This window comes from Variovorax sp. GW822-FHT04A09, assembly GCF_058801005.1.
Genome location: NZ_JBXAMV010000005.1, coordinates 57,672 through 113,296, shown reverse-complemented (window position 1 = coordinate 113,296; position 55,625 = coordinate 57,672). Strand labels below are relative to the sequence as shown.

Annotated in this window: 49 protein-coding genes (2 of these 49 cut by a window edge); 23 read left to right on the top strand and 26 right to left on the bottom strand. The window is 70.8% G+C overall.

Annotated features, from left to right (window positions below):
* Both rpoN and AC1RLW_RS23925 read left to right on the top strand, forming a co-directional pair.
* Positions 1–721 carry the end of an RNA polymerase factor sigma-54 gene (rpoN, locus tag AC1RLW_RS23930; RefSeq protein ID WP_493195408.1) on the top strand. It extends 869 nt beyond the left edge of the window, so only the last 721 of its 1,590 coding nucleotides appear in the window; its start codon lies off the left edge, out of view; the stop codon is at positions 719–721.
* A gap of 10 nt (positions 722–731) precedes the next feature.
* On the top strand, positions 732–2,348 hold the full coding sequence (locus AC1RLW_RS23925; protein WP_493195407.1) for a phospholipase D family protein: 1,617 nt from the start codon (positions 732–734) through the stop codon (positions 2,346–2,348).
* A gap of 67 nt (positions 2,349–2,415) precedes the next feature.
* On the opposite strand, the gene AC1RLW_RS23920 is transcribed toward AC1RLW_RS23925, so the two are convergent.
* The 6 genes from AC1RLW_RS23920 to AC1RLW_RS23895 form a co-directional block, all read right to left on the bottom strand.
* Complete coding sequence (locus tag AC1RLW_RS23920; protein WP_493195406.1) at positions 2,416–2,862, bottom strand: hypothetical protein; 447 nt, start codon at positions 2,860–2,862, stop codon at positions 2,416–2,418.
* A 173-nt stretch (positions 2,863–3,035) separates the two neighbouring features.
* Positions 3,036–3,683 carry a LysE family translocator gene (locus AC1RLW_RS23915; protein WP_493195405.1) on the bottom strand — a complete coding sequence of 216 codons (648 nt, stop codon included), beginning with the start codon at positions 3,681–3,683 and terminating at the stop codon, positions 3,036–3,038.
* Between the two features lie 25 nt (positions 3,684–3,708).
* A complete protein-coding gene (locus AC1RLW_RS23910) occupies positions 3,709–4,341 on the bottom strand; it encodes a YceI family protein (protein WP_493195588.1) in 633 nt (210 codons plus the stop codon).
* Positions 4,342–4,379: 38 nt separating this feature from the next.
* Positions 4,380–4,964, bottom strand: coding sequence for a YceI family protein (locus AC1RLW_RS23905; protein WP_159273635.1), 585 nt, complete (start codon positions 4,962–4,964; stop codon positions 4,380–4,382).
* Positions 4,961–5,572 carry a cytochrome b gene (locus AC1RLW_RS23900; protein WP_062480330.1) on the bottom strand — a complete coding sequence of 204 codons (612 nt, stop codon included), beginning with the start codon at positions 5,570–5,572 and terminating at the stop codon, positions 4,961–4,963. The genes AC1RLW_RS23905 and AC1RLW_RS23900 overlap by 4 nt, the downstream gene beginning before the upstream one ends.
* A 92-nt stretch (positions 5,573–5,664) precedes the next feature.
* Complete coding sequence (locus tag AC1RLW_RS23895) at positions 5,665–7,488, bottom strand: sensor histidine kinase (RefSeq protein WP_493195404.1); 1,824 nt, start codon at positions 7,486–7,488, stop codon at positions 5,665–5,667.
* Positions 7,489–7,569: 81 nt separating this feature from the next.
* On the opposite strand from AC1RLW_RS23895, the gene AC1RLW_RS23890 reads away from it, so the two are divergent.
* Positions 7,570–8,817: a THUMP domain-containing class I SAM-dependent RNA methyltransferase gene (locus AC1RLW_RS23890; RefSeq protein WP_095743360.1), complete on the top strand. Its 1,248-nt coding sequence runs from the start codon at positions 7,570–7,572 to the stop codon at positions 8,815–8,817.
* Here AC1RLW_RS23890 and AC1RLW_RS23885 read toward each other — a convergent pair.
* Together AC1RLW_RS23885 and AC1RLW_RS23880 are read right to left on the bottom strand one after the other, a co-directional pair.
* A complete protein-coding gene (locus AC1RLW_RS23885; protein ID WP_062480310.1) occupies positions 8,814–9,128 on the bottom strand; it encodes a DMT family transporter in 315 nt (104 codons plus the stop codon). The genes AC1RLW_RS23890 and AC1RLW_RS23885 overlap by 4 nt on opposite strands.
* Before the next feature lie 14 nt (positions 9,129–9,142).
* Entirely contained in the window at positions 9,143–10,081 is a 939-nt protein-coding gene (locus tag AC1RLW_RS23880; RefSeq protein WP_492699036.1) for a DMT family transporter, read from the bottom strand.
* A gap of 121 nt (positions 10,082–10,202) precedes the next feature.
* On the opposite strand from AC1RLW_RS23880, the gene AC1RLW_RS23875 reads away from it, so the two are divergent.
* A complete protein-coding gene (locus tag AC1RLW_RS23875; protein ID WP_493195403.1) occupies positions 10,203–11,114 on the top strand; it encodes a LysR family transcriptional regulator in 912 nt (303 codons plus the stop codon).
* A gap of 59 nt (positions 11,115–11,173) precedes the next feature.
* Positions 11,174–11,599, top strand: coding sequence for a PIN domain-containing protein (locus AC1RLW_RS23870; RefSeq protein ID WP_139702167.1), 426 nt, complete (start codon positions 11,174–11,176; stop codon positions 11,597–11,599).
* 16 nt (positions 11,600–11,615) lie between these two features.
* Here the strand turns inward: AC1RLW_RS23870 and AC1RLW_RS23865 are convergent, their stop codons facing one another.
* Entirely contained in the window at positions 11,616–12,521 is a 906-nt protein-coding gene (locus AC1RLW_RS23865; protein ID WP_070063745.1) for a BUD32 family EKC/KEOPS complex subunit, read from the bottom strand.
* Positions 12,518–14,218 carry an FMN-binding glutamate synthase family protein gene (locus AC1RLW_RS23860; RefSeq protein WP_493195587.1) on the bottom strand — a complete coding sequence of 567 codons (1,701 nt, stop codon included), beginning with the start codon at positions 14,216–14,218 and terminating at the stop codon, positions 12,518–12,520. Before AC1RLW_RS23860 ends, AC1RLW_RS23865 begins: the two co-directional genes overlap by 4 nt.
* A 69-nt stretch (positions 14,219–14,287) precedes the next feature.
* Between AC1RLW_RS23860 and AC1RLW_RS23855 the strand changes: the two genes are divergently transcribed.
* Positions 14,288–15,082: a YecA/YgfB family protein gene (locus AC1RLW_RS23855; protein ID WP_139702165.1), complete on the top strand. Its 795-nt coding sequence runs from the start codon at positions 14,288–14,290 to the stop codon at positions 15,080–15,082.
* Between the two features lie 124 nt (positions 15,083–15,206).
* Positions 15,207–16,394 (top strand): MFS transporter, encoded by a 1,188-nt coding sequence (locus tag AC1RLW_RS23850; RefSeq protein WP_493195586.1) that lies wholly within the window; start codon positions 15,207–15,209, stop codon positions 16,392–16,394.
* Here AC1RLW_RS23850 and AC1RLW_RS23845 read toward each other — a convergent pair.
* Complete coding sequence (locus AC1RLW_RS23845) at positions 16,384–16,707, bottom strand: GNAT family N-acetyltransferase (RefSeq protein WP_095949686.1); 324 nt, start codon at positions 16,705–16,707, stop codon at positions 16,384–16,386. The genes AC1RLW_RS23850 and AC1RLW_RS23845 overlap by 11 nt on opposite strands.
* Positions 16,704–17,201: a nuclear transport factor 2 family protein gene (locus AC1RLW_RS23840; protein ID WP_070063749.1), complete on the bottom strand. Its 498-nt coding sequence runs from the start codon at positions 17,199–17,201 to the stop codon at positions 16,704–16,706. Before AC1RLW_RS23840 ends, AC1RLW_RS23845 begins: the two co-directional genes overlap by 4 nt.
* 193 nt (positions 17,202–17,394) lie before the next feature.
* On the opposite strand from AC1RLW_RS23840, the gene AC1RLW_RS23835 reads away from it, so the two are divergent.
* On the top strand, positions 17,395–18,159 hold the full coding sequence (locus AC1RLW_RS23835; RefSeq protein WP_493195402.1) for a helix-turn-helix transcriptional regulator: 765 nt from the start codon (positions 17,395–17,397) through the stop codon (positions 18,157–18,159).
* A gap of 121 nt (positions 18,160–18,280) precedes the next feature.
* On the top strand, positions 18,281–19,474 hold the full coding sequence (locus AC1RLW_RS23830) for an Acg family FMN-binding oxidoreductase (RefSeq protein WP_235944209.1): 1,194 nt from the start codon (positions 18,281–18,283) through the stop codon (positions 19,472–19,474).
* A 15-nt stretch (positions 19,475–19,489) separates the two neighbouring features.
* Here AC1RLW_RS23830 and AC1RLW_RS23825 read toward each other — a convergent pair whose 3' ends face one another.
* Positions 19,490–20,017: a CinA family protein gene (locus AC1RLW_RS23825; RefSeq protein WP_487848723.1), complete on the bottom strand. Its 528-nt coding sequence runs from the start codon at positions 20,015–20,017 to the stop codon at positions 19,490–19,492.
* Positions 20,011–20,568, bottom strand: coding sequence for a phosphatidylglycerophosphatase A family protein (locus tag AC1RLW_RS23820; protein ID WP_235926901.1), 558 nt, complete (start codon positions 20,566–20,568; stop codon positions 20,011–20,013). The genes AC1RLW_RS23825 and AC1RLW_RS23820 overlap by 7 nt, the downstream gene beginning before the upstream one ends.
* Positions 20,569–20,730: 162 nt before the next feature.
* Between AC1RLW_RS23820 and AC1RLW_RS23815 the strand changes: the two genes are divergently transcribed.
* On the top strand, positions 20,731–22,191 hold the full coding sequence (locus AC1RLW_RS23815; protein WP_493195401.1) for an MFS transporter: 1,461 nt from the start codon (positions 20,731–20,733) through the stop codon (positions 22,189–22,191).
* Here the strand turns inward: AC1RLW_RS23815 and AC1RLW_RS23810 are convergent.
* The gene (locus AC1RLW_RS23810; RefSeq protein ID WP_493195400.1) at positions 22,188–23,900 is read right to left on the bottom strand and encodes an FAD-dependent oxidoreductase; all 1,713 of its coding nucleotides are present in this window, start codon (positions 23,898–23,900) and stop codon (positions 22,188–22,190) included. The two genes, AC1RLW_RS23815 and AC1RLW_RS23810, sit on opposite strands and share 4 nt — an antisense overlap.
* Before the next feature lie 19 nt (positions 23,901–23,919).
* Positions 23,920–24,936, bottom strand: a complete 1,017-nt coding sequence (locus tag AC1RLW_RS23805) for a Bug family tripartite tricarboxylate transporter substrate binding protein (protein WP_083259391.1) — start codon at positions 24,934–24,936, stop codon at positions 23,920–23,922.
* A gap of 99 nt (positions 24,937–25,035) precedes the next feature.
* Here AC1RLW_RS23805 and AC1RLW_RS23800 point away from each other — a divergent pair, with 99 nt between their 5' ends.
* On the top strand, positions 25,036–25,935 hold the full coding sequence (locus tag AC1RLW_RS23800; protein WP_095743373.1) for a LysR family transcriptional regulator: 900 nt from the start codon (positions 25,036–25,038) through the stop codon (positions 25,933–25,935).
* Between the two features lie 64 nt (positions 25,936–25,999).
* The gene (locus tag AC1RLW_RS23795; RefSeq protein WP_095743374.1) at positions 26,000–26,725 is read left to right on the top strand and encodes a DUF3053 domain-containing protein; all 726 of its coding nucleotides are present in this window, start codon (positions 26,000–26,002) and stop codon (positions 26,723–26,725) included.
* A gap of 7 nt (positions 26,726–26,732) precedes the next feature.
* Here AC1RLW_RS23795 and thiL read toward each other — a convergent pair whose 3' ends face one another.
* Positions 26,733–27,689 (bottom strand): thiamine-phosphate kinase, encoded by a 957-nt coding sequence (gene thiL / locus AC1RLW_RS23790; protein WP_493195399.1) that lies wholly within the window; start codon positions 27,687–27,689, stop codon positions 26,733–26,735.
* Positions 27,690–27,825: 136 nt separating this feature from the next.
* On the opposite strand from thiL, the gene AC1RLW_RS23785 reads away from it, so the two are divergent.
* The gene (locus AC1RLW_RS23785) at positions 27,826–28,965 is read left to right on the top strand and encodes a helix-turn-helix transcriptional regulator (RefSeq protein ID WP_493195398.1); all 1,140 of its coding nucleotides are present in this window, start codon (positions 27,826–27,828) and stop codon (positions 28,963–28,965) included.
* 82 nt (positions 28,966–29,047) lie between these two features.
* Positions 29,048–29,833 carry an SGNH/GDSL hydrolase family protein gene (locus AC1RLW_RS23780; protein ID WP_307587666.1) on the top strand — a complete coding sequence of 262 codons (786 nt, stop codon included), beginning with the start codon at positions 29,048–29,050 and terminating at the stop codon, positions 29,831–29,833.
* 9 nt (positions 29,834–29,842) lie between these two features.
* Here AC1RLW_RS23780 and AC1RLW_RS23775 read toward each other — a convergent pair whose 3' ends face one another.
* Positions 29,843–30,472 (bottom strand): isochorismatase family protein, encoded by a 630-nt coding sequence (locus AC1RLW_RS23775; protein WP_493195397.1) that lies wholly within the window; start codon positions 30,470–30,472, stop codon positions 29,843–29,845.
* Between the two features lie 103 nt (positions 30,473–30,575).
* Between AC1RLW_RS23775 and AC1RLW_RS23770 the strand changes: the two genes are divergently transcribed.
* Positions 30,576–31,565 carry a GlxA family transcriptional regulator gene (locus tag AC1RLW_RS23770; RefSeq protein WP_493195396.1) on the top strand — a complete coding sequence of 330 codons (990 nt, stop codon included), beginning with the start codon at positions 30,576–30,578 and terminating at the stop codon, positions 31,563–31,565.
* A 6-nt stretch (positions 31,566–31,571) separates the two neighbouring features.
* Here the strand turns inward: AC1RLW_RS23770 and AC1RLW_RS23765 are convergent, their stop codons facing one another.
* Genes AC1RLW_RS23765 through apaG form a run of 4 tightly spaced genes read right to left on the bottom strand, consistent with a single transcriptional unit; the run spans position 31,572 to position 36,470 of the window.
* The gene (locus tag AC1RLW_RS23765) at positions 31,572–32,792 is read right to left on the bottom strand and encodes a YbdK family carboxylate-amine ligase (RefSeq protein WP_062480995.1); all 1,221 of its coding nucleotides are present in this window, start codon (positions 32,790–32,792) and stop codon (positions 31,572–31,574) included.
* Positions 32,789–34,060, bottom strand: a complete 1,272-nt coding sequence (locus tag AC1RLW_RS23760; protein WP_062480997.1) for a cation:proton antiporter — start codon at positions 34,058–34,060, stop codon at positions 32,789–32,791. Before AC1RLW_RS23760 ends, AC1RLW_RS23765 begins: the two co-directional genes overlap by 4 nt.
* Positions 34,057–36,030, bottom strand: a complete 1,974-nt coding sequence (locus tag AC1RLW_RS23755) for a site-specific recombinase (RefSeq protein ID WP_493195395.1) — start codon at positions 36,028–36,030, stop codon at positions 34,057–34,059. The genes AC1RLW_RS23760 and AC1RLW_RS23755 overlap by 4 nt, the downstream gene beginning before the upstream one ends.
* Before the next feature lie 44 nt (positions 36,031–36,074).
* Positions 36,075–36,470 carry a Co2+/Mg2+ efflux protein ApaG gene (gene apaG / locus AC1RLW_RS23750; RefSeq protein WP_062481013.1) on the bottom strand — a complete coding sequence of 132 codons (396 nt, stop codon included), beginning with the start codon at positions 36,468–36,470 and terminating at the stop codon, positions 36,075–36,077.
* 60 nt (positions 36,471–36,530) lie between these two features.
* Between apaG and rpe the strand changes: the two genes are divergently transcribed.
* Positions 36,531–37,226, top strand: a complete 696-nt coding sequence (rpe, locus tag AC1RLW_RS23745) for a ribulose-phosphate 3-epimerase (protein WP_062480999.1) — start codon at positions 36,531–36,533, stop codon at positions 37,224–37,226.
* Here rpe and AC1RLW_RS23740 read toward each other — a convergent pair.
* On the bottom strand, positions 37,216–37,449 hold the full coding sequence (locus AC1RLW_RS23740) for a hypothetical protein (RefSeq protein ID WP_095743382.1): 234 nt from the start codon (positions 37,447–37,449) through the stop codon (positions 37,216–37,218). The genes rpe and AC1RLW_RS23740 overlap by 11 nt on opposite strands.
* A gap of 163 nt (positions 37,450–37,612) precedes the next feature.
* Here AC1RLW_RS23740 and AC1RLW_RS23735 point away from each other — a divergent pair, with 163 nt between their 5' ends.
* The 6 genes from AC1RLW_RS23735 (at position 37,613) to AC1RLW_RS23710 (ending at position 50,718) form a co-directional block, all read left to right on the top strand.
* Positions 37,613–38,605 carry a succinylglutamate desuccinylase/aspartoacylase family protein gene (locus AC1RLW_RS23735; RefSeq protein WP_493195394.1) on the top strand — a complete coding sequence of 331 codons (993 nt, stop codon included), beginning with the start codon at positions 37,613–37,615 and terminating at the stop codon, positions 38,603–38,605.
* A gap of 157 nt (positions 38,606–38,762) precedes the next feature.
* Positions 38,763–38,921 carry a hypothetical protein gene (locus tag AC1RLW_RS23730; RefSeq protein ID WP_167394958.1) on the top strand — a complete coding sequence of 53 codons (159 nt, stop codon included), beginning with the start codon at positions 38,763–38,765 and terminating at the stop codon, positions 38,919–38,921.
* Between the two features lie 29 nt (positions 38,922–38,950).
* Entirely contained in the window at positions 38,951–41,140 is a 2,190-nt protein-coding gene (locus AC1RLW_RS23725; RefSeq protein WP_159278722.1) for a catalase, read from the top strand.
* 226 nt (positions 41,141–41,366) lie between these two features.
* Positions 41,367–43,478, top strand: coding sequence for a CHAT domain-containing protein (locus AC1RLW_RS23720; protein WP_493195393.1), 2,112 nt, complete (start codon positions 41,367–41,369; stop codon positions 43,476–43,478).
* Positions 43,479–43,519: 41 nt separating this feature from the next.
* The gene (locus tag AC1RLW_RS23715; protein ID WP_493195392.1) at positions 43,520–45,238 is read left to right on the top strand and encodes a ShlB/FhaC/HecB family hemolysin secretion/activation protein; all 1,719 of its coding nucleotides are present in this window, start codon (positions 43,520–43,522) and stop codon (positions 45,236–45,238) included.
* 2 nt (positions 45,239–45,240) lie between these two features.
* Positions 45,241–50,718, top strand: coding sequence for a two-partner secretion domain-containing protein (locus tag AC1RLW_RS23710; RefSeq protein ID WP_493195391.1), 5,478 nt, complete (start codon positions 45,241–45,243; stop codon positions 50,716–50,718).
* 7 nt (positions 50,719–50,725) lie between these two features.
* Here the strand turns inward: AC1RLW_RS23710 and AC1RLW_RS23705 are convergent, their stop codons facing one another.
* The gene (locus AC1RLW_RS23705) at positions 50,726–51,592 is read right to left on the bottom strand and encodes a glycosyltransferase family 25 protein (protein ID WP_493195390.1); all 867 of its coding nucleotides are present in this window, start codon (positions 51,590–51,592) and stop codon (positions 50,726–50,728) included.
* A 47-nt stretch (positions 51,593–51,639) separates the two neighbouring features.
* Between AC1RLW_RS23705 and AC1RLW_RS23700 the strand changes: the two genes are divergently transcribed.
* Positions 51,640–53,382 carry a galactosyltransferase-related protein gene (locus AC1RLW_RS23700; RefSeq protein WP_493195585.1) on the top strand — a complete coding sequence of 581 codons (1,743 nt, stop codon included), beginning with the start codon at positions 51,640–51,642 and terminating at the stop codon, positions 53,380–53,382.
* Here the strand turns inward: AC1RLW_RS23700 and AC1RLW_RS23695 are convergent.
* On the bottom strand, positions 53,340–54,119 hold the full coding sequence (locus tag AC1RLW_RS23695) for a hypothetical protein (RefSeq protein WP_493195389.1): 780 nt from the start codon (positions 54,117–54,119) through the stop codon (positions 53,340–53,342). The two genes, AC1RLW_RS23700 and AC1RLW_RS23695, sit on opposite strands and share 43 nt — an antisense overlap.
* Before the next feature lie 6 nt (positions 54,120–54,125).
* Positions 54,126–55,625: the 3' portion of a hybrid sensor histidine kinase/response regulator gene (locus AC1RLW_RS23690; RefSeq protein WP_493195388.1), read on the bottom strand. The gene runs 489 nt beyond the window's last position; 1,500 of the gene's 1,989 nt are visible here — the last part of the coding sequence; the start codon falls outside the window, past its right edge — the gene reads right to left on this strand; the stop codon is at positions 54,126–54,128.

Genomic DNA, 55,625 nt, shown 5'->3' with positions numbered 1-55,625 from the left:
CACCAACGAAGAGTTGGTGCGCTCGGCGCTGCAGATCATTGCGCGCCTGGAGCCCAAGCCGGGCCGCCGCTTTGTCGACGTCGAACGCAACATCGTCATTCCCGATGTGATCGTCACCAAGACCGGGCGCGGCACCAACGTGAAGTTCCGCGTCATGCTCAACCCCGAAGTCATGCCGCGCCTGCGCGTGCACGACATCTACGCCGGCGCGCTCAAGTCGCACAAGGGCGAGGGCAGCCAGGCGCTGTCGCAGCGGCTGCAGGAGGCGCGCTGGTTCATCAAGAACATCCAGCAGCGCTTCGACACCATCCTGCGCGTGAGCAACGCCATCGTCGAGCGCCAGAAGAGCTACTTCGTGCACGGCGAGCTGGCCATGCGCCCGCTGGTGCTGCGCGAGATCGCCGACGAGCTCGGCCTGCACGAGTCGACCATCTCGCGCGTGACCACCGCCAAGTACATGGCCACGCCCTTCGGCACGGTCGAGCTGAAGTACTTCTTCGGCTCGGCGCTGGGCACCGAGACCGGTGGCAATGCGTCGAGCACCGCGGTGCGCGCGCTGATCAAGCAGTTCGTGAGTTCCGAGAGCATCAAGAAGCCGCTGTCCGACAGCCAGATCTCCGAGATGCTGAAGGAGCAGGGCATCGAGTGCGCGCGCCGCACCGTCGCCAAGTACCGCGAAGCCTTGCGCATCGCACCGGCCAACCTGCGCAAAGCCCTGTAGAAAGCCCACGATGACCCGTCGCCTGCTGTCGCGCTGGGGGCATTGGGTCTTCGCCCTCGTGGCTGCATCGCTGTTCGCCGGCTGTGCCACCTTGCCCGACGACGCACCGCGCCCGCCCACCAAGGCCATCGCCGTCTCGGCCGACACCGCGCTCGGCAAGATCGCGTTGGCCTCGCAGCCCGACCCCGACCTCAGCGGCTTTCGCCTGATGCCCGGCGGCGACTTCGCCTTCGACACGCGGCTGCAGCTGGCGCGCCGCGCGCAGCGCACGCTCGACGTGCAGTACTACCAGATCGAGAACGACGAGACCGGCCGCTACCTGCTGCGCACCCTGCGCGATGCGGCCCAGCGCGGCGTGCGCGTGCGCCTGTTGATGGACGACCTGTACACGTCCGGCGAAGACGAGCTGTTGCTCGGGCTGGCCGCCACGCCGAACGTGGAGCTGCGCCTGTTCAACCCGTTCCCGGCCGGGCGCGGCAGCCTGCTCAAGCGCTTCACCGCGTCGCTGTTCGACTTCAGCCGCGTCAACCGCCGCATGCACAACAAGCTCTTCATCGCCGACGGCGCGATGGCGGTGGCGGGCGGGCGCAACATCGGCAACCAGTACTTCCGCCGCACCACCGGCCCGAACTTCATCGACCTCGACACCTTCGTCACGGGCGCGTTGATTCCGCGCCTGGGCGTGCTGTTCGACCAGTACTGGAACAGCCCGCACGTGCGCCCGATCGGCGCGGTCGTGCACACCGACCTGCCGCGCGAAGAGCTGCAGCGCCGCTTCGACGCCGCCACCGGCCCCGACACCACGCCGCCGCCGCCCAGGCCTGCGCCCAACGACCTGCTCGGCTACAGCCCCGTGGCCGACGACCTCGACGCCGGCAAGCTCGGCCTGATCTGGACCACCGCCGAGGCTTATGCCGATTCACCCGACCGCGTGATCGGCAAGACCGCGTCGTATGGCGGCGTGCCGCTGCTCGACGTGGACAGCGTGCGCTACAACGTGGTCGAGCAGATGCGCCGCGCGCGCAGCGAGGTGACGCTGGTCTCGCCCTACCTGATCCCGGGCGCGTCGGGGCTGGAGGTGATGCGTGAGATCCGCGGACGCAACGTGAAGATCAGCGTGGTCACCAACTCGCTCGCCGCCACCGACGAACCGCTCGTGCACACCGCCTACCGCCGCTACCGCGCCGACATGCTGGCGCTGGGCGCCGAGCTGCACGAGCTGAGTTCCGCGCGCACGCGGCGCAGCGTGCGCCTCGGCCTGTTCGGCACGTCGGTGGGCCGGCTGCACGCCAAGTCGGCGGTGATCGACCAGCGCATCCTCTTCGTCGGCTCGATGAATTTCGATCCGCGCTCCGAGATTCACAACACCGAGATCGGCCTGTTCATCCGCAGCCCCGAGATGGCGCAGCAGACCCTGAAGCTGCTCGATGTGCTCAAGCAGCAGGGCGCCTACCGGCTGCGCTTTGCCGAAGGCGCCGATGCGGGCGCCACCGGCTCGCGGCGCATCGAATGGGTCAGCGAGGAAGGCGGCAAGACCACTGTGCTGCACGAAGAACCCGACTCGGGCTTCTGGGACCGCACCATGCTCGAGCTGCTGGCGCCGCTCACGCCCGAGAGCTTGCTGTAGCGCAGCGGTGCTTCGCGAAAGGCTTTGCAAGCATGGCGCTGCCGCAGATGGTCGCTGGCGGCGAGCCTCAACGCGGGAGCGGTGGCTTTTCGGGAGTCGCGCAGGTCATTTGAGACTTCGGGACACGAAATCTCGTCTCGACCGTATCGAACCAGGCCATGTAAGAGCGCACGGAGTGTTCGTCGATCTCAAGAATCTCATCGCAGAATGAAAAGCCGGGCCCAATGATCGGGTTGCTGCTCGCAGTGATCACGGCGCAGATGCGATTGCCCTGAATCTTGTAGCGCATTGCCGCGGTGTAGGGCTCCTTGCTTTCAGGAAAAGCCCCACAAAAGGAGCTTGTGCCGTCGACGTATTCGTCATACCCATGGCACGTTTTTCCACCGTCATCGGAGTTGCACCACACGCCCTGCAGGGCCCGGTTCAGATCTTCGTCCCGTAGCGTCGCGGAAGAGGACTGTGTTGCAACAACCGTGAGAGCGGCGGCGATCAGGAGTTGGTGGACGAATGGCATGCGATGGGCTTGATGACGAAGCTGGACCTGGAAGCGGGACCATAGCCGTTGCCGATTGAAAACAACCCGGCTGCCGCGCACATCCCCTCAAGAAATCCAGACCGCGTGAAGAAAGACGCGGCTTCCCCCGGGCGCATTGCCCGGAGCCGGCATCGCCGGTCGAACCTGATCGATCAGGTGCCGCGCACCGCCGACCACACCAGCCGCAGGCCCAGCAGGCCCATCACGCCGCCGGCCGCACGGTCGATCCAGGTCTTGTAGCGCAGGTAGGCCGCGCGCGGCGCGGCCGAGGACAGCGCCAGCGCGACGATCGCGTACCAGCCCGTCTCGATGCAGAAGATCACGGCCGGCACCGCGAGCGCCAGCACCAGCGGCACCTCGCGCGGCAGGAAGGCCGCGAAGATGCTCGCGTACACCACCGCCGTCTTCGGGTTGCTGACCTGCGTGGCCAGGCCGAGCAGGAAGGTGCGTCCGCTGCGGCCCTGGCTGCGGGGCGAGGCGTCCGTGTCGGGCGTGATCGCGAGCGGCTGGCGCGCGCCGCGCCAGATGCGAAAGCCCAGGTAGATCAGGTACGCGCCGCCGAAGGCCTTGATCGCGAGGTACAGCCCCGGCACCGCGAGGAACGCCGCCTGCAGCCCGGCCAGCGCCGCGATGGAGAACGCCAGCCCGCCGGCGCCCATGCCCAGCGCCGCCGCGAGCCCGTCGCTGCGCGAGGCCACGGCCGTGCGCGCCACCATCACGAAGCTCGGGCCGGGGCTCATCGCGCCCACGGCCATGGCGCCGGCAATGCCGAGCAGGGACATGAGATGGGCGTCGGTCATGGGGTGGCTCCGGTGGGGAATGGGTTCATTGCACGTTCACGGCTTCGACCTGCACCAGCAGCTTCACCTTGTTCTCGAAGCCGAAGTTCAGGCCCCAGGTGATGCCCCAGTCGCTGCGCTGCACGGTGGCCTCGAAGTCGCCGCCACAGACCTGGCGGTTGATCAGCGGGTTCAGGTAGCAGTTGAAGCGCACGGCCTTCAGCGTCACCGGCTTGGTCTGGCCCATGAGCGTGAGCGTGCCGGGCACGTCGGTCACCTTGTCGCCGCTGAAGTCGATGCGCTCGGCCACGAAGCGGCCGGTGGGGAATTCGGCGACGTTGAAGAAGTCCTTGCTCTGCACGTGGCGGTTGAGCAGGTCGACGCCGGTGTTGATGGAGCTGATGTCCATCGTGATGTCGACCTTGCCGCTGGCACCGGTGCCGTCGATCTTCACCGAGCCGTCCTTGGTGCTGAAGCGGCCGCGGTTGGTGGTGGTGCCGTAGTGGCCCATCTCGTACATCACGAAGGTATGGGTCGGGTCGATCACGTAGCTGGCGTTCTTGACCGGCCCGCCCGCGGGCTTGGCGGCCAGCGGCGGCGCCGTGTATTCCTGGGCCGTGGCGGCCAGGGGCAGGGTCGCGCCCGCGCACAGGGCCGCGGCGAAGAAGAGCTTGTTCATGGCAAAGGAAGAAGGATGCATGGGAAATGAAATCGTCGTCACAGCGGCCCGAGGCCCGCGAGCGTCAGCTTGAAGCGCACCTGCACCTCGTTGCCGACCACCGAGGTGTCGGTCCATTCGCCGTCGCCCACCTTGTAGTCGAGCCGCTGGATCGTGAGGGTGCCCGTGGCGACCGAATACGCGCCGCCCGACGACACGATGCTCACGGGCACCGTCACGTACTTGCTGACGCCCTTGATGGTGAGCTTGCCGGCCATCTCGAAGCGGCCCTCGCCCAGCGCCTTGATGGCGCTCGAGCGGAAGCTGGCCTGCGGGAAGTGCGCGGTGTCGAACCAGGTCGGCTTGGGCAGCTCGGCATCGCTCATGGGCACGCCGAAGCCGGCGCTGGCGGTGTCGATCTGCAGCACGACCGAGCCGCCCTCGGGCTTCTTGGGGTCGAAGGCGACCTGCGCGTCGAAGCGCTTGAAGCTGCCTTCCACCGGCACGCCCATCTGCTTGCTGACGAAGGCGATCTGGCTCTTCTCGGGCACCAGCTTGGCGGTGGTGGCCGGCATGGGCTCGGCCGCGGCGTGCAGCGCGAGGCCGAAGAGGGCGGCGGCGCCCCACAAAAGACGGGTCGTCATCCGGCGGATTCCTTGCGTGGCGCGGGCCACATGCGTTGCAACAGACCGTCGTGGTCGATCCAGTGGTGCTTGAGCGCCGCCGCCACGTGCAGCAGCGTGACGCCGGCCAGCAGGAAGGCGCTGCGCTGGTGCAGCGGCTTGAGCACGGCCTCGGCGAAGTCCTTGTCGACCGCGACCAGGTCGGGCAGCGGCAGCAGGCCGAACCACACGACCGGCACGCCCATGCCCGAGCTGTAGGCCCAGCCGAACAGCGGGACCGCGAAGAACAGCAGGTACATCAGCGCATGGCTGATGCGGTGGGCGGCCCGCTGCCAGGTCGGCATGGCCGCCAGCACCCGTGCCGACAGCGGCGGCGGGCGGTGCGTGAGACGCCACAGCAGCCGCAGCGCCGACAGCAGGAGGATGGTGATGCCGGCCCACTTGTGCCAGCTGTAGAGCTTCAGGCGCTGCGGCGAGAAGGGCAGGCCCGTCATGTAGAGCCCGACGCCGAGCGAGCCGACGATCATCGCCGCGAGCAGCCAGTGCAGGGCCATCGCGACCCGCCCGTAGCGGGGCTCGCGCAGGGCGGCGGCGCCAACGGCAGGGGCGGAAAGTGGTTCGACGGGCATCGGGGCAGGGGCGGCGGCGGCCTGTGCGCGGAGCATAGCTCGGAAGCGATGACACCGCAGCGGGGCCGGCCCCCGCCGGGAAGCACCGCGCGCTACGTCGACGACGGCGGTTGTTGCTGCTGCTGAGCCCGCAGCAGCACGCGCCGCAGCGCATCCGGCTGCACCGGCTTGCGCAGCGCATGCCAGCCGCGCGCGGCGGCCAGCTGCTGCGTGGCTTCGGTGATGTCGGCCGAGATCAGCGCGATCGTCAGCGCGGGCTTGCGCTGCGCCAGCCGCTCGGCCAGCGCGATGCCGTTGAACGCGCCGGGCAGGCGGATGTCGCACAGCGCCGCGTCGAGCGCGTCCAGGTCGGCCAGCGCGAGCGCCTCGGCGGCGCTGGCGTAGATGCGCGGCGCCACGTGCCAGTGCCGCAGCAGCGCCGAGAGGCTGTCAGCCACCACGATGTTGTCCTCGACCACCAGCACGGCGAGGCCGGGGCGCAGCACGGCATTGGCATCGGGCTCGTCCAGCGCCACGGAGGGCGCGGGGGCCGGCATGGCCGCCGCACCGGGGCGGGCCGCCGGCAGCTCGAAGCTGAAGACCGAGCCCTTGCCCGGCGCCGAGCGCAGCGCGACCTCGATGCCCAGCTGCCCCGCCAGCCGCCGCACGATCGCCAGCCCCAGCCCGTGGCCGTGCTGCAGGTTGCGCTCCACGTTACCGACCTGCTCGAAGTCGTCGAACACGCGCGTCTGCGATTCGGCCGCGATGCCGATGCCGCTGTCGCGCACCTCGACGCGCCATGCGCGCCCGGTGTCGGTGCCGGGCCGGCGGCGCGCCCGCACGGCCAGCAGCACGCGCCCGCGCGGCGTGAACTTGAGGGCGTTGTCCAGCAGGTTGGAGAGCACGCGGCGCAGCGCCACCGCGTCGGTCCAGGCCACCGCCTCGGCCGGGCAGCGCACCGCGACGCGGCCTTCGCCGGCCTGGCGCGCCAGCTCGTTCAGCAGCGGCGCCAGCGCCACCGCCGCCGGGCGCAGCGGATCGACCGCCGCCTCGATGCGGCCGATCTCGAGCAGCTGGTTGGTCAGGCCCTCGAGCGCCTGCTGCGCGCGCGAGAGCGAGGCCACCGTGTGCTGCACCGCCGCGCTGTCGGTGCCGTGCTGCAGCTGCTGGCGCAGCACCTCGGCCTGCAGCCCGATGGCCATCACCGGCTGGCGCAGGTCGTGGTTGGCCGCCGAGAAGAAGCGCAGCCGCTCGGCCTGGGCCTGCTCGGAGGCGCGCAGCCCGGCCAGCGCCTGTTCGCGCAGCGTGCGCTCGTTCAGGCGCAGGCCGATGTTCTCCTCGAGCTGGCGCGAATGGTCGGCCACCAGCTTCCACATCATCGCGGTCAGGCCGATGCCGATCACCGCGACCGCCATCATCACCGGTGCCCCGAGCCACAGGCCCGTGACGATCACCGGCGCCAGCAGCAGCGTGATGGCCAGCTGCGTGGCCGGCGTGTAGAACGACACCGAGAACGCCGACGACAGCGTCATGCCCATGAGGATCAGGCCCAGCAGCAGCTGCAGGTCGGGCCGCTCGGGGTTGAACAGCAGCACGCCCGCCAGGCCGTGCGCCAGCTCCCAGATGGCCGTGCGCAGCGTGTGCTGGCGCTGCGCGGCGCGCAGGGTGGCGGGGGTGAAGGGCTCGGGCAGGCGCTGAGGAAAGAAGCCGCGCATCACCGTGACCCCGGTGACGAGTGCCAGCCACACCAGCGCGCGCACCGGCGAGAACTGCCAGGCGAAGAGCGCCGCCACGCCGCAGTTGAGCAGGTACTGCACCAGCAGCACCGGCCCGAGCGGGCGGATCGACAAGCGCAGCACTTCGCACTGGATCGCGAAGCGGTGGTCGCCGTCGCGGGCGTCTGCCGGGGGGGCCGCGGAGGCGGGGGTGGGCGTCATGGGCAAATCGACTATATAGAGAAGGCCCCAGCCCCGGCGACAATGGGGGCCCTTAGCGGGCTTCCCGATGGCCGACTTTCCGTGAACGATCTCTCATTTTTCCTGCCTTGCGCCGCCGGCGTCGAGGAATTCCTTGCCCAGGAGGTGCATGCCCTGACCGGCCGTGCCGGGCAGGACCTGCTCACCCTGCGCGGCGGCGTGCGCGTGCGCGCCGACTGGCGCGACGGCCTCAAGCTCAATCTGCACAGCCGGCTCGCGCAGCGCGTGCTGGTCGAACTGGCCCATGGGCCCTACCGCAACGAGAACGACCTGTACGCCATCGCCAACGGCGTGGCCTGGGAGATCTGGTTCACGCCCAAGCAGACCTTCAAGATCGAGACCACGGCCCAGCACAGCCCGCTGCAGAGCCTGAACTTCGCCACTCTGCGCATCAAGGACGCCGTGGCCGACCGCTTCCGCGCCAAGGCCAACGGCGTGCGCCCGAGCATCGAGACCCAGTGGCCCGACTGCCGCATCTTTGCGCACCTGACCACCGACAGCTGCACGCTGTACATCGACACCTCGGGCGAGCCGCTGTTCAAGCGCGGCTGGCGCCAGGACAAGGGCGATGCCCCGCTGAAGGAAACCCTGGCCGCCGCCATGCTGGCCGCCAGCGGCTGGTGGAACCCCGAGACCGGCGAGGTCGCCAAGGCCCCGCTGTACGACCCCTGCTGCGGCAGCGGCACCATCGCCATCGAGGCCGCGCAGATCGCCAGCGGCATCGCGGCGGGCTCGCTGCGGCGCTTCGGCTTCGAGAAGCTGCTGCCGTTCCAGGCGCATGTCTGGGCCGCCATCAAGAATGAAGCGGCCAATGCGCAGCATGCGAGCGCCATCGCCGTCTTCGGCTCCGACGTGTCGCACCGCATGGTCGACTTTGCCGAGCGCAACGCCGAACGCGCGGGCGTGGCCGGCGCCATCGAGTTCCGCGGCGGCGACGCCCTGCAGCGCATGCCGCCGGCCGAGGGCGGCGTGATCATGCTCAACCCGCCGTACGGCGAGCGCATCGAGGTCGGCGGCGTGGCCCGCTTCGGCGCCCGCGAAGCCGCCCAGACCCCGGGCGACGGTGAAGGCGGCGACGGCGGCGACTTCTTTCCGCAGCTCGCCACCCACTGGAAGAAAAACTACGCGGGCTGGACCGCCTGGGTGCTCACGCCCGACCTAAAGCTGCCCAAGCAGATGCGCCTGAAGGAGTCGCGCCGCGTGCCGATGTGGAACGGCCCCATCGAATGCCGGCTGTTCCGCTTCGACATGGTGCGGGGCTCGAACCGGGCGGCGCCGCCAGACGCCTAGGACTGCAGCTTCAGGCCTGCAATGCCCAGGAAGATCAGCGCGATGCACACCAGCCGCAGCGGCGCCGCGCTCTCCTGGAAAAAGAAGATGCCGATCAGCGTGACGCCGATGGCGCCGATGCCGGTCCAGATCGCGTAGGCCGTCCCGACCGGCAGCGTCTTCATCGCGGCGGTGAGCAGCACGATGCTCGCCAGCGCGGCGCCCAGGCCCAGCGCGCCGGCGCCGGGGCGCTCCCAGCCCGCCGCGGCCTTCAGCGCGAGGGCCATCACGATCTCCACCAGTCCGGCGGCAAGCAGAAGAAACCAGGCCATGGCGTTCGCTCCCTTCACAGCAGCTTGATGATGGCCACGCCGAGCAGCAGCACGGCCACGCCCGCCATGCGCAGGCCCGACACCGGGCGCTGCGGCAGCCGGAACCAGCCGTAGCGGTCGACGAACACCGACGCCACCTGCTGCCCCGCCACCGTCAGCCCGACCGCGGCCGCGGCGCCGATGGCCGGGATCGCCGTGAACACCGTCGTCACATAGGCCGCGCCCGCAAAGCCGCCAAGCCAGCCCCACCACGGCATGCCGCGCAGCGCCGAGCCCTGCGGTGCGACCGCCGCAGGGGCGGGCGCACGCCGGAACAGCGTGACGAGCAGCAGCGCCAGGGCCATCGCCAGCGTCGCCACGAAGAAGCTCACCGCGCCCACCGCGAAGGGCGCGCCCAGGTCCTGCCGCAGCAGGCCGTTGACCACGCCCTGCACCGGCAGCACCGCGCCGGCCAGCAGCGCGAGCACGATCCAGCCGGCTTTGCCCGCCAGCGCCTGGCGCAGGCTGCCGGCCTGCCCGGCGACGATGGCCCCGGCCCCGAGCAGCACCGCCAGCGTGCCGCCGGCCATGGCCGGTGTCAGCGCCTTGGGTGCCACGCCGAGCAGGCCGAAGGTGTCGAGCGCGAACGAGGCCAGCATCTGCCCCGCGATGAACAGGCCGACCGCCACCACCGCGCCCAGGCGCGGAAACAGCAGGATGGTCGAGACCACATAGAAGGCGCTGGCCGTGCCGCCGATCACGTGCCACCACGGCACGCCCGGCAAGCCGGCCAGCGCCGTCAGCGTGCCCGTGGCGAGCGCCACCGCCAGCAGGGCCAGCGTGCCGACCGACAGCTGCAAGGTCGTGGCGGTGAACGGGCTGCCCGTGGCCTTGGAGAGCTGGGCGTTGGCGCCGGCCTGCACCGCGAGCAGGCCTCCGGCGACGAGCGAGGCGGGAATGAAAAACGCGTCCATGGTGGGTCGATCTCCGTGTGGTGTGGATGCGGGGCGGGCGAATCGCGGCCCCTTGCGGACGACTGTAGGATCGGCGCGTTTGCAAAGCCATTCGAAAAAATCGCATCCGGGGTATGCATAAATGCAGGACACAGACTGGGACGACTTTCGCGTGTTCCTGGCCGTCGGCCAGGCCGGATCGCTCTCCGGCGCCGCGCGCCAGCTGGGCGTGAACCACTCCACCGTGCTGCGGCGCCTGGGCGCGCTCGAGGCACGCATGGCGGTGCGCCTGTTCGACCGCCTGCCCGCCGGCTACGCGATGACGCTGGCCGGCGAGGCGCTGCGCGAGCGCCTGCAGGGCGTGGGCGAGCAGATCGACGCCGCGCAGCGCCACCTCATGGGGCTCGACCTGCGGCTGACCGGCGTCATCCGCATCACCAGCACCGACACCTTCATGGCCGGGCTGCTCGGGCCGATCCTGGCGGACTTCCGGGCGCTGCATCCGGGCATCGAGCTGCAGGTGGTGATGAACAACCTCTTCCTGAGCCTGACCAAGCGCGAGGCCGACGTGGCGATCCGCCCGACCAACGCCCCGCCGGACCACTTGGTCGGGCGCCGGGCAGGGCGCCTGCAGACGGCGGTGTACGCGTCGAAGGCCTACCTCGCGAAGCACCCGGCGACGACTTCGTTGGCTGCGCACGACTGGGTCGCCCCCGACGAAGGCCTGTCGCACCTGCTGCAGGCGAAGTGGCTGCGCGAGCAGGTGCCGCCGGCGCGGATCGCGGCGCGCGTCGACAGCCTCGTCGGCATGACGCAGCTCGTGAAGCGCGGCCTGGGCCTGGGCATGCTCCTGTGCATGCTGGCCGACGCGGAAGACGAGCTGGTGCAGGTCGAGGCGCCGAGGGAGGCGCTCGACACGCAGGTCTGGGTGCTGACGCATCCCGACCTGAAGGAGGTCGCGCGGATCAAGGCCTTCACCGACTTCGCCTACGCCCGGCTGGTCGCCGACGCGAAGGTGCTGGCCATGCCTTCAGGGCGGCCGGCGGCGCGCTAGCCAGCGGCCGTGGCGCCCGCATGGTGCAACATCGGCGCTCGACCGTTTTCACGCCCCCCATGACCTTGCCTGCCTCCGACCTCGTCGTCATCGACACCAACATCGCCCTCGACCTGCTGGTCTTCGAAGACCCGGCCTGGGCGCCGCTGGTCGACGACCTCGCGCGCGGTGCGCTGCGCTGGCTGGCCACGCCCGCGATGCGCAGCGAACTGGAACGCGTGCTGGGCTACCCGCTGATCGCCCGGCGCATGGCGCAGCGCGAGCTGACGATTCCGGTGGTGCTCGCGGATTTCGATGCGCGCGTGCAGCTGGTGACCGAGGTGCCGGCGCGTGCGCCCTGCGTGTGCAGCGATCCGGACGACCAGGTGTTCATCGACCTGTCCGTGGCGCACGGGGCGCAGCTGTTCAGCAAGGACAAGGCGGTGCTGTCGATGAAGAAGCGGCTGGCGCTGCGCGGGGTGGCGGTGCGGTCGGCGCTGGCGTAGGCCACGCCGATCTGGCTCAGGCCTTGTTCAGCTCGTACCACTGCCCCAGCAAGCGCGCGACGGCCCGCACGCGCTGCGTGTCCCGCCCCCAGCGCCGGCTGGCCGGCAGCTTCTGCGCCCACTTCATGCGCCGCGCCGCGTTCGCGATGCGCTCGCGCACTTCCTCGTCCACCTCCGCCAGCGCCGCGTGCCAGTGCTGCCCCGCGGCCTGCGGCGCGGCGGCCTCGAGCATCATGGCCGTGGAGTGCAGGTAGCTCAGCCAGTCGCGGGCCTGGCATTCGGCCAGGGTCATGACCTCGGAGGGGTCGTCCTCGAAATCGATGTAGCCGATCACGCCGTCGGGGCACTGCACGAGGTTGCGGTCGAAGGCCTGGCTCAGGTGCTGGCCGCACAGGTGCACGGCGGCGATGGCGGCCAGGCCCTCGCGCCACACGGCGAGCAGGGCGGCCGGGCCGGCGGCGGCGGCCTGGTCGATGCGCTCCTGCAGCACCACGGTGGCACGGCCGCTTTCGCCGAGGTCGGAAATCAGCAGGCCGTCGGCCTGCTGCGCCAGCACGATCGGCACGCGCAGGCCTGCGGCGGCCAGTTGCTTCAGGCGCCGGGCCTCGGTGGCGATGGCGGCCTCGCCGCCCGGGTTGGGCACGGGCTTGATCACGTCGAGGCCGGCCAGCCGCGCGGCCAGCGCCATCACGCGGTAGCCCCATTTGCCGTGGCGCGGACCGGCCTTCTTGAGCCAGACGCGCTCGCTGCCGAAGCGGTGGCTGGCCACGTTCTTGGCCTGCCTGGGCAGCGTGACGCGCAGGAACTCGGCGTAGTCGCCGGGCGCCGAGCCCGGGGCGTCGTCGAGCGGCGCGGGCGCCGACGCGGCGCCCCGTTGGCTGTACAGGCGCGTCGCGGCGCCTCCTCGTCTCAGTGGATTCATGCGGCCATGGCGAAGCCCGGCGCCAGCAGCCCGTGCGGGCCCTGCGTCACGGGCTGGAAACTCTGTGCACTGGCCAGCGGCCAGTAGGTGCGGAAAACGGTGTGCTGGTTGTCCAGCGGTCCGAGCAGCGCGCCGGGCTGCACCTGCATCACCAGGTTGCTCAGCAGGCGCACCTCGGTGTCGGAAATGCGGCGCACGATGTGGTGCGCGGTGATCTGCTGCGGGTGATCGAGGCCCGCGGCCTGCACCAGCTCCTGCAGCGCATGCAGCGTGCTGCGGTGGAAGTTGCGCACCCGGTCGGCCTTGGTCGGCACCACCAGCGCCTGCTGGCGCACCGGGTCCTGCGTGGTCACGCCGGTGGGGCAGTGGCCGGTGTGGCAGCTCTGGGCCTGGATGCAGCCCAGCGCCATCATGAAACCGCGCGCCGCGTTGCACCAGTCGGCGCCCAGCGCCATCATGCGGGCCACGTCGAAGGCGGTGATCACCTTGGCGGCGCAGCCGATCTTGATGCGGTGGCGCAGGTTCACGCCGATCAGCGTGTTGTGCACCAGCAGCAGGCCTTCCTGCAGCGGCGCGCCGACGTGGTCGCTGAACTCGACCGGCGCCGCGCCGGTGCCGCCCTCGGCGCCGTCGACCACGATGAAGTCGGGCGTGATGCCGGTGGCCTGCATCGCCTTGACGATGCCGAACCATTCCCACGGGTGGCCCAGGCAGAACTTGAAGCCGGTCGGCTTGCCGCCCGACAGCTCGCGCAGCCTGGCGACGAAATGCATCATCTCGGTCGGCGTGGAGAACGCGCTGTGCGACGAGGGCGAGACGCAGTCCACGCCCACCGGCACGCCGCGCGCCGCCGCGATCTCGGGCGTGACCTTCGCCGCCGGCAGCACGCCGCCGTGGCCGGGCTTGGCGCCCTGGCTGAGCTTGATCTCGATCATCTTCACCTGCGGGTCGCGCGCGTTGGCGGTGAAGCGCTCGGCGTTGAAGGTGCCGTCGTCGTTGCGGCAGCCGAAGTAGCCCGAGCCGATTTCCCAGATCAGGTCGCCGCCGTGCACGCGGTGGTGCTGCGAGATCGAGCCCTCGCCGGTGTCGTGCGCAAAGCCGCCCATCTGCGCGCCCTGGTTGAGCGCGAGGATGGCGTTGGCCGACAGGGCGCCGAAGCTCATCGCCGAGATGTTGAACACGCTGGCGCTGTAAGGCTGCGTGCAGACCTGCGCCGGGTTCGCATCGGCCGGCTGCGGCGTGCCGCCGATCACGATGCGGAAATCGTGCCCGTCCAGCTTCGTGGGCTGCATCGAGTGGTTGATCCACTCGTAGCCCGCGGCCGACACGTTCAGCTGCGTGCCGAAGGGCCGGTTGTCGGGCTCGCCCTTGGCGCGCTGGTACACCAGCGAGCGCTGGGCGCGCGAGAAGGGCGCGGCCTCGGCGTCGCTCTCGATGAAGTACTGGCGGATCTCGGGGCGGATGAATTCGAGCAAAAAGCGCAGGTGCCCGATGACCGGGTAGTTGCGCAGGATGGCGTGGCGCGCCTGGCGCAGGTCGTGCACGCCGGTGCCGGTGAGCACCGCGAAAGCGGCCACGCCGATCCACGCGAGCCACAGGTGCGGCGAGGCCAGAACCAGTGCCAGGCAGGCGACCAGACCCAGCACACACAGGACGAACGCGCTGTAGCGTGCGGGAAACGGAATAATCGTGGGCATAGTCATCAGATGTCGGCTGGAGCCTGCTGCATCATAGAGGGCTGCCCCCAACCTGCCATGACTGCTGCCATGACGACCACACCCGACACCCCCGATACCCCTGACACTGCCCTGGCCGCCTCCTCGCAAGCCCTGGGGCCCGACGATTTCGACGCCCTCGACAGCGCGCTCGACGCCATGCGCGAGCACGACGAGGAAATTCCCCAGTGGGAGTTCTGCGAAGGCTTCATGGCCGCGCTGATCTGCACGCGCCGCCCCATCGACCCCACCGAATACTGGCCCGTGCTGCTGGGCGACCACTTCGTGCCGGCCCAGCACATGGAGTTCGTCTGGAACTGGAAGCGCCGCTGGCGCGAGATCGAGGAAGGCCTCGACGCACCCGTCGAATCGCTCGAGGACGAGCGCAGCTGGCAGCCCGAAGTGCTCGACACGCGCGGCGCCATTGCCTCGCTGCCCGAGGAAGAACGTGCCGAGATGGCCGCCGAAGAGATCCCTTCGTTCGCCCAGGTCTGGGCGCTGGGCTTCATGTACGCGGTCGAGAACTGGCCCGAAGACTGGGCCGCGCCGCGCGACAAGGAAGCCGCGCAGATGCTCGACGACGCGCTCGACAACATCGTCGCGCTGACCGAGGACGACACCGCCAAGCCCACGCTGTCGATGTACGACGAGAACGGCCCGCCCAGCGTGAGCCAGCAGCGCCTGGACGACTTCGGCGCCGCAATCTGGGCGGTGTACGACCTGCGCCAGCTCTGGAAGAGCCTGGGCCCGAAGGTCGAGACGATCCGCAAGGAAGCCGAACCCGGCCGCAACGATCCGTGCCCTTGCGGCAGTGGAAAAAAGTACAAGAAGTGCCACGGGGCATGAGCGTCGCGCCGGGCCGCCCCAAGCAAGCTCGCACCGCAGTGCGAAGCACGAAGGTTATCCAATGAGCGTCGCGCCGACGCAGCGCCCTGCCGCGCAACCCCTGACGCCGCAGGCGGCATGGGTCATGGTCCTCGCGCTCTGCGCCGGGGTCGCGCTCAGTCAGGCGTTTCGCACCGTCGGCGCCATCATGGCGAGCCCGCTGCAAGCGGACTTCCACCTTTCGGCTCAAGCCCTCGGGATCTTCTCGGGGGCTTTTCACTTTGCGTTCGGCGCGATGCAGCTCTTCATGGGCATCGGTATCGACCTGCACGGCGTGCGCCGCACCGTGCTCGTGGCCTTTCCCGTGGCGATCGCGGGTGCGCTGCTGTCGGCCGTGTCGCCGAACTACCTCGTGCTGGTGGCCGGGCAGGCGCTGATCGGCGTCGGCTGCGCGCCGGCCTTCCTCGTGTGCACGGTGTTCATCGCGCGGCACTTTCCGGCCGCGCGTTTCGCCACCGTGTCGGGCCTGGTGCTGGCCATCGGCGGCCTGGGCATGCTGGCCACCGGCACGCCGCTCGCGTGGTTGGTGCAGGCGTATTCGTGGCGCGCGGGCTTCCTGGTGCTCGCGCTGGCGTCTGCCTTGGCCTGGCTCGCGATCTGGCGCTGGGTGCACGAGCCCGCGTCGGCCGTGCCGCAGAAGAAAGAGTCGATTCCCGAAGCCGTGCGCCAGTTCGGCGCGCTGTTCGCCATGCCGCACACGCTGGGCATCATGGTGCTGGGCGCGGTGACGTATGCGGCCTTCATCTCGCTGCGCGGGCTGTGGCTGGGCCCGCTGATGATGGAGCGCCACGGCTACTCGCTGGTGCAAAGCGGCAACGTCGCGCTCGCGGTGTCGGTGATCGCGCTGTTCGGCTCGCCGCTGTTCGGCCGCTTCGATCGCGATGGCGCCGCGCGCCGCCGCTGGATCGTGGCCTGCGGCCTCTTCTACGCCGGCCTGTTCGCGCTCATCGCCGTGGTGCATTCCGCCTGGCTCAACATCGCGGGCATGGTGCTCATCGGCGTGCTCTCGGGCTTCATCGTCTGGCAGTACGCCGACGTGCGCGTGGCCTACCCGGCTGCACTCACGGGCCGCGCGATGGCCGTCTTCACCATGGCGATGTTCCTGGGCGTCGCGTTCATGCAGTGGGGCACGGGCGTGGCGGCCTCGGTGGCCGCGGCGCACGGCGGCGATCCGCTGACCGCCGTGCTGGCCGTCATTGCGGCGCTGCTGGTGATCGGCATCGCCGCCTTCGCGTGGCTGCCCGCGCCGAAGGCGAACGCCGTCAGATCTTGAAGGCGCGCTGGATGTCCGGCCGCACGAGGTCGGCGTACTCGCGGTGCTTGCGGATGTAGCCGGCGATGAACTGGCACACCGGAATCACATGCCGCCCGGCGGCGCGCGCCTCGTCGAGCACGTGCCTCGCAATGCCCGAGCCCACGCCCTTGCCTTCATGTTCGGGCAGCACCTCGGTGTGCGTGAACATGATCGCGTCGGTTAGCAGGTTGTACTCGGCATAGGCCGCGAGCTTGCCGTCGAGCGAGGCTTCGTAGCGGTGCTGCGCTTCGTTGTTCGTGAAGGTGAGGGCGGTCGAGGAAGAAGTGGTCATGAAGGTTGGCGTGCAAGAAAAGTGGCGAGGTTGGCGGCGGCGGTGGCGCGCACCTTGTTGCGCAGCATCGGCGTCCAGCCCAGCAGCAGGCCCGGCGTGCCCAGCGCCTGCCGCGACCAGGTCCAGAACGGGAAGCTGTCGCGGTGCGTGGCGATCAGGCCGTCGGGCGTGAAGGTGAAGCGCGCGTCGATGCTGTTGTCGACCAGGCGGCCGGTGGCGCTGAAGCGGTAGTGCGCGTCCCAGTGCGCGCTGCCCGTGCGGGCGTCGGCCTGCACGTCGCGCCAGCTCAGGCGCCACACGTCGGCGCCCTTGGCCTTGGTGGCTTCGCAGAGCATGCGCCACATGCCGCCGATCTCGCGCCGGCCGCGCAGCGAAAAGGCCTCGTCGTCGAACACCGCGTCGGGCGCGTAGCAGGCGGCCATGGTGGCGGCGTCGAGTTGCGAGAACGCGCTGTAGAAGCGCTCGATGGTCGGGGCGTGGGTGGCAGCGGTCATGGGGCCTCGGGATGGGTGGTGCCGGATCATCGCCCGGATGCGCCGTGCAAGGAAGTGCATGGGTGATTCCGGGTGTCCCGCATTAACATGCGCCCCGATGCCGGTCCTTGCAGGGCCGGCGCCCTGGCGGTGGCGCAGAAAAACCAGAACCACAGCGCAGCGCCCGCCGCACACAACCCGAGGGGACGCATCCATGGCCGAGGTGATCAACGACTGGCAGTTCGTCGAGGCCGTCATGGCCGCCCGCACGCTCGAGGAGGTCGCGCAGGTCAACCGCCGCGCGATGCGGGCGATGGGCTTCAACCACGGCGCCTACGTGCTCAAGCGCCCGGTGCCCACGCCCCGTGCCGACGCGCCCACGCAGGACGCGCTGGTGTTCTTCCACGAGCTGCCCGTCGATTGGGCCCGCAGCCGCTACGAGTCGCTGCGCAGCAACGCCGGCGAGCAGGCCGACGCCCGCGTGCAGCATGTGCGCGCCGGCATGCCGGCCACCGCGTGGAGCTGGCTCGGGCAGGTGAGCCACACGCGCGCCGACATCGGGCAGCGCGCCCGCGGCCTGCTGCGCAGCGCCGGCGAGCACGGGCTGAAGGCGGGGCTGACCGTGCCGCTGTGGACGCCCGGCATCGACTGGGCCTTCATGACCCTGACCACCGACGCCACCGCCGACCTGCGCGAACTGCGTGCGACCTTGGCGCCGATGAACTACTTCGCCTCCTGCCTGCATTCGACCGTGCGCCGGCTGCAGGGCGACGCGAAGGTGCCGGTGCTGAGTGCGCGCCAGCGCGAGGTGCTGCACTGGGTGGCGGTGGGCAAGTCGACCTGGGAAATCTCCGAGATCCTGCACATCAGCGAGCGCACCGTGTACTTCCACCTCGTGGGCGCCGCCCGCAAGCTCGACACGCAGGGCCGCACCGCCACCTGCGCGCGGGCCCTGGCGCTGGGCCTGCTCACGCCCTGAGCCGGCCCACCTACCCCTGTCGGAAACGACAGGGGGCCGCGTGGCGCCGCGCGGCGCGGTGCTGCAATCGGCCACGGGCAGGCCGTGTGTCACGCGCCCGATGCTTCAACCGATCGAGCCCATGAGAGAACGCAGAAATTTCGTGCGCCTGCTGGGCGGCGGCCTCGCGGTGGCGGCGGGCGCGACGGCCCTGGCCACCTGGTGGCTCCACGCCGACGTGCCGGCCGCCGCCTTCGAGATCTGGAACGGCCCGGGCGACGAGCCCGATGTGCGCAAGCGCGCCGTCGCCTATGCCGTCACCGCGCCCACGGCCTACAACGGCCAGCCGTGGCGGGTCGACCTGCGCGAGCCCGACGCCATCGTGCTGCACGCCGACCGCGCCCGCGTGCAGCCCGCCACCGACCCCTTCGGCCGCCAGCTCATGATCGGCCACGGCGCGTTCATCGAGCTGCTGGTGATGGCGCTGGCCCAGCAGGGCGTGCAGGCGCGCGTGCAGCTGTGGCCGCAGGGCGAGCTGGTGGGCGATGCGCCGCAGCAGTGGCCCGACCTGCCGGTGGCGCGTCTCACGCTGTCGCGCGGCGGCACGCCCGATCCGCTGTTCGCGCAGGTGCTGCGGCGGCGCACGCCCAAGCAGCGCTTCGACACCGGGCGCAGGGTGTCGGCCGACATGCTGCAGGGGCTCACCGCGGCCGTGGCCTCGGGGGCGGGCGGGGGCGTGCAATCGGCCGGCACGGTCGACATGGCCCGCGTGCTGCCGCTGCGCAAGCTGTGCGCGGCGGCGGCGCGCGTGGAGCTGGTCACGCCCCACACCGCGCGCGAGAACCTGCGCCTGCTGCGCATCGGGCCGCAGGAAATCCTGGCACACCGCGACGGCTTCTCGCTCAACGACCCGGCGCTGCGCATGGCGGTCGCGCTGGGGCGCTTCGACCGCGAGGTGCCGGCCGCCGAAGACAGCCTCTCCTTCCGGCAGACGCTGCGGATGTTCGAGGACCAGGCCCACACGGCAATGGGCTTCGTCTGGATCAGCACCGGCGGCAACAGCCGCAGCGAGCAGATCGCCGCGGGCCGGGCCTACGTGCGCCAGCAGCTGCGCGCCACCGACCTGGGCCTGGGCATGCAGCCGATGAGCCAGCCGCTCGAGGAGTTTCCGGAGATGGCGCCGCACCACGCGGCGGCGCACGACATGCTGATCGGCGCCGCGCCGTCGCGCCATGCGCGCAGCCCGACCGTGCAGATGATGTGCCGCCTGGGCTTTCCGACGGCGCCGGTGCCGCCCGCGCCGCGCCGGCCGGTCGGCGATTTCATGCAGGCCTGAACAGCCCGCGCGCGATCAGCGCGCCAGCAGCTGGACCAGCGTCTGCAGCGCGTAGTGCACCGTCGCCGCGCGCACCGTGGCGCGGTCGCCGTCGAAGCGGCGGCGCTCGGTGCGCACCTGCCCGTCGACCGACCAGCCGAACCACACGGTGCCCACGGGCTTGTCGGGCGAGCCGCCTGCGGGGCCGGCCACGCCGGTCACGGCCACGGCCGCGCGCGCCGGGGCGCCGCGGGCAATGGCGCCTTCGGCCATCGCGCGCGCCACGGGCTCACTGACGGCGCCGTGGGCCTCGATGAGCGCGGCGTCCACGCCCAGCATCTCGGTCTTGGCGGCGTTCGAGTAGGTGACGAAGCCGCGCTCGAACCACACGCTGGAGCCCGCCAGGTCGGTGCAGGCGCCGGCGATCAGGCCGCCGGTGCAGCTTTCGGCGGTGGCCATCATCCAGCCCCGGGCCTGCAGCCGTTCGGCCAGCGTCGCGACGAGCGCGGGGACGTCCTGTTCGGCCAACGCCGGGGAAGCGGAAGGTTGCATCGGGTTCACCATGCGCGCCACAGCGCAATGACCAGCAGCGTGCAGAAGGCCGCCACCAGGTCGTCCAGAAGAATGCCGAAGCCGGCGCGCCACCACTGCACCCGCGCGGGGTCGTGCGGCTTGAAGGCGGCGTCGGCCCAGCCCACCGGGCCGGGCTTGGCGGCGTCGAAGTAACGGAACAGCGCAAAGGCCACGACCTGTGCCCACAGGCCGGCCGGCGTCACCAGCCAGAGCACGAGCCAGAAGGCGACGACTTCGTCCCACACGATGGCGCCGGGGTCGGACACGTTCATGTTGCGCGCAGCGACCGTGCAGGCCCACCAGCCGATCGGCAGGCCGGCCAGAATGATCCAGCCGATGGTCGCGGGCGTGAACCACAGTTGCATCACCACGAACGCGGCCCAGGCCCACAGCGTGCCCACGGTGCCCGGCGCGAAGGGCGACAACCCCGAGCCGAAGCCCAGCGCGATGAAGTGCGCGGGGTGCGAGAGTAGGAAACGCAGGGTGGGGCGACGCATCGGGGGACGGGGCAGGGCGCCGGTGGTGGCGGAAGAGGAATCCATCGAGGAAGAAGGGGAAGAAGAAACGGCGTGCATCGGTTTCGAAGTGTCGCGCATCCTGTGCGACGGCTGCGCGCCGAAGTTTCTATTTATCAAAGCAATAGCTTGTTTAATTGAGGGGCGCCGCCTAGTATCCAGGCTCCCTTGGCGTTCTCCTTCGTTCTCATGTCGTCCTCCTCCTCTTCCCTCGATGCCGCCGCCGTTGGCGCGCCGCCGCCCACCGCCGCCTGGCGCGACCTGTTCAGCGGGCGCAATGGCTGGCGCGCGCTGGCGCTGACCGGCGGCGTCGCGCTGCACGCGGTCAACGTCCACATCGTGACCACCGTGCTGCCCTCGGTGGTGCGCGAGATCGGCGGGCTCGACTGGTACGCCTGGAGCACGACCCTGTTCGTGGTCGGCTCGATCCTCGGCGCCACGCTCTCGGTGCGGCTGCTGGCCGCGCGCGGGCCGCGCGGCGCCTGCCTCACGGCGCTGGCCGTGTTCACGGCCGGCTCGGTGGGCTGCGCGCTGGCGCCGGCCATGCCGTGGCTGCTCACGGGGCGCACGGTGCAGGGCCTGGGCGGCGGGTTGCTGGCGGCGCTGAGCTACGGGCTGATTCAGCGCGTGTTCGAGCCACGGCTCTGGCCGCGCGCGGTGGCGCTGGTGTCGGGCATGTGGGGCGTCGCCACGCTGTGCGGGCCGGCCGTGGGCGGGCTGTTCGCGCAGGCCGGCCACTGGCGCTGGGCCTTCTGGGCGCTGCTGCCGGTGGCGGCGGCGCAGGCCCTGCTGGTGGCGGTGCAGCTGCGGCCCGCGGCCGGCATCCGGCATGACCGGCCGGCGCAGATGCCGCGCGTGCCGGCGCCGCAGATCGCGCTGCTGGCGCTGTCGGTGTTGGTGATTGCCGCCAGCGGTTTCTGGCCCGGCCTCGCGGGGCAGGCCGTGGGCGTGGCGCTGGGCCTGGCCATCGGCTTCGCCGCCACCCGCATCGACCGCCGCACCGGCGCGGTGCGCCTGCTGCCGACCGGCGCCTATGCGCTCGGCACGCCGCTGGGCGCGATCTACGCAAGCGTGGCGCTGCTGCTGATCGGCACCACCACCGAAATCTTCGTGCCCTACTTCTTGCAGCTGCTGCACGGCCACTCGCCGCTCATGGCGGGCTACCTCACGGCGGCGATGGCGGGCGGCTGGAGCATCGGCTCGCTGACCTCGTCGGGCCGCACTGGCGCAGGCGCCGACCGCATGCTGCGCGCCGGGCCGGTGGTCTGCACCGCAGGCCTGCTGGCGCTCGCGTGGCTGCTGCCGACGCCGGGGGCGCTGGACGCCAATGTCGAGACCTCGCTCGTGGCGGTGGCGCTGGCCGCGGTCGGCTTCGGCGTGGGCATCGGCTGGCCGCACCTGCTGACGCGCGTGATGGCGCTGGCGCCGCGCGGCGAAGAGGGGCTGGCCTCCGCCTCGATCACCACCGTGCAGCTGTACGGCATGGCCGTCGGCGCGGCCGTGGCCGGGCTGGTGGCGAATGCGGCGGGGCTCACGGTGCCCGGCGGCGTGGACGGTGCGCGTTCGGCCGCGATCTGGTTGTTCACGGTCTTCGCGCTGGCGCCTGCCATCGCCGCGTGGCTGGCGTGGCGCGCGGTGGCGCGGCGCTAAGCCAGTACGCCTTCCCAGGCCAGCGCGCGCCGGCGTCCACGTTCGCGGCGCGTTTCGCCGCGCAAGGTGGCGACGAGGTCGTACACATCGGCCGGCAGGTGCGCACCGCGCCACGCGATGTGCTGGTCGGCGCGGCACATCACGAGGCGGTGCGCATAGGCCTTGGGCAGGCTCGCGGTCTCGATGTCGAGCACCGTGAGCGGCATGCGGTACGCGGCGGCCGCGCGCTCCAGCGGGCGCACGTCCACGCTGCGGTCGAAGCGCAGCAGCGTGTAGCCCGGGCCGAAGGCGTCGTACAGCGAGCGCCCGTCGGCCAGCCAGAAGTGCGGCGCGCGGCAGCCGGGCACGGTGGAGGGCGTGAACTCGCCCATCGAGTACGGCGGCGCGCGGTGCTCGCCGTCGGGCACGATGATCGGCGAGCCCGTGTAGAAATAGCCGAAGTTGAGCCCGCCGCAGCAGAACTGCTGCACGTTGAGCGCATAGGCCTCGCGGCCGATCTCGGCGCGCTGCGCGTCGCCCGCCGGGCCGGGCGCCTCGATGTCGGGCGGCACGGCGCGGCGCGCGCGGATCATCTTCTGCGCATGGTCCATCGCGAACTGCGACACCTGCTCGGTGATCGGCAGCCGCTCGGCCTCGTAGGCGTCGAGGATGGCCTCGTCGCCCCAGCCCTGCACGCAGGCGCCCAGCAGCCACGAGAGGTTGAGCGCGTCGGCAATGCCGGCGTTCATGCCGTAGCCCGCGTAGGGCACCCACAGGTGCGCGGCGTCGCCCGCGAGGAACACGCGGCCGTCGCGAAAGCGCGTGGCCACGAGGCGCCGGCCGATCCAGTCTTCCTTGCTGATGATGTCGTAATGGAAGTCGGGGCCCACGCCCAGGATCTCGCGGATCGAGGTGTCGCGGTCGACCGAGTCGAACTCGGGCTCTTCGGCGTTCAGGTGGTTGTGCACCAGCCAGGTCTCGTGGCCGTCGATGGCGAACATCGTGCCGCAGCGGCGCGGGTTCATCGCGTAGTACGACCACGCGGGCTTGCCCGGAATCATGTCGCGCAGCTGCGGCGCGCGGATGAAGGTCGACTGCACGCGCTGGATCACGGCCGTGCCTTCGAGCTTCGCGCCGATCTGCTTGCGCACCGGCGAGCTGCCGCCGTCGCAGCCGACCATGTAGCGGCAGCGGATGCTGCGCGTGGCGCCGCTGTCCATGTCGGTGGCGATGGCGCTCACGCCCTCGGCATCCTGCGTGAAGCGCTCGAAGCGCGTGCGGTTGAGCAGCGTCACGCCCGACAGCGCGGCCGTGTGCTTCAGCAGAATCGGCTCGAGGTAGATCTGGTTGATGCGGTGCGGCGGCTCCGGCGTGGGCCACCACGCGTCCGGGCCCTCGGTCTCGGTGTAGCGGTCGCGCCGGCACGGAATGGGAATGCGCGTGAGCTCGGTGCCCGTCACCGTGGTGCGAAACACCACGTCGTTCGGGTGGTCGGCCGGCAGCCCGGCATCGCGCAGCTGCTGCGCCACGCCCAGGCGGCGGAACTGCTCCATGGTGCGCGAGGCCACGTGGTTGCACTTCACGTTCGGCGGCTCGGCGAAGCGGCGCGTCTCGCACAGGATCACCGAGACGCCGCGCGAGGCCAGGTCCATCGCCAGCGTGAGGCCCACGGGGCCGGCGCCGACGATCAGCACGTCGGCTTGCATCGAGGTGTCGGCGGTCTTCGTCATGTCTCTATCGGCTTGTCGTTCAATCGAGCTTGATGTGGGCGTCCTGGATCACCTGGGCCCACTTCTTCGTCTCGGCGCGGATGTAGCTGTCGAAGGATTCGACCGAGCCCGGCGCCGGCTCCACGCCGAGCGCGCGCATCGCGGTCTTCACCTGCTCGTCGCCGAGCGCGGCGTTGAGCTCGGCATTGAGCCGAGCCACCACCGGCGCGGGCGTGCCGGCCGGCGCGACCACGCCGAACCAGCCGGTCGAGTCGTAGCCCGGCAGGCCGGCCTCGGCCACCGTCGGCACCTCCGGCAGCATCGGCAGGCGCTGCGGGCTGGTCACGGCGAAGGCGATCAGCTTGCCGGCGCGGATCTGCTGCAGCGACGAGGGCAGGTCGACCACCGCCAGCGGAATCTGCCCGCCCAGCACGTCGAGCGCCGCCGGGCCCGAGCCTCGGTAGGGCACCTCGACCAGCCGCGTGCCCGCCATCTGGTTGAACAGCGCCGCCGACAGGTGCATGGCCGTGCCGTTGCCGCCGTGGCCGATCGACAACGTGGCCGGCTTCGCCTTGGCCAGCGCGATGAGTTCACGCTGCGTCTTCGCGGCCACCGACGGGTGGCCCACCAGCACGAAGGGAATGGCCGCCAGCATGCCCACCGGCTTGAGGTCTTTCTGCGGATCGAAGGGCATCTGTGGGTACAGGCTCACGTTGGCCGCCAGCGCGCCCGCCGCGCCCACGCCCAGCGTGTAGCCGTCGCCCGGCGCCTTGGCCACCAGCGTCAGCCCCACGTTGCCGCCCGCGCCGGGGCGGTTGTCGACCACCACCTGCTGGCCCAGCTTTTCGTTCAGGCGCGGCACCAGCATGCGCACCACGCCGTCGGCGCTGCCGCCGGGTGGGAAGGTCACGACCATGCGGATCGGCTTGATGGGGAAATCGCCCGCCGGGGCTTGCGCCAGGGCGGTGCCGGCCACCAGCGCGCCGGCCACGGCCCACAGCAGTTGCCTGCGTCGCCCACGAAATGCGTGCATGCCGCGGGCGATGGGTGCTGTCATTCGGGCCTCTCCTTGAATTCGGTGCTTTGATCGGAGATTGAACGATGGCAGCATTCATTCGTAAATCAAGAAATTCCGAATGATTTTTCAAATTTTCTGATGAATACGAACTTCAGTCCTACGATCCGCCAGCTGCGTGCGTTTCTCGCGGTCTACCAGCTGCGCAAGCTGGGCGCCGCGGCCACGCGGCTGTTCGTCACGCAGTCGGCCGTGAGCATGCTGATCCGCCAGCTCGAAGAGGGCCTGGGCACGCGCCTGTTCGACCGCACCACGCGTGCGCTCAAGCCCACGGCCGCAGCCGAACAGATGATTTCCACCGTCGAGCGCGTGCTGCGCGACGTCGATTCGCTCTCGGCCGATTTCCGCGAACTCGCCACGCTGGAACGCGGTCGCGTGACGCTGGCCATCACGCCCACGCTGGCCGGATTTTTATTGCCCGATGCGCTGCGTGCCTTCGGCGAGCAGCACCCGAAAGTTCGCGTGCTGGTGAACGACTGCGCGCCCGACCAGTTCCTGTCGCGCATCCTCGGCGAGCACGTCGACTTCGGCATCGGCACGCCCGAGCGGCCCGGCCCCGAGGTCGAGGTGCAGCGCCTCATGCGCGATCACCTCGCCGTGGTGTGCCGCACCGACCACCCCTTGGCCAAGGCACGCGTGGTGCGCTGGTCGGACCTGGGCCGCCACCCCGTCATCACCGTGCGCCCCGGCTACGGCGTGCGCCCGCTGATCGACGGCACGGCGGCGGAGGCGGGCGTGACGCTCGACGTGGTGAACGAGGTGTCCTTCCTGTCCACCGCGCTGTGGATGACGGCGGCGGGCATGGGCGCGTCGATCATGCCGTCGGCCTTCGCGCGCGCCGAGAAGAACCCGGTGCTCGTGGTGAAGGTGCTCAGCGCACCGCGCGTGGTGCGCGACATCTCCATCGTCACCAAGCGCGGCCATTCGCTGTCGGCGGCGGCGCGGGCGTTCATCGAGGCGCTGAAGCAGAGCCTGCAGTAGCCGCGGGGGCGGGCCGGTCGTATGCTGGCCGGTCTTTTTTCTTCGCGCGAAAGCAGGTGCCCCCATGACCACCACCACACGGTCCCGTTTCTCTTCCGCATGGCTGGTCCTGGCATTCGGCCTGATGCTGTCGATGCTGCTCGTGGCCTGCGGCAACAAGGAGGCCGAGCAGCGCAGCGCCTTCATCGCCTACCTGCAGACCCGCGTGCTCGACAAGCCCGGCTTGCGCGTGCCCACGCCCACCGCCGAAGAAAAAGCATCGTTCGGCGACTACGCGCAGCACTACGCGGTGATCACCGATTTCAACGAAGGCATGAACAAGTCGGTGAGCCAGCCGATGACGCAGGTCATGGCCAAGGGCGCGCTGCGCTCGCTGGCCGACCTGCCGGCGCGCCGTGACGATCTCAAGGCCGCCAAGGAGGGTCTGGGCGGCTTGCGCAGCGCGCTCGACCAGCAGCTGGCCAAGGCCGACGCGGCGCGCGCGCAGCTCAAGCAGCCCGACGACCTGAAGCAGGTCTATGGCAAGGCCTACGAGAAGACGGTGACGACGCCCGCCGCCACGTTCAAGGAGGTGTTCCCCGCGCTCGATGCCGTGTTCGACAGTGCGCTGGCCATCGGCGATTTCATGGAGAAGAACAAGTCGAAGCTCCAGGTCTCCGGCGCTTCGCTCACCGTGACCGACCCCGCGGTGAGGGCCGAGCTCGACAAGATGGTGCAGCAGCTGGGCCGCCAGTCGGCCGCCATCAACACCGCGCAGGACAAGATGCGCGCGATGCTGCGCGGCTCTTGAACAGGCCCTAGACGAAGTGGTCGAACGAGCCGAAGCGCTGTGACACCGGCGCGCCGGCCGCATCGACGATGCGCAGCCCCGCGTCCGCTTCGATGCGGCCGATGCGTGTGACGCGCGTGGCGCTCGCTTGCCCGGCCTGCTCCACTGCCGCACGCGCCGAGGCCGGCGCGGTGAACACCAGCTCGTAGTCGTCGCCGCCCGAGAGCGCGCAGGTGCGCAGCGCCTCGGTGGGCAGGCCGGCCGTGTCGACGGCGATCAGCGCGGTGGTGGCATCGGCATCGAGCGTGGCGCCCACGCCGCTGGCCGCGAGGATGTGGCCCAGGTCGCCGATGAGGCCGTCGCTCACGTCCACCGCCGAGGTGGCGATGCCGCGCAGCGCCTGGCCCAGCGCCGCGCGCGGCGTGGGTTGTTCCATGCGCGTGCGCGCTTGCGCGAAGGCGTCGGCAGGCAGGCTCAGCGTGCCGCGGAACACCTCGAGCGCCAGCCGCGCATCGCCGAGCGAGCCGCTCACCCACAGGTCGTCGCCCGCGCGCGCGCGCGAGCGCAGCAGCGCGGCGCCGGCCGGCACTTCGCCGAACACGGTGATGCAGATGTTGAGCGGGCCGCGCGTGGTGTCGCCCCCCACCAGCTCGCAGCCGTGGGCGTCGGCCAGCGCGAACAGGCCGCGCGAAAAACCTTCGAGCCAGGGCTCGTCCACGCCGGGCAGCGCCAGCGCCAGCGTGAAGGCCAGCGGTTTTGCGCCGCAGGCCGCCAGGTCGCTGAGGTTCACGGCCAGCGCCTTGTGGCCCAGCCGGGCCGGCTCCACGGTCGAGAGAAAGTGCCGCCCCTCCACCAGCATGTCGGAGGACACGGCGAGCTGCATGCCCGCGGCTGGCGCGAGCAAGGCGCAGTCGTCGCCCACGCCCAGCGGCGAGCGCGTGGCGGGACGTTTGAAATAGCGTGTGATCAGGTCGAATTCACCCATGGGTGCGAGAGCATAACGACCTGGCGCGGGGCCGCCCGCCGCGGCGCCCACGGGAAAGGGGGGCTGACACTGGAAGCATTTTGTAATACCGTCATGCAAGCGGATACACCGAAAGTCCAAACAGGAGGAGGCCGCCATGACAGCCATCGTGCAGGGAGGCGTGTCCGCCGAGGCCGACACCGACCGGATCGTTGCCTTGCTGTACGACGGGATCACCTGTCCCGGCGACTGGTACGACGCGCTCGATGCCATGCGCGAGGTGCTCGGCGCCGCCTGCTTTCACACGCTCACGGTGCGCCGTACCGACTGCTCGGTGGTTGGCGCGGGGCTCGCCAACCTGGAGAGCCCGCCCGACAAGGTGCGCGAGTACGAGCAGCACCTGGCGCGCGACGACATCCGCATGCAGATGCCGGTGAACGCCCCGCTGGGCACGCCGGTGGCCGACCACGCCTACTTCGGCGCGCGCACGCTGTCGCGCAGCCCGATCTACGTCGACTGGCTCGCGCCGCTCGGCCTGCGCCACACGCTGGCCATGGGGCTGCGCACCGACGACGACACGCGCGAAGTGCTCGGCTTCATCCGCCCCCGGGCCGAGGCGCCCTACGGCCCCGAGAGCGAGGCCTTCTGCCGGCGCCTGTCGCCGCACCTGGTGCGCGCCAGCGAGCTGCGCGCCCGCATGATGCAGCTGGGCGAGCACGCGGCCACCGGGCTGTCGGCGCTCGACGCGCTGCCGCAGGGCATCGCCGTGGTCGACGAGGCCTGCCGCATCGACCACCTGAACGCGCGCGCGGCGGCGTGCGCGGGCCGCGGCGGCCTGTTCGACAGCGCGCAGGGGCGATTGCGGCTCGCGTCGTCCGCGCTGCAGTCGGCCTTCGAGCAGCGGGTGCGCGAGGCCTGCGCCCCGGCCGGTGGCGCGCGGGCCGGCGTGCTGCACCTGCCCGTGGCCGGCAGCGTGGTCCGCATCACGGTGCTGCCGCTCAAGCCCTCGCACCCGCTGGCCGTGCTGCGCCAGCGCCATCGCGCGCTCGTGGTCTTCGCCCATCCGGCCGAGGCGGCGCCCGTGGAGCCGCGGCAGCTGGAAAGCCTGCTCGGCCTGAGCCCGACCGAGGCGCGGCTCGCGCTGCTGCTGGCGAGCGGCAAGACCGTGAAGGACTTCGCCGCCGCGCAGCACTGCTCCGAACACACGGCGCGCAGCCACCTGCGCAACGTGATGCGCAAGACCGACTGCCACCGGCAGGCGGAGCTGGTGCTGCTGGTGCAGTCGCTGCGGGACTGAGCAGCAGGTTCTACTGCGAACGGGGGATGGCGCCGCGCGGCGGTTGCGAGAACCATGGCGCTCCCTACACGAGGAGTTCGCCATGGCTGTCTACTGGGACGAGACCAAGATGCAGATGGGCCCGCACGGCACCGCGACCATCCTCGCCTTCGGCGATTCGTGGTTCTGGTACCCGCTGCCGGGCGGCAGCCTGCTGAACTTCCTGGGCGACGTGGTCGGCGCGCGCGGCCACGTGATCCTGGCCAAGGGCATGAACGGCGCGGAAGCCCAGGACTACGTCGAAGGCAAGTACCGCAACGCCGTGCGCGAGTCGTTGCGCCTGTACGGGCCGACGCTGTCGGCGGTGTTCATCAGCGGCGGCGGCAACGACTTCGCGGGCTTCAACGACCTGCGCCCGCTGCTCAAGTCCGATTGCACGGGTGAGACCCAGGCCGCGCAGTGCTTTCGCAACGGCAAGGGCGGCTTCGACCAGTTCCTCGTCGACATGGACGAGCAGTACCGCGCGCTCATCGGCCTCATCTACACCCGCACCAGCGTGGACTGCCACATCGTCATGCACAGCTACGACTACGCGCCGCCCACCGGCAAGGCGCTGTTCGGGCGCGAAGGCTGGTTGCGCCCGGCGCTGGTCGACGCGGGCGTGGCGCCCGAGCTGTTCAAGCCCTGCGTCGACCACCTGATCGACGGCTTCCACGGCATGCTGCAGAACATCGCCAAGGGCGACCCGCAGCACCTGCACGTGGTGGACAGCCGCGGCACGCTGGGCCCGACCGACTGGGCCAACGAGCTGCACCCCAACGGCCGCGGCTTCAAGAAGATCGCGGTTCAGCGCTGGCAGCCCGTGCTGCAGCCGTTGAACCTGGCCTGAGCGAGAAGGTCAGACGCCGCGCGCGCGGCGGTTGGACATGACCACGTTGTCCTTCTCGATCGCCGCGCCGCTCTTCAGCGCAGCAATCCACGCGTCGGTCGTCGCCACGGCGGCGAAGTTGCTGTGGAACACGACGCTGAAGACGCGGTGGATTTCCTCGGCGCTCACGCGGCCGGCTGCGTTTTCATACGGCAGCGCGCCGGTGGCGTCCGAGAGGAACTCCACGTTCAGCCCGCGGTGCATGGCTTCGAACACGGTGGAGGCGTCGCAGTTCTGCGTCATGTAGCCGGTCACGCTCAGCGTGTCGATCTCGTGGCGCGCAAGCCAGTCGGCGAAGTCGGTGCCGGTGAAGACGCTCGGGAAGGCCTTGGTGACCAGGTGGTCGCGCGGGCGCTTCGCAACTTCGGGGTGCAGCTGGCCGTGGAAGTTGTCGGCCTGGAAGACCGGCGCGCCCTTCGGTGCGTGATGCTGCACCACCACCACCGGCACGCCGGCCGCGCGGGCCGCGTCCATGGCCTGCGCGATCTTCGGCAGCGAACTCTCGACCGGCGGGTACTCGATCGGCAGGCCGCCGCCTTCGAAGTATTCGTTCTGCACGTCGATGACGACGAGGGCGCGGCGCGGTGCGGACTGGCTCATGGATATCTCCTTCGGTGGTTGTGTGTCTGGAATGGCTCGATTCTTCGCGCACCGCGGGTTTTGCGACAGTGGCCCGAAAGCCATTCATCGATAAGATCGGGCCATGCGCTCATCTGCCGCCAAAACCATCGCCGAGACCATTGCCGTGGTCGCCTTCGACGGCATCAGCCCCTTCCACCTCTCCGTGCCCTGCATGGTGTTCGGCGAAGACCGCACCGACACCGGCGCGCCGCGTTTTCGCGTGCAGGTCTGCGCGCCCGAGCCCGGGCCGCTGGCCACCAACGCGGGCTTCACGCTCGTGGTGCCGCACGGCCTGGAGGCGATCCGCCGCGCGCAGATCGTGGTGGTGCCGTCCTGGCGCGACGACGGCCGGCCCGCACCGCCCGCGCTCATCCGCGCGCTGCAGGCGGCGCACCGGCGCGGCGCCACCGTGGTCGGGCTGTGCCTGGGTGCTTTCGTTCTGGCCGAGGCCGGCCTGCTCGATGGCCGGCCCGCGACCACGCACTGGCACCTGGCCGCAGCCTTTGCCAGGCAGTACCCGCAGGTCGTGCTGCAGCCCGAGGTGCTGTACGTGGACGACGGCAACGTGCTCACCTCGGCGGGCACGGCCGCGGGCATCGACTGCTGCCTGCACCTGCTGCGCGTGCGCTACGGCGCCGACACCGCGAACCGCGCCGCGCGGCGCATGGTCGTCGCGCCGCACCGGCAGGGCGGGCAGGCGCAGTACATCCAGCAGCCCGTGCCGGCAGCGGCGGAACGCGACCGGCTCACGCCGTTGCTCGAATGGCTGGGGCGGCATCTGCAGACGCCGCATGAACTCGATGACCTGGCCCGGCGCGCGCTCATGAGCCGGCGCACTTTCACGCGGCGTTTTCGCGAATCGACGGGCACGACGGTCGGCCAGTGGCTGCAAAACCAGCGCCTGGCGCTGGCGCAGCGGCTGCTCGAAACGACCGACCGTTCCGTGGAGCGCGTGGCGGCCGATGCGGGCTTCGGCTCGGCGGTGCTGCTGCGCAAGCACTTCGCCACGGCGTTCAAGGTGTCGCCGACGGTGTACCGCCGGCAGTTTTCGCAGGAGGCCGTGGCGGCCTGAGCAACGTCAGGCCGCGCCGCGAAAACGCAGCGAGGCTTGCCGAACCACTTCCGCCAGCAGCCGTTCCTTGCCCTGCTTCTCGCGCAGCCAGCGCGCGTCGTTGCGGTTGGCCTCGACGCTGGTGCGCAGCTCGCCCAGCGCCTGCGTGGCGTTGAGCGCCTCGCTGTGCCATTCGAGCTGGGTCATGGTCATCAGGATGTGGTCGCGCAGCGGCATGTGCTGGCCGCTGGCCGGGTCGACGTACACCGCGTCCAGGCCGAAGCGGCAGGCCTGGAAGCGGTTGTAGGTGTAGACGAGGTAGTCGTCCTCGCTCGGCTCGAAAGGCTGCTCCTGCAGGAACCACGCGGCCAGCGACTGCACGTAGCCCGCCAGCGCGGCGGCGCGCTCGATGGTGAGCGGCGTGTCGAACACGCGGATCTCGATGGTGCCGAACTCGGGCTTGGGGCGGATGTCCCAATAAAAGTCTTTCATGCTGCGCACGACGCCGGTGCGGGTCATGCGCTCGAAGTAGGCCTCGAACTCCTTCCAGCTCGTGGTGAAGGGCGCGCGGCCCGAGAGCGGGAACGCGAACACGGAATTGAGCCGCGCCGAGTCGAACTGCGTGTCCTGCCCCTGCACGAAGGGCGACGAGGCCGACAGCGCGATGAAGTGCGGGATGTAGCGCGACATGCGGTGCAGCATGAGCAGCGCCGAGTCGGCGTCGGGGCAGCCGATGTGCACGTGCTGGCCGAAGATGGTGAACTGCTTGCTCAGGTAGCCGTACAGCTCCGACAGCTCGCGAAAGCGCGGCTTGTCGTAGATGCGCCGCTCGTGCCACTGCTGGAACGCATGCGTGCCGCCGCCGACCACCGCGATGTTGAGCTTGTCGGCGTTCTTGATCAGCGCCTCGCGGATCGGCGACAGCTGCGTGATCACGTCCTGCGCCGAATGGCAGATGTCGGTCGAGATCTCGATCATGCTCGAGGTCATCTCGGGCACCACGCTGCCGGGCAGCGGCGTCTGCGCCATCAGGCGCAGCATGTCTTCGGCATACGGCGCGAGGTCGTAGTCGTGCGTGTTCACGAGCTGCAGCTCGAGCTCCACGCCGAGCGACAGCGCCTCCGACTTGTTGAAGGGCTCGAGCTTGACGGCGCGGCTGGCCGGATCGGCGGGCAGCGGCGCAGAGCGCACGTCGTCGCTGTCCGGATCGATCGGGAGGACGGAGGTGGGGTTGCTGTTGCTGCTCATCGCTGCGTGTCTTCCGTGGTGCTGAAGGCCTGTGGCGTCCAGGGGACCGAACTCTCGCCCACGGCGTGGATCGCCACGGTGGCGAGCACGGCGCCCATCACTTCCATCAGCAGGATCGAGGGCAGGGCGACCTGCGTGATCATGGTGCCCAGCAGCGGCGAGGCCGAGGCGAAATTGGAGGCGATCAGCAGGGCGATGGACGACAGCGGCGTCATCGCGCAGCCGACCCAGAACGCCTGCTTCCAGCTGGCGCCGCTGCCCGGGTTGGCAATGGCCACGCCCGAGATCTTGGTGACCAGGCGCACGCCGATCACGGCCAGCACCACGCTGGCCACGGGCAGGGTCCAGTCGGCCTGGGCCGCCACCATCGACACCAGCACGAACATCAGCATGGTCAGCAGCGACGAGGCGGTGCCGAGCTGGCGCTGCCAGGCCCAGGGCTTGGGGTTGAGCGTCTTGAGCAGCACGCCGCCGATCAGCGCCGCCAGCGGCGCCGAGCCGCCGATGTGGGCCGTGAGCGCCGCGCCCGCCGCGATGATCGCCAGCAGCAGGATCGAGGTGTTCTCGCTGTTCGGGCTCATCACGCGCAGCGCCGAGCGCAGCGCCAGCGCCATGATCGCGCCGACCACGAACGACATGCCCAGCACCACCGCGACCGGGTAGAGCTTGAGCATCAGCGACTGCGGCGCGCGCTCGATCAGGCCGGCCTGCGCGTAGCCCAGCGTGAGGGCGTAGAAGGTGTTGAGCGTGGCCAGCGTCATGGCGCGCTCGGTCACCGGGCCGGCGGCGCGGGTGTCCATGATCACGCGGCTGAGCACGGCGGGCGAGGCGACGATCGCCATCAGCGCGATGGGGTTGGCCACCGGCTCGGGCAGGCCCAGAAGAATCAATATCCAGTACACGCCGAAGTAGGTCAGCCCCGCCTCCAGCAGGCTTTGCACCAGCACCATCGGGTTGTGGCGGAACCAGCGCAGCGGCAGCCGCCCGCCCGCCTCGAACAGCACCACGGCCGCGCCCAGCTCCAGCAGGAACAGGCTGATGCCGCGCAGCGGCCAGATCGCGCCCTCGAAGCCGGCAAAACCCACCACCGCGCCCACCACCGAATAGCCGATGACCTTCGGCATCCCCAGGTAGCGCTGCACCAGGTGGCCGGAGGCCGCGGCGGCGGCCACCAGCAGGGCCCAGAGCACGGTGGGCAGGCCGGCCGAGGGGCGCGCCCATTCGGCCCAGAAGCCCTGGAGTTCGGCGAGGAGTGCGGTCAGGTTCATGTAGGCAGGAAGAAGCTCACCGGCCGGCTGCGCCAGCGGGCCCAGATCGCGCTGCGGATGCGGGCGCGGTCACCGAGGCTCACGCTGTGCGCGCGCAGCGCCAGCCGGAAAGCGAAATAGAAACTCACGCTCACATTGAGCGCGCCGATCACCGGGATCGCCGCAACCGCCCACCACAGGGCCGGCTGGTGCAGTGCCGGCAGGCCGATGGATGCCGCCGCGGCCGCGATCTGGCCGGCCGACAGCGTGACATGGCGCACATCCAGCCCGAGCCCGAAGAAACCCGCGAACGCGGGCAGCAGTCCGAGCATGAGTCCCAGCGAGATGTTGGAGGCGAAGCCTGAGATGTGTGTGCGCATGAAGGCGGCCCAGCGACGGGCCCGGGCGGCACCGAGAAAGGCGCCGATGCGAGGGTTGTAACGCATGGCGGAGTCCAGGCGATGCAGGACAAAGGCGTTTTCTGTCCATCCGGCGATGATGCTGGACGAAAACAGCAGGATGCCGGTGATTGCCGCGAAAAGAACGGTCGGTCCGAGCAGCGACAGCGAATGCAGCGTGGAGGCCGCATGCGCCGCGTCCAGCAGCGGCCGGCCCAGCGCGGCCTGCCAGCCCAGCACCAGCAGGCCCACCGCCGGCACCACCAGCAGCACGTTGCCCAGCACGGCCGCCACCTGCGAGCGCACGAGGTTGGCCACCTCGTCGACGAACTCGTCCACGGCGTCGTCCGACTTGATGTCGCGCAGCCGCGCCGCCATCGCGGGCGCGGTCATGGCCGGCTGCTTGGTGGCCAGGGTGAGGTGCAGCAGCTGGATCGCCACGAAGCTGGCCGCGTACATGAGGCCCGCGGCCAGCCCGCTCCAGAAGGCCGACAGGGCCAGCGCGTAGATGCCGAACTTGGCCAGCACCGTCAGCGCCGTGAAGGCGCCGCCGCCGGCGGCCTTCTTCACCATCTGCAGGTAGCTGCGGCGGTCGCGGGTGATGTAGTGCTCGCCCGTCTCGGCGCTGCGCTCGGTCACCTTGGCCGCGAGCATCGACGAGTTGGAGGCGATCAGCGCGCGGATGCTGTTGCGCTCGCCGCCCGCCAGCACCAGCTTGCCGACCAGCCGCGCCATGCTGGGCCCCGGCACGGGCGACATCAGGCAGTCGAGCAGCTCGCGGATGCGCAGCACGCGCTCGCGCAGCTGGCGCAGCCGGAACACCAGGCCGACCGAGATGCCGTTGTCTTCCAGGTGCGTGTAGACCGACGAGGCGCTGGAACGGCAGGCATCGAGCCGGTCGCGGAAGGCCACGAAGGCGGCCTGCAGGGATTCTTCGTCGCGCGGCAGGGCGAACATCTGCTCGCGCAGCGCGTCCAGGTCGGCCATGAGGGCGTGGAAAGGGCGCGCCTCGCCCGCTTCGGGGCTGATGCGCAGCCGCAGCTCGGGCGAAAAGCCCGTCGCCACCACCTGGCTGCAGCAGTAGGTGACGGCGTCCATCACCGTGTGGCGCCAGCGCGCCGAGCCGTCGGGCATGGGCGCGGCGTCGGCCAGCAGCGCGCCGATGCGCGCGAGCTGGGTGTCGTCGAGCAGCGCGATCCAGCCGGCGTCGAACACGCCGGGCAGCACCAGCCGGAACAGGTCCGAGGCGTCGGTGGTCTCGGGCGTGCCCGGCAATATCTTGCGGCGCATGCGTTCGCCGAACTCGCTCAGGAAGGCGGTGCGCGGCGCAAAGCCGTAGTCGGCCAGCAGCGCCGTGAGGTCGACCGACTGCGTGAACGCGCGCCACCAGGCGCGCAGCCGCTCGCACAGCTCGGGGCGTGCCTCGACGGCGTCGAGCAGCAACTGCACGCGGCCGATGGCGGCCTGCGGCGAGGCGCGGTCGCCGCGCAGCCAGTCGAAGAGGTTGATGAGCCAGATGTGGCGCTGCGCCACATCGGCCGTGGGGTCGAGGCCGGCAAGCAGCCCCTGCAGATCGCGCGATGCGGCAGCCATGGGGGAGCGGGAGAGAAAAGAAAGAAAAAGAGCGCGTCGCGCGCTCAGTGCAGCACCCGGGAGACCGGGGCGCCGCCAATGTCGGCTTCGAGCACGAACATGGGAACCGGCACGTCGAAACGCTCGCCTTCTTCGGTCACCACGAAGAAGCTGCCGTGCATGGTGCCGCTGGCCGCCTGCAGGCGGCAGCCGCTGGTGTAGCGGAACGATTCGCCGGGCGCCAGCAGCGGCTGCTGGCCGATCACGCCGAGGCCCTTGACCTCCTGCGCATGGCCGGAGGCGTCGTTGATGAGCCAGTGGCGCGCGATCAATTGCGCGCCCACCGTGCCCACGTTGGTGACGGTGATCGTGTACGAGAAGGTGTAGACGTTGTCCTTGGGCGAGGACTGGTCGGCCAGGTAACGCGGTTCGACCTGTACGCTGAAGGGGCTGTGTGACATGGGGCGCATGGTAACGGAGGCCTTTCCTCGGACTTCCGTCGGCTGCGAGAATCCGGGGTTATGAGCAGCACCCCGTTCCGCATTGCGCCCTCCATTCTTTCCGCCGACTTCGCGCACCTCGGCCAGGAACTGACCGACGTGATCGCGGCCGGCGCCGACTGGATCCACTTCGACGTGATGGACAACCATTACGTGCCGAACCTGACCTTCGGCCCCATGATCTGCCAGGCCCTCAAGCCCTACGCCAAGACCGCCGACGGCACGCCCGTGCCCATCGACGTGCACCTGATGATCCAGCCGGTCGACGCACTGGCCGCTTCTTTTGCGCAAGCGGGCGCTGACTACATCAGCTTCCACCCCGACGCCTCGACCCATGTGCACCGCAGCATCCAGGCCATCAAGGCCGCCGGCTGCAAGCCCGGCCTGGTGTTCAACCCGGGCGCTGGCCTCGAGGCGCTGGACTGGGCCATCGACGACATCGACCTGATCCTCATCATGAGCGTCAACCCCGGCTTCGGCGGCCAGAGCTTCATCGACTCGGCGCTGCGCAAGATCGAGCAGGCGCGCAAGCGCATCGAGCAGAGCGGGCGCGACATCCGCCTCGAAGTGGACGGCGGCATCAAGGCCGACAACATCGCGCGCGTGGCCTCGGCCGGCGCCGACACCTTCGTGGCGGGCAGCGCGATCTTCAACGCCAAGGACTACGGCGCGGTGATCGGCGACATGCGCCAGCAGCTGGCCACCGTCAAGGCCTGACCTTGCCGTCGGGCGTGCGCTCGGGCGTCAGCCCGCGGTCGGTGTCGACCACGCCGCGTTCCACGTCTTCGTAGCCGCGCCGGCCCTTCTCGGGCGGCTGGCCGTCCTGCATCACCTGGCTGTCCGACGACTGGTCGCGCTCGTGCGGCAGGCGCGGCGCCGATTCGCCGTCTTTTTCGACGCGGGTGGTGTCCTTCTTGTCCTTGCGCGGCTGCTGGGCCATCGTGTGCTCCTTCAAAGTTCGGGTCTGGCGCCAGCTTGCGCGGCGCCCCGCCACGGGGCAGTAGGACAGGCGGGGGCGCGGCTGTAGGTTCGCGCTGCGCGCCCGCCGCATCCCGGGGTTTTGTCTTTTGCGCGGCCACAGTCGCCTCCGCATAATCGCCCGCATGCCCACCCCGCTTTTCGACGACGCCGCGACCGCCACCGACAGCCTGCGCCTGCATGCGTTCGCGTCGCTGAACCCCGGCCCGCGCCTGCTCGTGATCGGTGGGGTGCATGGCGACGAGACCTGCGGCACCGAGGGCATCCAGCGCGTGCTGGCCGACTTCGATGCCGGCGAACTGCAATTGCTGCGCGGCGAACTCACGCTCGTGCCCGTGGCCAACCCGCTCGCGCGGCGGCGCCTGCAGCGCGAGGGCCAGCGCAACCTCAATCGCCTGTTCCGGCCGAGCGAGACGCCGGCCGACTACGAGGCCCGCATCACCAACCGGCTGGCGCCCGTGATCGCGCGCCACGACGTGCTGCTCGACCTGCATTCCTTCCAGAGCGAGGGCGAGGCCTTCGCCATGATCGGCCCGCGCGACAACAGCGGCAGCCTCGAACCCTTTGCACGCGCGCAGGAAGAAGGCCGGCTCGCGCTGCACATCGGCACGCCCATCGTCGTCGAGGGCTGGCTCGACATCTACGCCGCCGGCCTCGCGCAGCGCGGCGCGGCGGTCGACGAGGCCGCCATCGACTTCGGCCGCGGCACCAACGAGTACATCCGCAGCTGCGGCGGCTACGGCGTCACGCTCGAATGCGGCCAGCACCAGGACCCGCAGGCGCCGCAGGTGGCGTGGGCGGCCATCCGCCGCACGCTCGCGCTGCTGGGCATGGCGGCGCTGCCGCCGGGCCTGTCGGCCGCGCCCCCGCAGCCACCCCAGCTGCTGCGCCTGGCCAGCGTGACCGACCGCCTGCACGAGGACGACAGCTTCGTGCGCGACTGGGCCACCTTCGACCCCGTGCAGCGCGGCGAACCCGTGGGCATGCGGCACGACGGCACGCTGGTCAGCGCGCCCGACGACGGCTTCATCGTGTTCCCGAACGCGATGGCGCTGCCGGGCGCCGAGTGGTTCTACTTCGCGCGGCCCAGCGAGCGCGTGCTCGACCCGACCGTCTGAGGCTCGCGCCTGTCGGCGCCCTCCTACCGGTGACGCCCACCTTCTCCCACAGACGGGGAGGGGCGGCCACTACGGCCCGCGCACCGGGCCCCACCTAAGCTTCCTCTTTGCGGATTTGCCGGCTTGCGGCCCCGCTTCTCTCGGAGGGAAAAACATCATGGAAATCTCGGCACTGTTCGATTCGCTCATGGGCACCTGGGGCGACGACATCCTGATCTGGGCGGTGGCTGCCGTGACCGCCTGCATTGGCCTGATCGCCGTGGTGAACGTGCTCGACATCTTCATCGGCAGCGGCAACAGCAACGAGGCCGGCTGAGCCGACCCGCATCGATGCCCAGAACCCCGATGTCCCCCCAGAACAAGGCCGCCGCAGGCCGCCGCGCCAGCACCGCCAAGACCGGTGACGGCGCCAACGCCAAGCAGCTGCAGCTCGAGGGTTTCACCACCGAGCACCCCACGCACCTGACGACCAACCAGGGCCTGCAGGTTCCCGACAACCACAACTCGCTCAAGGCGGGCGTGCGCGGGCCGACGCTGCTCGAAGACTTCATCCTGCGCGAGAAGATCACGCACTTCGACCACGAGCGCATTCCCGAGCGCGCCGTGCACGCGCGCGGCTCGGCGGCGCATGGCTACTTCCAGGTCTACCAGTCGATGTCGCAGTACACCTGCGCCGACTTCCTGCAGGACCCCGATGCGAAGACGCCCGTGTTCGTGCGCTTTTCGACCGTGGCCGGCTCGCGCGGCTCGGCCGACACCGTGCGCGACGTGCGCGGCTTCGCCGTCAAGTTCTACACGCGCGAGGGCAACTACGACCTCGTGGGCAACAACATCCCCGTGTTCTTCATCCAGGACGCGATGAAGTTTCCCGACCTCATCCACGCCGTGAAGCCCGAGCCGCACCACGAGATGCCGCAGGCCGCGAGCGCGCACGACACCTTCTGGGACTTCGCCTCGCTCATGCCCGAGAGCACCCACATGCTGATGTGGGCCATGAGCGACCGCGCCATTCCGCGCAGCCTGCGCATGATGGAAGGCTTTGGCGTCCACACCTTTCGCTTCGTCAACGCGCGCGGCGAGAGCCACTTCGTGAAGTTCCACTGGAAGCCCAAGCTCGGCGTGCACGGCCTCGTGTGGGACGAGGCACAGAAGATCGCCGGCAAGGACCCCGACTTCCACCGCCGCGATCTCTGGGAAGCCATCGAGCAGGGCCACTTTCCCGAGTGGGAACTCGGCGTGCAGCTCATCGCGCCCGACAAGGCCGAGTCGCTCGGCTTCGACCTGCTCGACCCGACCAAGCTGATCCCCGAAGAGATGGTGCCCGTGCAGCGCATCGGCAAGCTGGTGCTCAACCGCAACCCCGACAACTTCTTCGCCGAGACCGAGCAGGTGGCCTTCCACCCGGGCCACGTCGTGCCGGGCATCGACTTCAGCAACGACCCGCTGCTGCAGGGGCGCCTGTTCAGCTACACCGACACGCAGATTTCGCGCCTGGGCGGCGCCAACTTCCACGAGCTGCCGATCAACAAGGCCGTGTGCCCGTTCCACAACATGCAGCGCGACGGCATGCACCGCCAGACCATCGCGCGCGGCCAGGTCGCCTACGAGCCCAACACGCTGGGCAGCGGCACCGAGTTCCGCGTGGATGGCGGCAGCCACGGCTTCCAGTCGTTCCCCGAAGAGATCGAATCGCCGAAGGTGCGGCGCCGCAGCCCGTCGTTCGACGACCACTTCACGCAGGCGCGCCTGTTCTTCAACAGCCAGAGCATGGCCGAGAAGGAACACATCGTCGCGGCCTTCCGCTTCGAACTCTCGAAGCTCGAAGTGCCCGCGATCCGCCAGCGCATGGTCGACAACCTTGCGCACGTGGACGAGAAACTCGCACGCCGCGTGGCCGAGCCGCTGGGCATCGGCGAGCCCGACGCGAAAGCGGCCGCAGGGTACTCGGGCTTTCGCGAACACCGCATCGAGTTGCCCATCGACGAGTCGCCCGCGCTGCGCATGAGCGACGGCAGCGCCGACGGCGTGGTGCGCACGCGCAAGGTCGCGATCCTCGTGGCCGACGGCGTCGACTCGGCCTCGCTGAAGCCCATCCGCGACGCGCTCGAGCAGGTGGGCGTGCTGTGCAAGGTGGTGGGCCCGAAGCTCGGCACCGTGGCCAGTGCTTCGAAGCGCCAGATCGACGTCGACATGACCTTCACGAACACCGCCTCGGTGCTGTTCGACGCCGTGCTCGTGCCCGCCGGTGCCGAGGGCGCCGCCGCGCTCGCGGCGCAGGGCGATGCCGTGCATTTCGTGCTCGAGGCCTACAAGCACTGCAAGGCGATCTGCGCGGTGGGCGAGGGCGTGCAACTGCTGGCCACGCTGGGCGTCACGCCCGAGGGCGAGGCGCCGGCCGGCGTGGTGGTGGCCGAAACGCCCGTCACGAACCTGGGCGACGCCACGGCGGCGACGCAGATCGCGCACGACTTCATTGCGGCGATTGCGAAGCACCGGCATTGGGACCGACTCAACATCGACAGCGTGCCCGCCTAGCGTGAACCGGCTCTACGCCATTTGCGCTAGACCGTATTGCGAATAGGCGAGGTGAACACCCGCTCCTAGACTTTCCCACGAGGCCTGAACGGCGCGCACTCCCGCGGCGTCGAGCGTTCGCGGCAGCGAGTGCATGGGTCGAGGGGGTTCAATGGCGTGGTTTTCGAGATGGGGATGTGCGCATCCGGCGCGTCGCCGTGCCGGTCTTGCCGGTGCGGTCGGCCTGATGGGTGTGCTGCTTCTGGGCCCCGGCGGTCCTTCGGCGCTGGCACAACGTCCGGCGCCACCACCTGCAACTCCCGCCGCTGCGGCGGGCGGCCCGAATGCCGAGGCCGCGGCCGACCGGATGGCGCAGGCGCGGCTGGCCGACACCGACACGCTGCTGGCCCTGACCAGCGAAGGCGCGGTGCTCTACGGCCAGGACGCGGTCAAGCTCTCGGGCTATCAATACTGCAGCCAGGCGGTCGCATTGGCCGAGGCGGGCGAGTTCCGCCAGAGCGTGCGCGCCGCGAGCAAGGCGCTGCACCTGGCCAACGCCACCAGCGACCCGAACCTGCGCGCCGTGGCCAACCGCGACCTGGCGATCGTCTACAGCTACTCGGGCCAGCTCGAGAAGGCCGAGGAGTTCGCGCGCGAAGCGCTGCGCCACACCGCGCGCGACCCCAAGCTGGTGGTCGGCCCGGTGCAGAAGGTGATCGGCGACGTGCGCACGCGGCGCGGCGACTTCGCTGGCGCGGTGCTCAGCTACGACGAGGCACTGGCCAACAGCTCGCCGCGCTATGCGCCGCTGGTGCAGGCCTCGCTGGTCAACGCGCTCATCGAATCGGGTGACGCGGCACGCGCACGCCAGGTGCTCGGGGACATGGCCGAGCCGCGCGAAGCGCCGCTGGCCGCGCAGCTCGAACGCACACGCGCCCGCCTGCTGCTGGCCGAGAACAAGCCGGCCGAGGCACGCGACAAGTACCGCGCGCTCACCACGCGCCAGGTCGGCACCGACACCGCCTACTACCGGCTCTGGGCCTGGGACGGCGTGGCGCGCAGCGAACTCGCGCTGGGCCAGAAGCAGGCCGCCGCCGAGGCCGCGGGCCGCGCGCTGGCCGATGTCGACCAGGTGCGCGCGCGCTTTCGCAGCGAAGAAGTGAAGATGGGCCTGTTCTCCGACCTGCAGTCGGTGTTCGAGCGCGGCGTGGCGGTGTACAGCGAAGCGGGCGATCCGCAGCGCGCTTTCGAGGTGAGCGAGCACAGCCGCTCGCGCGCGCTGCTCGACGCGGTGCGTGGCCGCGCCAAGCTCAGCGAGTCGTCGGCCGGCACGGTCGGCGTGGCGGCGCTGCAGCGCACGCTGGCGGCCGACGAGCGCGTGGTGCAGTACCACGCATTGCCCGACCGTCTGATGGTCTGGGTCGTGGGGCCGGACAGCATCGTCGAAAAGCGCATCGCGGTGAAGCGCGACGAGCTCACCGAACTCGTCGAGACCTTCCGCAACTCGATCGTGCGCGGTCGCCGCGCCGCCATCACCAACGCCGACAAGCTGGGTGCCGCGCTGCTCGGCCCGCTGGGCCTGGCACCGGGCCAGCGCGTGGTGGTGGTGCCGCACGGGCCGCTGCACTACCTGCCGTTCCAGGCGCTGCGCCTGGACGGGCGCTACCTCATCGAGACGCACCCGGTGTCGGTGGCGCCGTCGATCAGCATCGCGGTGCAGCTGGCGCAGCGCACGCCGCGCGTGAACGCGTCGCTCACGGCCTTCGGCAATCCGCGCATCGAGGACAAGTACGACCTGCCCGGCGCCGAGACCGAGGTCAAGCAGCTCGCGCAGCTGTTCCCGCGCAACACGGTGTACATGGGCGCGGCCGCCACCAAGACGCAGTTCCGCGACGTGGCCTCGCGCTCGCCGCTGATGCACGTGGCGGCGCACGCCGAGGCCGACGAGGTCGATCCGCTGTACTCGCGCATCCTGCTGGCCAACGAAGGCGGCAAGCAGAATTTTCTCGAAGCGCACGAGATCCTGGCGCTGCCGATGGACGGTACGGCGCTGGTCACGCTGTCGGCCTGCGAGTCGGGCCTGGGACGCATCGCGCAGGGCGACGAGGTGCTGGGCTTCACGCGCTCGTTCCTCTCGGCCGGCAGCTCCAGCCTCATCGCCTCGCTGTGGCCGGTGTCGGACGACGCCACCGCCGTGCTCATGGGCACGCTCTACGGCGAGCTCGCCAAGGGCCGCGACATCCAGAAGGCCATGCAGGCCGGACAACTGGCCGTTCTGAAGGACCCCAAGATGTCCCACCCCTTCTTCTGGGCGCCGTTCAACCTGATCGGCAACTGGCGCCTCACCGTGGGAAGCTGACCATGTCTTCGCCACGCTCCCTCCTGCAAAGAAGCACTGCCATGGCCCCTGCGATCCGCCTTCGTCCACGGCCGACGCCGATCGCCATCGCGGCGACTGCACTCGTCGGCGCCACGCTGTGGGTCGCCATGCCCCGCGCCCATGCGCAGGAAGCCGCCACGTTGTTGCCCACCAAGGACCCGTGCGGCAGCTGCGACCGCCCCGTCGCACAGGCCACCGGCGCCGTCGCCCCGCAGACCCTGCCCGCGCCGCCACAGCGCGCCGCCGCGGGCAGCTTCAAGCTCACCGACCTGCGCCTGAACGGCGTGAAGGCGCTGAGCAACGAAGAGCTGCAGACCATCACCGCGCCCTACATCGGCCGCGACGTCACGCTCGGCGACCTCGAAGGCCTCGCGCAGGCCATCACCACGCGCTACAAGGAGCGCGGCTACTTCCTCGCGCAGGCCGTGGTGCCGGTGCAGACCGTGCGCGACGGCATCGTCGAGATCAGCATCATCGAAGGCCGGCTCGGCAAGGTCGACGTGCTGGTCGCGCCCGAGGCGCCCATCAGCGAGGCGCGCGTGCGCGGCTTCCTGGCGGCGCTGCAACCCGGCGAGGCGGTGAACGCGCCGGCCTACGAGCGCGCGATGCTGCTGCTGTCGGACCAGCCCGGCCTCAAGGTGTCGTCCAGCCTGCAGGAAGGCGCGCAGGCCGGCACCACCGACCTGTCGGTCGAGGTCGAGGCCGGCGCGCGCTGGGCCTTCTCGGCCGAGGCCGACAACCACGGCACCAAGGAGGCAGGGCGCTACCGCGTGGGCGGCACGGCGCGCTGGCTCAGCCCCTTCGGCATCGGCGACAACCTCGATGCGCGCCTGCTGCTGTCCAACAGCAACGCGCTGCAGTACGGCCGCGTGGCCTACGAGGCGCCGCTGGGCACCAGCGGCCTGCGCGCGGGCATCGGCATCTCGCGCGTGAGCTACGACCTGGGCGGTAAGTTCGTCGACCTCGACGCGCGCGGCCGCGCCGACGTGCTCGACGTGTCGCTCAACTACCCGCTGATCCGCCAGCGCCAGCAGAACCTGTTCCTGCGCCTCACGGCCGACGTGAAGGACCTCACCGACGAGCTGCGCGGCGTCGACTTCACGGCGAAGAAGCGCGTGCAGGGCTTCGGCATCGGCTGGGCCTGGGAGCGGCGCGACGAGGTGCTCGGCGGCGGCTACTGGGCCAGTTCGGGCACGCTGTACCACGGCGACCTGTCGATCCGCGACGCACAGAGCTTCCAGTCCGACCAGCAGTTCGGCGGACGCCACACCGAAGGCGGCTTCACCAAGCTGAGCTTCCAGGTGTCGCGCCTGCAGGCCATCGTGCCGCGCCACTCGCTGTACTTCTCGGTCGGCGGGCAGTGGGCCAGCAAGAACCTCGACGCGTCCGAAAAGCTCGCGCTCGGCGGCGCGCGCGCGGTGCGCGCCTACCCCTCGGGCGAACTGCTGGTGGACCAGGGCCTGATCGGCACCTTCGAATACCGCTGGGCCGCGACCGACGAGATCACGCCCTACCTGTTCTACGACGCGGCGCGCGGACGCATCGCGCGCCATCCCTCGCCCTTCGACGGCGAGAACTCCCACAGCCTGCGCGGCTACGGCATCGGCCTGAGCTGGTCGCGCCCGGGCAACTTCTCGATCAACGCCACGCTCGCCTGGCGCGCCGGCACACCGCCCGCGCAGACCGACGGCGGCGGGCGCAACCCGCGGCTGTACGTGCAGCTGCAGAAGGCGTTCTGACCATGAAGCCCCGCACCACCTTCCAACCCCGGCATCCGCTGCGTCCGCTGGCGCTTTCGATTGCCTGCATGGGCCTGGCCCCGGCGCTGGCACAAACCATCCTGCCGAGCTTCGGCCCGAACGGCTACACCACGCAGGGCGGCGTGACCGTGGGCACCACCACGTCGGCCACCAGCGTGGGCGGACAGGCGCTGGGCATCTCGCAGTCGTCGCTGCGCGCGATCATCAACTGGAACAGCTTCTCCATCGGTGCCAAGGACGCGGTCAACATCAGTCAGTCGATGGGCGCGTCCAGCATCCTGCTCAACCGCGTGACGGGCGGCGAGCTCTCGACCATCGCCGGCCAGCTCACGGCCAACGGGCGCGTGTTCCTCATCAACCCGAGCGGCGTGGTGTTCAGCCAGGGCGCGACGGTCAACGTAGGCGGTCTCGTGGCCTCCACGCTGGCACTGAACACCACCGACAACGACTTCCTCACTGCTGCCAGCACCAAGCTCGATTTCCTGCGCGACGACGCCAACGCCAAGGTGGTGAGCAACGCCGGCGTGCTCACCGCCACCGGTGGCCCCGTGGTGCTGATGGGCGCCGAGGTGACCAACACCGGCAGCATCACCGCCAACCGCGGCACCGTCGCACTGGCCTCGGGCCGCAGGATCAGCTTCGACCTGGGCAACGACGGGCTCACGAACCTCGTGGTCGCGGCCGATGCCATGGCCACCAGTGCCAAGGTGGTGAACGCCGCGGGTGCCACCTTGCAGGCCGACGGCGGGCGCGTGATGCTCATCGGCAGTTCCACCACGGCGGGCGAGCTGGTGGTGAACCAGTCGGGCACGGTGCGCGCGCGCACGCTGGAGAACGTCAACGGCGAGATCGTGCTCGGCGCCGGCAGCAACAACCGCATCGAGATGAACGGCGGCACGCTCGACGCCACCGGCATGGGCGCGGGGCAGCACGGCGGCACCATCCGCATCGCGGCGGGGCAGGTGCGCATCGAAGGCACCGGCGGTGGCGACCAGCGCGCGGTGATCGACGCCAGCGGCCAGGCCGGCGGCGGCAGCGTGTCGGTGCACGGCTACGACGTGGCGCTGTCGTCCACCTCGGTGCTGCGCGCCGACGCCACCACGGGCGGCGCGGGCGGCACGATCACCACGGCCAGTGCCCAGGGCCAGGCCCTGGTGGGCGAGGCCGATCCGGCGCCCGAGCGCGAGTCGCGGCTGCAGGCCTACGGCGAGATGACCGCGCGCGGTGCGGGCGCCGGCAAGGGCGGTGCGATCTCCAACGAGGCCGATTCATTGCGCGTGCAGGCCGTGCGCGTCGACGCGGGCGGCGGTTCGCAAGGCGGCGCCAACGGCAGCTGGCGCGTGAGCGCGAAGCAGTCCGACCTAGGCATCGTCGAGGCCGGCAACGTGCCGGCGTATGACAGCAAACTGCCGGCCTTCACCGGCGGCTCCGTGAGCGCCGGCAGTGTCGGCGACACGCTGGGCCGCGGCACAGACGTGACGCTGGCGAGCGGGCGCACCGGCCTCGGCGCGGGCGTGACCTTTGCGCCCGGTGTGCAGGTCGTCAAGAGCGAGGGCGGCACGGCGCGGCTGCGCGTCGACTCGGCCGGCAGCATCGTGATGAACGAGGGCTCGGCCATCACATCGCAGCAAGGCGCGCTGCACGTCGACTTCAACGCCGACGCGACCGGCCGTGTCGCCACCAACGCGAAGAACATCAACAACAGCAGCGGCAACCCTTCTGCGGAGACCGACTTTGCCGGCGCCATCGTGCTGACCGGCGCGACCATCGCGGCCAACGGTGGCGACGTGCGCTTCTTCGGCCAGGGCGACGCGCAGAACGGCCGCGCCATCGGTGGCATCGTCCCGCTCGGCGGCGACACCGGCGACTTCGTGTGGCGCGACGGCGTGACGCTGGCCGGCAGCCAGGTCACCACCGGCGGCGAAGGCCGCATCGCGATGCGCGGCCAGGGCCGCACCTGGATCGACGACCAGAACAACAGCGACTTCATCTTCCGCGGCAGCAACGGCGTGTCGATCACGGGCGGCACGGTCGAAGCGGGCGCCGGCGGCCTGCAGCTCGACGGCCTCGCGGGCTACGGGCGCAGCGGCGTGGCCATCGGCAGCGGCGCGGTGCTGAAGTCGGTGGGCGACATCGGCATCAAGGGCCAGGGCCCGACCTGGACTTCCAACATCGGCGGCGCCGCGGTGGGCGCCAGCACGGCGGTCGTCATCGACGACGCCACCGTGGCCGGCGAGCGTGACGTGCGCATCGAAGGCCAGGGCGCCAACCTCGACGGCCTGCGCACCGACACGGGCTTCGCGGCGGGGAACATGTCGGCCGGTGGCGGCAACGGCGTCGCCATCCGGGGCGCGGTCTCGGCCGGCGCGGGCCGGCGCATCGACGTGATCGGCCGCGCGGGCAGCGAAGGCTTCAGCGCCACGCTCGGCAGTCCCGACATCATCATCACGCCGTCCACCACACCCACCTACGGCGTGGCCGTGACCGTCGATGGCGACCGTCCGACGGCGCTGCGCACCGACGGCGGCACCATCGCCATCGACGCCCAGGGCACCGACGTCTCGATGCGCATGGTCACCTTCATCTCCGGCGTGGGCACCAGCGTCGGCACGCTGGCCTCGGTGGCCAGCGACAGCGGCAAGGGCGGCAGCATCTCGGTGCAGGGGCGCAACGTGCTGATCGACGGCGCCACGAATTCCGACGGCTCGCCCGCGGTGGCGCGCCTGGACGCCAGCGGCGCGACCGGCGGCGGCAGCATCGACATCGCGGCCACCAACGCCATCGCCGTCGGCGGCAACACGCGCCTGGAAGCCAACGCGGGCACGGGCGCGGGCAACGGCGGCAGCATCAAGGTGGTGGCGACCGAGTCGCTGCGCGCGCATGGCCAGCTCTCGGCGCGCGGCGGCGTGGCCGGCGGCGACGGCGGGCGCATCGAGACCTCGGCCGGGCGCTTCGACCTGCGCGGCGCGCGCGTCGACGCGTCGGCACCGGTGGGCGCGGCGGGGCAGTGGTTCATCGACCCCTTCGACCTCACCATCGCCCACGGCACGGCCGCGGGCACGCTGCCGACCAACCCCTATGACGCGGTCGCCAACTCGACCATCCAGGACGGCGACATCAACACCGCGCTGAACGGTGGCACCAGCGTGAAGATCACGACCGGCACCGGCACGGGCGGTGGCGGCGTCATCACGCTCGACGCCGACGTCGACATCAACTACACCGGCTCCAAGGGCCCGCTCACGCTGCAGCTGGACGCCGCCAGCGGCATCCAGACGCGCACGCCCGGCACCACCATCCGCGCGACCGGCGGCGACGACCTGAACGTGGTGATGAACGCGGGCGTCAACCCCGACGGCACGCCCTCGGGCAACAGCGGCTTCATCGACTTCGGGGGCAACATCCTCACGCAGGGCGGCAGCGTGACGATGAACGCGCTGGGCACGGGCACGCCCGGCAGCGGCTTCATCCGCCTGAACGGCGGGCAGGTCGTCACCGACGGCGGCAACGTGTCGCTGCTCAGCGGCCAGCCCGGCGCGCCCACCGGCACCGTGGTGCTCACGCAGGACGTGCAGGTCGACACGCGCGTCGGCCAGAGCGACGCGGGCGCGGGCGGCAACGTGCGCATCGAAGGCGGCGACGTGCTGCTGCAGGGCGCGCGCATCGCCAGCGCCACCGGCAACGTCGACATCCGCGGCACCTCGACCACGTGGGACAGCGGCGTGGTCATCACCAGCGGCCAGATCGGGCCGAGCACCATCAGCACCACCAGCGGCAACGTCACGGTGCAGGGCGTGGCGCGGCGCCAGGCCTCGTCCACTTTCGCGGCGGCGCACGGCGTGCTCATCAACGGCGGCAGTTCCATCACCACCGGCAGCGGCAACATCGCGGTGCGCGGCTACAACTTCAACAACGACCCGTCGGTGCCGGGCGTGACCGAAGACAGCGGCGTGCGGCTGGAGAACGGCGCGCAGCTCGTCACCACGGGCGGCGGCAACATCGAGGTCACGGGCCGTTCGCAGAACGGCGGGCGCGGTGTCGTGCTGCAGGCCGGCGGTGCGCCGACCGCGCCGGGTGCGCTGCCGGGCATCCGCAGCAGCGGCAATGTGCTGCTGCGCGCGAGCAACGACGGCAGCGGCGATTCGATCGTGATCGAGGCGCCGGTGGTCGCGGCCGGCGCCATCGACCTGCGCCCGGGCGGGGTCGATGCCAACATGGTCGCATCGGACGACACGGCCACGCCCATCGTGCTGGGCGGCCCGACGGTCAACGGCTTCTCGGTGTCGGGCGCGGAGTTCGCGCAGCTGTCGGCGCCGACCATCGTCGCGGGCAGCACCACGCACGCGGGCGCCATCACGGTGGCCGGCGCGCTCACGACCTCGGGCGCGCTCACCCTGCAGAACGAAGGCGGTGGCGGCGGCATCGCGCTCAACGCGCCGGTCTCGGCCGCGACGCTGGGGCTGCTGTCGGGCGGCAACGTGAGCCAGTCGGGTGCGGGCACGATCACGGCGGGCACGCTGCTCGCACGCTCGCGCAACGGCAGTGTCGATCTGCGCAATCCGGCCAACGACGTGGCCACGGTCGGCGGTGGCGCGGCCGGCGGCTTTGCCTACGTGGACGCGAACGCGGTCACCATCGGGCCGGTGTCGGTCACGGGCTTCGATGCGGCGGGCAACCTGCCGCAGGTCACCTCGGCCGACTCGATGGCCGCCAACACCGTGTTCGTGCGCACGCTGAGCGGCGACCTCACGCTGGGCGCGCCGGTCAGCAGCACCAGCGGCACCGACCTCGTGGCGGCAGCGCGCTTCCAGAACCCGGGCGGCCACGGCATCTCGGGCGCGCTGTGGCGCGTGTGGGCCGACACCTGGGTCGGCGAAACGCGCGGCGGCCTGGCCGGCTCGGGCCCGCTGCCGAACTTCTATCACTGCGCCTACCTCGGCCTGTGCACCGTGAGCGTGACGCCGGGCGACAACCACTTCATCTACGCGCAGCAGCCGACCGCGACCATCGTGATCGCCGACGCGTCGCGCACCGTGGGCGCGCCCAACCCGTTCTTCATCTACAGCATCACGGGGCTGATCCTGGGCGACACCGGCGCGGGCTTCAGCGGCTCGATGTTCTCGCCGGCGCTGCCGGGCAGCTCGACGGGCCTGTACCCGATCAACGGCAGCTTCACCTCGGCCGAGGGCTACGCCGTGCGCGTGGTGCCGGGCCAGCTGCGCGTGAGCGGCCTGCCGCTCTTGCCTTCGGTGGACGTGGTGCGCGAGCCGCTGACCTCGTACCTGTACGACCGGAACATCGGTCAGGCGCCGATCTGCCTGGCCACCGGGCCGTTGGACGGCGACCGCGCGCAGCAAGGCGCCGACGTGCTGGCGCGCGAATGGTCGCGCGTGCGCTCGCGGCCCAACCTGCTGAGCTGCGTGAACACCGAGCGGCGCAACGGCTGTTCGGACTTTTGAGCAGGTGTCAACGCGGCGCGTGATCGCGGGCCGTGAGCACGAAGAGCTGCGCCATCAGGTCCGCGAGCAGCCGCAGCTGCGGGTCGTCGGTGAGCGGGGCGTGGCGCCACGGCGCGACATGGGCCTCGAGGCCTTCGAGCGGGCCGGCGAAGAACAGGCGCCGCAACGCACCGCCGAGCACGTCGTGCGCTGCCGATTCCGTGGGGCTGCCGAGGGTGCTGTCGGCATGGCTGCCCCATGCCGGCGTGGCGAGGAAGGGCGAGAGCACCACGCCTTGCAGGCGGCCGTCGCGCAGGAAGCTGCCCAGCGTCAGGTCGTACGGTTGCAATGGCCCGTGCGTGATCGCCTCCTGCAGCAGCGCGGGCAGCACGCGCAGGCCCTTCGGCGTGACGACGTAGGCGACTGCACCCCAGTTGTAGAGCGTGCGGGCGTCGAGGAAATCGATGCCCGACAGCGCGTGACGCGGCGCGCCACTTCCTTGCGGCGGCAGGCGTCGTTGCAGGCTGTGCCAGAGCGCGAGCAGGTGCTGCGTCGAAGTCACGGGCTGGCATTCGAGAAAAGCGATGTCGCAGCCCTCGGCTTCGAGCTGCGCGAGCGCGCCGCTGCGCAGCACGGCCGGCAGGGCCTCGCTGAGCTGTGCGTCGTCTTCGAGCACCAGCAGTGCCTCGCCGGGGTTCGCGCGGGTGAGGGCTTCGGTGTGCGAGAGAAAGCAGGCGCGCTCGCCGGGTGTGATCGCCGTGTTGCCTGGCGCAAGCGTTTGCGCATCGATGGCTGCGTGTCGCCAGACATTCGTCAGCCCGAGCCGCTGCAACTGCGCGTCCATCGCGGCGCGGCGCTCGGTGCTTCGCTTGAGGTTGATGTAGCAGCCTTGCATGGGCATCTCCGGTGCGTCATCGCTGAAGGAGCGATGCAGTGAACATCATGGCGTCGGAAGGTCGAGAGGCTGACACGAACCGTCCGTGGCTCAGCGTCGTGTTGCCTTTCTACCGCAAGCTTGCCGACTTCGAGCGCGTGCTGCCGATGAATGCCGGGTATTGGGCGCGACCCGGCATCGAGGTCGTGCTCGCGCTCGACGAGCCCGGCGAGGAAGCCGGCGTGCTGGCGCTGGTCGAACGCTTTCCGCAGACCCGCTGGAAGGTGCTCGTGAACGACGTCGCACATGCATGGCGCCCGCCCTGCAAGGCCATCAACGCCGGCGTGCGCGGCAGCGCGGGGCGCTTCGTGCTGGTCCATTCGCCCGAGTCCGCCTACGTGGGCGATGCGCCGGCCCTGCTGCTGCACGCCGCGATGGGGCACGCGCGCGGCGTGGCGGTCGGCCGCGTCGGCTTCGCGCGTTTCGACGAACTCACGGACACGCTCGACGCCATCTTCGCGCGCCAGGTGCCGCCCGAGCTGCTGCTGCAGACCTTCTACGGCTCGCTGTGCTGCGCGCGCGAGGCCTTCGAGGCCGTGCACGGCTACGACGAATCCTTCGAAGAATGGGGCGGCGACGACGACAACCTGCGCGTGCGCCTGGAGATGGCGGGCTGGCAGCTGCTGGCCTGCCCGGACGCGCACCTGCTGCACCTGTCGGACGAAACGCGCACGGGCGGCGAGCAGTTCGACCGCGACGTCGACTGGATCAAATGCACGCCGCACGAGGCGCGCGCGGGTGATGCCGGCTGGGGCCGCGACTTCGGGCGCATCGCACGCGACGACAGCGCCCGCGCATGGCCCGCCGAAGCGCCGGATTGGCTGGCCGCCGCACCCGTGGTGCCGATGGGCTCGCGCCGCCAGTGCGAGGTCTGCGCGCGCCTGCTGCACCACGAGCCCAGCGCCTTTCATTGCCCGCGGTGCGCGCGCCCGCCGATCGCACAGCGTCTCACGTCGCGGCTGCGCATCGTCTGCGTGCTGCAAGTGCGCAATGAAGCGCGCTGTCTGCCGGGCTGCCTCGACCACCTGCGCGGCCACGTGGACGGCATCGTCGCGCTCGACGACGGTTCGACCGACGGCACCGCCGACATCCTGCGGCGCGAACCGATGCTGCTGGAGCTGCTGTCGAACCCGCCGTGCGACGACGGCGCGCATGTGTGGCGCGAGAACGAGAACAAGCGCCGCCTGCTCGAAGCGGCGCGCCGCCACGGCGCGGGCTGGGTGCTGGTGTGCGATGCCGACGAGCGCTACGAAGAACTGTTCCTGCGCCACCTGCACGCGACCGTCGATTCGCTGCCCGACAACCAGCTCGCGAGCCTGTCGCTCGTGTCGTGTGAGCTCTGGAATTCGCCCGACGCCTGGCGCAGCGACGGGCCATGGGGCCGCAAGTCGCGCGCGCGGCTGTTCCGGTTGCCGCAGCAGATCTCGTTTGAATCGAGCTCGGAACTGCACGGCCCGTGGCTGCCCGACGACGCGCAGCGCCACGGCCCGATGTTCTACAGCCGCTACCGGCTCTATCACCTGAAGAGCATCCGGCACGAAGACCGCGTGACGCGGCGCGACCTGTACACGCGGCTCGATCCGGCGCGGCAGTTCCAGAGCATCGGCTACGACTACCTCGCGGAAGAAGGACCGGGCCTGCAGCTGGTGCGCATCGCGCCAGAACGCGACTACGACCGCAGCACCTTGCCGCCCGATCTGCAATCGGCTCAGCCGCCCAACCCCAGCGTTCTGGCGAAGTCGCCGCGGTAGGTGCGCAGGCCCTGGTGCGACAGCTGCGAGCGCGTGTCGACATGCACGCGCCCGCCGATCGACTGCCAGCGCCGGCAGAAGCCGTAGTCCTCGCTGAGGTAGCGCCCGTTGCCCGGTTCGACGAACACGTCGAAGAAGCGGTAGTGCGGCCGCGCCGCGGCGACCGGGTCATCCATGCGGTCGGGCGTGTAGCGCAGCTCGGGCAGCGCCTGCGCCATCTGCTCGAGCACGCGGCGCGCGATCAGCATGAAGCCGGTGGGCGCGTCCAGCACTTCGAGAAAACCGTCGGCGTCCACGCGCGCCCCCGCGTCGTGCGCGTTGACCGGGAACGCCGCATGCAGCGCCTCGAAGTCGGCGCGCGTGGTGCCGGCCGGCAGCGGCGCGCGCAGGCCGCCTTCGGGCCAGCCGTCGCTCTTGTGCGGGTACACGCCGGCCACCACGTCGCGGCCCGCGCCCAGCAGCCGCAGCGCGGCCTCGGGCTCGAAGCCGATGTCGGCGTCGATCCAGAACAGGTGCGTCCAGCGCGGGTCGGCCAGGAACTCGGCGGCCAGCCGGTTGCGCGCGCGCGTGACGAGGCTGTCGCCGTCGAGAAAGCGCGTCTGCATCGCGAAGCCGTGGGTCCACGCGAGGTTGACCAGGCCGAGCAGGCTGCGCACGCACTCGGTGCCGACCGCACCGCCGTGGCAGGGCGTGGCGACGAAGGGACGGACGTCTTTCAGGTCGATGGCAGTGGACATGCAGGTTCAGGCGCCGGGCGCGTGGCGCCGCGTGGTGAGCAGTGCGCGCAGCTTGGCCGGCGCCACCGGTTTGGTCAACAGCGTCACGCCGCCGTGGCGCAGCCGCTGCAGCACCTCGGGCCCGGTGGCGCCCGACACCAGCACGGCGAGCGCGCCGGGCTGCAGGCGGCGCGCGGCATCGATCACTTCCACGCCGTCGGCGTCGCCGGCCAGTTGCAGGTCGCACAGCACGGCGTCGTAGACGATGTCGCCGGTGCCCAGCCGCGCCAGCGCCTCGGCGCCGGTGGTGACGCATTCGACCTCGCAGCCCCACTGCGTGAGCAGCGCGTGCGTGCCGTCGAGGATGGCGGGGTCGTCGTCCACCACCAGGCAGCGCAGGCCGGCCAGCGGCGCCGGTGCCACCGGTGCGGGCTCGGGCGGCGCGACGTCGGCCTTGCGCGCGGGCGGCAGCGTGAAGGCGAAGGTGCTGCCGGCCTGCAGCGCCGAGCGCACGGTGATGCGGGTGCCCAGCAGGGTGGCGATGCGCGCGCAGATCGCCAGCCCCAGGCCGAAGCCGCGGCGGCGGTCGCGCTCGGTGTTGGCCACCTGGTAGAACTCTTCGAAGATGCGGCCCTGGTGGATGGGCGCGATGCCCACGCCGTTGTCGCGCACCTCGATGCGCACGCCGGCCCGGCTGCGCCGCGCGGCCACCAGCACGGTGCCGCCCTCGGGTGCGTGGCGCAGCGCGTTGGCCACCAGGTTGCCGACGATGCGCTGCACCATCGCCGCGTCGCTGCGCACGGCCAGCCCGCGGTCGCGCCAGTGCAGCCGCACTTGCGCCGCGCTGGCGGCGAGCGCGTGCTGCGCGTCGAGCTGGTCGAACAGCGCGGCCAGCGAGACACGCGTGATGGCGGGCGTGAGCACCTGCGCGTCGAGCCGCGAAATTTCCAGCAGGTCGTCCAGCAGCACGCCCATGAAGCCGGTGCTCTCCTGCAGCCGCAGCACGGCCGGGCGCTGCGCCTCGGTGGCGCTGGGCAGCAGGCCGTCGATGAAGAGGCCCATGGCGTGCAGCGGCTGGCGCAGGTCATGGCTTGCGGCGGCCAGGAAGCGCGCGCGCGACAGGGCGGCCTGCTCGGCCTCGGCCATGCGCTGCAGCGCGACGGCGGTGGCCTCGCGCACGCGCTCCTCGCTCACCTGGCGGTTGTATTGCAGGCGCTCGGCGAGGCGGTCGATGTCGTGTGCGAGCACGGCCAGCTCGTGCGTGCCGCGCGTGCCGCCTTCGACCACATCGCAGCGCACCTCGAAGTGGCCGGCCTCCAGCGCCGCCACGGTGCGCGACACGCGCCGCAGCGGCCGCGCCACCGTGCGCGCCATGTGGCGCACCGAGGCCCAGGCCGCCAGCAGCGCGACCAGCGCGATGCCGATGCCGGCGATGAGCGAGCGGCTGCGCTCGTGCGTGTAGGCGGTGGTGTCGCGGAAGGTCTGCACCAGGCCGATGGGCGTGTCGCCCGCCGCGGTGGAGCCGGC

Bases quoted from the DNA above. Each gene is read 5' to 3' on its own strand.
- AC1RLW_RS23785 (WP_493195398.1), top strand. From the start codon at position 27,826: ATGACAGCCATCGTGCAGGGAGGCGTGTCCGCCGAGGCCGACACCGAC.
- AC1RLW_RS23875 (WP_493195403.1), top strand. From the start codon at position 10,203: ATGCAGGACACAGACTGGGACGACTTTCGCGTGTTCCTGGCCGTCGGC.
- AC1RLW_RS23880 (WP_492699036.1), bottom strand. From the start codon at position 10,081: ATGGACGCGTTTTTCATTCCCGCCTCGCTCGTCGCCGGAGGCCTGCTC.
- AC1RLW_RS23740 (WP_095743382.1), bottom strand. From the start codon at position 37,449: ATGGCCCAGCAGCCGCGCAAGGACAAGAAGGACACCACCCGCGTCGAA.
- AC1RLW_RS23710 (WP_493195391.1), top strand. From the start codon at position 45,241: ATGAAGCCCCGCACCACCTTCCAACCCCGGCATCCGCTGCGTCCGCTG.
- AC1RLW_RS23805 (WP_083259391.1), bottom strand. From the start codon at position 24,936: ATGACAGCACCCATCGCCCGCGGCATGCACGCATTTCGTGGGCGACGC.
- AC1RLW_RS23770 (WP_493195396.1), top strand. From the start codon at position 30,576: ATGCGCTCATCTGCCGCCAAAACCATCGCCGAGACCATTGCCGTGGTC.
- AC1RLW_RS23700 (WP_493195585.1), top strand. From the start codon at position 51,640: ATGGCGTCGGAAGGTCGAGAGGCTGACACGAACCGTCCGTGGCTCAGC.
- AC1RLW_RS23730 (WP_167394958.1), top strand. From the start codon at position 38,763: ATGGAAATCTCGGCACTGTTCGATTCGCTCATGGGCACCTGGGGCGAC.
- apaG (WP_062481013.1), bottom strand. From the start codon at position 36,470: ATGTCACACAGCCCCTTCAGCGTACAGGTCGAACCGCGTTACCTGGCC.
- AC1RLW_RS23855 (WP_139702165.1), top strand. From the start codon at position 14,288: ATGACGACCACACCCGACACCCCCGATACCCCTGACACTGCCCTGGCC.
- AC1RLW_RS23925 (WP_493195407.1), top strand. From the start codon at position 732: ATGACCCGTCGCCTGCTGTCGCGCTGGGGGCATTGGGTCTTCGCCCTC.
- AC1RLW_RS23775 (WP_493195397.1), bottom strand. From the start codon at position 30,472: ATGAGCCAGTCCGCACCGCGCCGCGCCCTCGTCGTCATCGACGTGCAG.
- AC1RLW_RS23850 (WP_493195586.1), top strand. From the start codon at position 15,207: ATGGTCCTCGCGCTCTGCGCCGGGGTCGCGCTCAGTCAGGCGTTTCGC.
- AC1RLW_RS23705 (WP_493195390.1), bottom strand. From the start codon at position 51,592: ATGCAAGGCTGCTACATCAACCTCAAGCGAAGCACCGAGCGCCGCGCC.
- AC1RLW_RS23860 (WP_493195587.1), bottom strand. From the start codon at position 14,218: ATGCCCACGATTATTCCGTTTCCCGCACGCTACAGCGCGTTCGTCCTG.
- AC1RLW_RS23915 (WP_493195405.1), bottom strand. From the start codon at position 3,683: ATGACCGACGCCCATCTCATGTCCCTGCTCGGCATTGCCGGCGCCATG.
- rpe (WP_062480999.1), top strand. From the start codon at position 36,531: ATGAGCAGCACCCCGTTCCGCATTGCGCCCTCCATTCTTTCCGCCGAC.
- AC1RLW_RS23885 (WP_062480310.1), bottom strand. From the start codon at position 9,128: ATGGCCTGGTTTCTTCTGCTTGCCGCCGGACTGGTGGAGATCGTGATG.
- AC1RLW_RS23905 (WP_159273635.1), bottom strand. From the start codon at position 4,964: ATGACGACCCGTCTTTTGTGGGGCGCCGCCGCCCTCTTCGGCCTCGCG.
- AC1RLW_RS23725 (WP_159278722.1), top strand. From the start codon at position 38,951: ATGTCCCCCCAGAACAAGGCCGCCGCAGGCCGCCGCGCCAGCACCGCC.
- AC1RLW_RS23865 (WP_070063745.1), bottom strand. From the start codon at position 12,521: ATGAATCCACTGAGACGAGGAGGCGCCGCGACGCGCCTGTACAGCCAA.
- AC1RLW_RS23920 (WP_493195406.1), bottom strand. From the start codon at position 2,862: ATGCCATTCGTCCACCAACTCCTGATCGCCGCCGCTCTCACGGTTGTT.
- thiL (WP_493195399.1), bottom strand. From the start codon at position 27,689: ATGGGTGAATTCGACCTGATCACACGCTATTTCAAACGTCCCGCCACG.
- AC1RLW_RS23760 (WP_062480997.1), bottom strand. From the start codon at position 34,060: ATGAACCTGACCGCACTCCTCGCCGAACTCCAGGGCTTCTGGGCCGAA.
- AC1RLW_RS23910 (WP_493195588.1), bottom strand. From the start codon at position 4,341: ATGAACAAGCTCTTCTTCGCCGCGGCCCTGTGCGCGGGCGCGACCCTG.
- AC1RLW_RS23840 (WP_070063749.1), bottom strand. From the start codon at position 17,201: ATGACCGCTGCCACCCACGCCCCGACCATCGAGCGCTTCTACAGCGCG.
- AC1RLW_RS23795 (WP_095743374.1), top strand. From the start codon at position 26,000: ATGACCACCACCACACGGTCCCGTTTCTCTTCCGCATGGCTGGTCCTG.
- AC1RLW_RS23755 (WP_493195395.1), bottom strand. From the start codon at position 36,030: ATGGCTGCCGCATCGCGCGATCTGCAGGGGCTGCTTGCCGGCCTCGAC.
- AC1RLW_RS23895 (WP_493195404.1), bottom strand. From the start codon at position 7,488: ATGACGCCCACCCCCGCCTCCGCGGCCCCCCCGGCAGACGCCCGCGAC.
- AC1RLW_RS23735 (WP_493195394.1), top strand. From the start codon at position 37,613: ATGCCCACCCCGCTTTTCGACGACGCCGCGACCGCCACCGACAGCCTG.
- AC1RLW_RS23870 (WP_139702167.1), top strand. From the start codon at position 11,174: ATGACCTTGCCTGCCTCCGACCTCGTCGTCATCGACACCAACATCGCC.
- AC1RLW_RS23720 (WP_493195393.1), top strand. From the start codon at position 41,367: ATGGGTGTGCTGCTTCTGGGCCCCGGCGGTCCTTCGGCGCTGGCACAA.
- AC1RLW_RS23800 (WP_095743373.1), top strand. From the start codon at position 25,036: ATGAATACGAACTTCAGTCCTACGATCCGCCAGCTGCGTGCGTTTCTC.
- AC1RLW_RS23765 (WP_062480995.1), bottom strand. From the start codon at position 32,792: ATGAGCAGCAACAGCAACCCCACCTCCGTCCTCCCGATCGATCCGGAC.
- AC1RLW_RS23825 (WP_487848723.1), bottom strand. From the start codon at position 20,017: ATGGTGAACCCGATGCAACCTTCCGCTTCCCCGGCGTTGGCCGAACAG.
- AC1RLW_RS23815 (WP_493195401.1), top strand. From the start codon at position 20,731: ATGTCGTCCTCCTCCTCTTCCCTCGATGCCGCCGCCGTTGGCGCGCCG.
- AC1RLW_RS23835 (WP_493195402.1), top strand. From the start codon at position 17,395: ATGGCCGAGGTGATCAACGACTGGCAGTTCGTCGAGGCCGTCATGGCC.
- AC1RLW_RS23830 (WP_235944209.1), top strand. From the start codon at position 18,281: ATGAGAGAACGCAGAAATTTCGTGCGCCTGCTGGGCGGCGGCCTCGCG.
- AC1RLW_RS23695 (WP_493195389.1), bottom strand. From the start codon at position 54,119: ATGTCCACTGCCATCGACCTGAAAGACGTCCGTCCCTTCGTCGCCACG.
- AC1RLW_RS23900 (WP_062480330.1), bottom strand. From the start codon at position 5,572: ATGCCCGTCGAACCACTTTCCGCCCCTGCCGTTGGCGCCGCCGCCCTG.
- AC1RLW_RS23715 (WP_493195392.1), top strand. From the start codon at position 43,520: ATGGCCCCTGCGATCCGCCTTCGTCCACGGCCGACGCCGATCGCCATC.
- AC1RLW_RS23845 (WP_095949686.1), bottom strand. From the start codon at position 16,707: ATGACCACTTCTTCCTCGACCGCCCTCACCTTCACGAACAACGAAGCG.
- AC1RLW_RS23780 (WP_307587666.1), top strand. From the start codon at position 29,048: ATGGCTGTCTACTGGGACGAGACCAAGATGCAGATGGGCCCGCACGGC.
- AC1RLW_RS23810 (WP_493195400.1), bottom strand. From the start codon at position 23,900: ATGACGAAGACCGCCGACACCTCGATGCAAGCCGACGTGCTGATCGTC.
- AC1RLW_RS23820 (WP_235926901.1), bottom strand. From the start codon at position 20,568: ATGGATTCCTCTTCCGCCACCACCGGCGCCCTGCCCCGTCCCCCGATG.